We start from the raw sequence: 57,671 nt of genomic DNA on the forward strand, positions 1-57,671 counted from the left end.
ATATCATCCCGAAAGCCAGTGACTTGCATCAGTTGAGGTTCTTTAATGATCTTCATCGTTTGCGTATTTCTAAGAGGAGGGTTGGTATCCTCCTGCTGAGTTGAAGTCATACGCACCAGCTGTCCTACTTTAAGCTGTTTATACTGCTCGCTAGACACGGGATAAAAAGCTCCGCTCTTATTCTTTTGACCAATCTTCACAAGTTCGTCCCAGCTTGAATTCATCGCTACTTCTTCATTCAAACCTTGAATGATTAGCACACTACGACTTTGTCCTCCACTGCGTTTTGCCGCTACCATTCCTTCAAAATATAGAAAACCATCTTTATATGTACTCTTCACCTTCGGTTCGGGTCCGGATACTGGCGCTGAAGAGACTTGTGGCTTAGATCCCAATACCTCATGATCAGAAACCTTATCCCCAAGTTCTGTACAACCAGAAACCACTAACACCCCTGAAATTCCGAGTATTATTGCTAGTATTTTAAGTGAAGCTTTCAATGTGATTGGCCCCCCTATTCTAAAATCCCTAATTATGGATGTTATATATCTAACGATTGCAGACACTCAGATGTTGCAGACTTATCACAATCACGAATAAAAACCCCCTCCGAATCGGAGGGGGAAAGTAGTGCTCTGATCATGTTGTTTTCCACTCTAAAGCTCAATCGTATCTTGCTTATCCTCAGGTTGACCTGGTGCAAGCAACTTGGGCGTAGCAGTCCTTTTATTACGTACGTTCAGCTTCATTCCTACAATAGTAAATAGACTAAGCGGCTTCATCTTCACAGATAAATGATCATCTGGACCAGGAGCAACAATCGCACCTAATTGATGATGGTCACCTGCATATATTGCCCGCTGCATAAACTTGCTCTCGCCCTGATGATTCTGAACTTCCAACTTACAAAAAGCGGAGTTCTGACGGAGTGCAGCATGCAGTTCTTCCTTGTTATGGATTAGTGCTCCGTTCACCTTCAGAATGGTTTCACCGGCGAGAATGCCTAGCTCATCTGCTGGGCTTCCCGGCAGTACGGCAAGCACACGCAAACCCTTCGTGGGGTTTACAAATACCGGACTCTTCTGGGATTCCTCATAACGACTGTACCAGACCAGTCCTTCATGAAGACCAAGTGCTGCCAGTGCTGTAACAATCATAAGCGGTGACCACCATTCAGCAAGTAAGCTCAGTGCAAGCAGTACAGCGCTATAGATCACAAGTCTCTTGGAAGTCACTAAAGCCTTCTGCCTAGGCAGCATACTCTGTGTCATCTCTCCAAAGCCAATTAATACAGGCAGCACGAGTATCCCAAACCCACTGCTCCAGCCCTCGCCGCCAAAGAATGGTGTCCAAGGGAGAACCATACTTCCCCCTGTAGCGGGGACCAGCAGGAACAATGGTAATGGCCAGAAGCTCTGCATGTTATACCCGCCAACAAGCTTACCTCTCTTCCCTTCAAGGAACAGCGGCGTTGCAAACTTCGAGCCTTGTATTACAACAAGCACAGCTTCCGCAAAATGAAGCACTGCCGCAAGTGCAAGCAGCGATGGAATATCAAGCCCCATAATCGTCGACTTGATATCACCTATGAATCCATTAGGCTGCCATTGTGGAAACCAGCTTAATATAAACTGAGTGATGCCAAGTACCCCGATAGAATAAGCAAAGCATAAAAACCTAACACGGAAGAGCATGAGTACAATGGCGGTTACCCAAATACATAGCACAGCACCAAAGGTTAAGGATATTCCTAGAAAAGCCATCACAACAGATACTGCAAGCCCCGCGATAAGACCTCCTAAGAATGTCCTCCACGTCTGAAGTCCCCATCCGTTTAGCCGAACATGAAACAGTTTACGTTCTAACAACACTTGCCTGCGATACAGTAAAGCGATCAAAATAATTGAAATATAATAAAACGGCTGCATCAGCAGCTGTAATCCTGCATCCATCGCGAGCCACAGCAACTCTTTCGCTATCTCCAAAAGTGTGCCACTCTCCTTCCTCTTCAAACACATCCTTTGATTCCTTTGAGCAAAAAGAAAAAAAGAAGGCTAAGGTTCAGCCTTCTTACTTGTTCGACGCCTTAGCCGCAATTTCCTCCCGGACCTCGGCGATTCCGCGATTCATTTGATTATCATTCTTCGGATCTTGAATCTTCTTGATTAACTCAGCCTCAAGTGCTTCAGCTGTTGCGGCATTTACTACACCATCCGCCTTAAGCTTCTGACTGCTCTGGAAGCTCTTCACTGCTTTCTCCGTAGCACGGTCAAAGTAACCGTCCTTCCGTCCAGGTTTATATCCAATAGCCTCAAGCATGATTTGAGCATTCTTAACATCTGAGTTATTCATATCGAACTTCAAGGTCTTCTTCTTATCAATCGGTGCAACCGAGAAGTAATCTGGTTGATCCACTTTAAGGTTAGGCTTGATACCTTTTTCATGAATCCACGTTCCATTTGGTGTCAACCATTTGGCGATTGTTACTTTCAGTAAGCTACCGTCTCCAAACTGCTTATCAAAACTTGTCTGAACCGTACCTTTACCGAAAGAATTCTCACCGATCAAGACGGCTCCAGCAGACTCCTGCAATGCTCCGGCAAGAATCTCGGAAGCACTGGCACTACCCTTGTTCATAAGTACCGTAACAGGATATGGTTTAGAGTCTCCTTTAGAAGGATGCTTCTCTCGTTTCTTGTCCTTGTCTTCAACCTGAACAATCAGCTTGCCTTTCGGTACAAATTGTTCCGCAATGTCAATGACGACAGAGAGTACACCGCCTGGATTATTCCGAACGTCAATCACGAGCCCCTTCATGCCTTGGTCTTCAAGCTTCTTCAGTTCTTCCTTAAAGCGATCACCTGTATTAAGGGAGAATTGGGAAATCTCGATAATACCAACCTTATCATTCTCCATGCGGGACGTAACCGTTTCTAAGTTCACGTTATCTCGGATAATAACAAATTCGATAGGTTCTGTTGAACCAGCGCGTTTCACCTTGATAACCGCTTTTGAACCTTTTGGACCTTTGATTTTTGCTACTGCAGCATTTAAGTCCAGCCCTTGCAGTGATTCATCGTTAACCGATAAAATCACGTCCTTCGCCCGAATTCCAGCTTTATCAGCCGGAGACCCTTTAATAGGCGAAACGACAACTACATTTCCATCGACGGAGGATACTTCAGCACCAATACCACTGAAAGAGCCTTCGATACTCTCCTCAAATTGTGCTGCTGGAACCTTGCCCATGTAATTGGAATAAGGATCACCCAGTGACTCCATCATTCCGTTAATCGCTCCATCGACCAGCTTGTCCCTGTCAATGTCCTGATAGTAGTTACTTTCGATTAAATCGAGAGCCGTGCCTATCTTCTTCGCTTCCGCTTGCTCGAGCCCACTATTGGATATACTTGCAAGCAATCCTTCTCCGCTAGCACTCGAACCTGCCAGATTCGGCAATTGCGTGAATGCCATTGTCAGTAGTCCGCCGCATAGCATAGCAGCTACTACCAGGAATACGACCGTTCTCTTTCTTAACATGGATTTCACCGCCTTTTGTACGTATCAGCTCATTCATTTCGTAGCTCCCCGGTCGTCCTAGTATATGATTAACTTCCGGGGAATATTTATACAGCGGCTCTTTCTATTAACTACAGATAAGGAGTCGGATTTACTGCTGTTCCATTAATCCGAACTTCAAAGTGTAAGTGAGGGCCTGTGCTTCGTCCCGTGGAACCCACTTCTGCAATCTTCTGTCCACGAGTAACTTGCTGACCTTCATGCACTTTCGTACCACCATTACGGATATGGCCATAAAGCGTCCACACACCACCACCATGGTCAATAATTACGGCGTTACCATAACTGCTCCACCATTCCGCTAAGATAACCGTACCACTCTCAGCTGCACGGATTTCTGTACCCTCAGCTACTGCAAGGTCTTGTCCTGTATGCATAGACAATACTTGACCCGTAACCGGGTGTGTGCGCGTTCCGAATGGTGAAGACAAATAAGCTCCGGATACCGGCATTGCGAACGGACCGCCATTCCCTGCGAACGAACCGCCGCCACCGCCACCACTGGACGGTTTATGGGAAGCTGCAGCTTGCTGTTTCTTCGCTGCAGCCGCAGCTGCAGCCTTTGCTCTAGCTTCAGCTGCTGCTTTAGCTGCTGCTGCTCTTTTAGCTGCTTCAGCCGCCAATAACTTGTTCTTCTCTTGCTGAAGGTTAGAACGTTTCGTAGCTAATGCTACGAGCATCTGCTCCTGCTCAGCTGAGATATCATCCGATACTTCGATCTTCTGATCGTACTTAGCAATGAGAACTCGCTTCTCTTTCTCTTTGTCATTAAGCTCCGATTTACGTTCTTCCATCTGGGCGTACAGATCTTTAGCTTTCGCATACTGTCCCTCAAGTTCCTTCTTCTTATCAAGCACAAGAAGCTTGTCCTGTTTATGTTGAACTAGAAGGTCCTGATCCTGATCGACAATCGTCTTCAGTGAATCTGCACGTTCCAGGAAGTCTGTGAAACTTGTGGATGACAATAGCACATCCAGATAAGAAACATCACCTTCCATATAGATAAGACGAATACGTTTCTCCAAAAGTTTCTCTCTTGCAGCAATCCGTTCTTCCGCTGACTTCAACTCTTGTGTCGTTACACGAAGATCTTCTTCCGTCTCATCGATCTTAACGGAGATTTTAGAAAGCTCGCTACTTACAGTATTGATCTGATCCATTACATATTCCAATGATCTATTCGTTTTATTCTTGTAATGCTGCGCCTCTTGCTTCTGCTCAGCAGCTTTATTCTTTTGGTTGCGGGCCTGACGGACCTGCTCCTGTAGTGTTTCAAGTTCACGTTCAACATCGGCAGATGTTTTACTTTCAGCTAATCCGGCAGAGGGTTGGAATACGACTGCAGCCAACAGTAAGGCGGCTAATCCGGCGGCGATCTTTTTCAACTTGCGCTCCCCATCCTTTTTCAGTGATCTAGTTAAATAAAAAATATTTATCGAAATATTTGAAACAAAATGACGTTATCAACAGTTATAAAGTTATACCTTCAAAAACTTACGAATGGACATCGTGCTACCCCAAATGCCAATCAGCATACCAAGTAGAAGAATTAATCCTCCAAGCAGCATCCATATATCCCCTAGTGGGATCAAGCTTTGTGCTAGTGTGATATCACCTTTCACTGCATTTTGTAGGCGGCTATATCCAAGGAACAGCACACCTACCGTAACCAATGAACCTATGAATCCGATCAAGGCACCTTCAACGAAGAAAGGCCAGCGAATGAAGTTATTCGTTGCTCCCACCAGCTTCATAATGCCAATCTCACGGCGACGAGCTAGGATCGTAACCCGAATGGTATTAGAGATCAGGAACATCGACATGAGGCCGAGACCCCCTACGAAAATAAATCCGATATTCCGCACCGTACGGGTGATCTTAAACAAGGTTTCAACCGTGCCTTCCCCGTACTTCACTCTCAAAATAGGCTTTTCCGGATGCTTCTCGTTAAGAGCACTGATCTTCTCAGCTAAGTGAGGAACCGTAGTCGGCTCAACAACTTCAACGACGAACGAATCTGGCAGGGGGTTCTGATCCTTGTTATTAAAGCCCTCCAGCATATCCTTACCTTCCTCACCAAGGCTCTCGGTTAATTCCTTCATGCCTTCGTCCTTTGAGACAAAACGGATGGAGCTAACCTCAGGCATCGCCTTGATATCCTTCTCTATGGTTGCACGCATCTCCTCATCCACGTTCAGATTAAGATATGTACTCACCTGTACTTCACTATCGGCTTTATCTGCCAATGCATTTACATTCAACACCAACAATATGAATACACCTAGAATAAATAATGACACTACGATCGAGGTTATTGAAGCAACGGACATCCAGCCATTCCGGAATACGCTTTTGGCCCCTTCCCGTATGTGCCGTAGGAAGGTCTTAAAAGTCATATCCGTACTCCCCTCTTGCCTGATCTCGGACAATTTGTCCGTTTTCAATAGCAATAACGCGTTTACGCATTGTATTTACGATATCTTTGTTATGTGTTGCCATCACAATGGTCGTTCCCCGGAAGTTAATCTCGTCCAGGAGCTGCATAATTCCCCACGATGTCTCCGGATCCAAGTTACCGGTTGGCTCATCCGCAATAATAACGGAAGGATTATTCACAATCGCCCGGGCTATGGCAATCCGTTGTTGTTCCCCACCTGACAATTGTGCGGGTTGGCGGTTCGCTTTCGATTTCAGTCCTACGAGGTCCAGTACTTCCATGACCCGTTTCTTCATAAGACGTGTAGGAGCCTCAATAACTTCCATAGCGAACGCAACATTCTCATAAGCGGTCAGCTTCGGTAACAATCTGAAGTCTTGAAAAATAACTCCAATATTACGCCGAACATACGGTATCTTACGTTGCTTCAGCTTACCAATATTAAATCCATTGACTGATATTTGTCCTTTAGTTGGTACTTCTTCTCTATAGATGAGTTTCATAAATGTCGATTTACCTGCGCCAGACGGTCCGACGACGTAAACAAACTCATTGCGGTCAATCTTCACGGAGACCCCTTGAAGTGCATGGGTGCCATTCTGATAGGTCTTCCAAACATCCTGCATTTCTATCACTTCATCACTTCCCATTACTTGATTAGCCCTTATACATTCGACACTTTCCATCTAATTCCTTTAAAATCCATGAAAAATCCTCAAGACTCACCTATTGTAACAAATTTGTTACCTTTTGAGTACCCGAAAGTTTAACAGGCCTGTGACATATACATTAAAAGGTGCTTGAACTACGACTAACCAGAAGTATAAGAAGGTGGGTTCTCATGAAAAAAATTCACATTGGTCTTATCATTGTCACTAGTATTTTGCTATTTTCCTCTATTTGTTACGGGGCATTGACCCTCTATGTTAATCAAAACATTCTTCCAAAGAATGTAACCCTGTCCGGCTGGCATATCGGAGGTAAATCAACAAGCGAGGTTCTTCATGAGTTAGATAATCGCTTACGCGACATGGAGGCCATTCAGGTTCGATTTGGCGGAGAGCATATGAACGGAGATGACGAAGTTGTAAGCCTTCAAGATGCAGGTGTGCAATATGAAGCGGATGATTTTCGCAGTGCTGTATCACGTTTAATGGAAGGTGGACTGTGGGAACGGGCTGTGTACCGCTACAAATTCAAACAGACCTGGAGCATCCAGCTCACATGGGATCAGGACGTTCTGAAGAGACGATTCCACACCGAATGGGAAAGGGAACGGTTCGGCGAACCGGTTAATGCAGTACGTACCATTTCAGATGACATTGTGCGCTATTCACCGGAGCAGACGACATTCCGAATCGATTGGACAGCACTTGGCGATCGATTTAACGCAGCCATCCCAGGCGACTTCTCTCCACTTGAGATGAATCCACCTGCAGACATCTTCATGGAAATCCCGCTAACTTTACATGCGCCAGACATCACAGTGAAATCACTCCAAGCTGAAGGAATCGAAAGAAAAATAATTGAGTTCTCGACATATCTAGGAGCAAGCGGACCAGGCAGAGTTCACAACGTAACTTCAGCTGCCAAGGCTGTGGATGGGATGATTCTAAAGCCAGGTGATGAATTTAATTATGCAGAAGTTGTTGAAAGAGCACAGGATAAATACGGCTTTAAGGAGGCGCCCGTAATTGTTAGCGGTAAGCTCGTTCCAGGCATCGGCGGAGGCATATGCCAAGTGTCTAGCACGATCTATAATGCTGTTCTATTGACAGGACTTGAAGTAACGGAACGCCGCAATCACTCTCTGCCGGTCAACTATTTGCCCAAAGGACAAGATGCCACTTTTGCTGAAGGATATATCAATTTCCGATTTCGCAACAATACGGGCAAGCATTTACTCATCCGTTCTGAAGTGAACGGAAAGACGCTCACACTTAAATTTTTCGGTACATTTCCGAAGAATACGGTGTATTCGCTCGAATCCCAGACCGTTCAGAGTATTCCCGCTCCGCTCAAATACGTCCGTGATACGTCACTGCCTTCTGGTAATCACAAAGTCATCCAAAATGGAAAACCGGGATACGTTGTGGAAACCTACCGTGTCAAAAAGGTCGACGGAAAGATCACCGATCGGGAGAGAATATCCCGTGATATCTACCGTGGACAAAGCACGATCATAGGTATGAACCCTTCCAACGGCGAGCTTCCAAGCTCACGGGATTTACCTAAGGCTCCTGTTGTCGAGGATGGTGTAAGCAACCCCTAACCCTGATTTATGACATATAAAAAGAACCAGAGGATTCGCATCTTCTGGTTCTTACCGTTTAATAGCGTTCAATATTAATAATTTCCGCATCTTTATCAATCTTAAGCTGATCGCTATAGATAACCTGCCCAATCACGCATCCTCTTCCGATGATTACAGTGCGGCCGCGTATTGTATCCGCTTGGGTGTTCTCAAGAAAGATCTCATCACCTTCAATGTGTTCGGTACGCAGACTCGCTACACGTGGTGATCCGATCATTCTAGCCAGTCGTGAGGTCGATACAGAAATCACTTGCCCCGTGATACTAGATACTCTGGAAAAATCCCCAAACAGCTTTATGTTTATATCTCTACCATATAGTATACCGCCAGCATGAAGTCGGCCTCTGACCAACAAAACTTCCACACCGATCTCATCACCAACCTGTACGGTTCCATTGATCGTCATCTTCACCGCTGAGAGTGAGTGCCCTACAGATAAATCACCGTTGATGTGAGTTTGCCCCATCCGGCTACCTCCACCTACCTTCATCCCACCGTTCACCTTTAACTGTTCGGCTTCGAAGTGTTCATCCACGCTCAGTTGCCCATTAACCTTGGCATTCATGCTACGCATACTTCCTTCCACGACGGCGGTTCCATTACAACGGAAGGTCATACAATCGCTGCTACCATATATTCGTCCATCCCCATTAATGCGTACTCTACCTAGTGTGCCGCCAGCAGATGTTCCATTCCCCATTATCAATACATCCTGTCTGACCTCTGCTGCATATTCTGTCATCTAATGAGCCTCCTTACCTTCATTTAATTCATATCTGCCAAAATCAAGATTATCCGCATGATTCATCCATGCATTTATTAAATCAGGCGTACCTCTCCAACCTCTGCAGAAGGGTCCTGAATAAACTCCTCACTATATTCAACTACACGAACTTTACAGCCTGGTCCAAGAATAACACGATTGGCACGGATGATGTCAGCCTCCGTATACTCTACATCTATCACGTTCCCTTCGATCACACGCACGAATAATCGAACAGGCCTAAAGGAAAAAGATAATTGTTCCCAGATTCGCAGTCCTTTTTTTCGAACTTGAATGAAGTTCCCACCGATTTCATACGCCTCCGAACGATCAAACAAGCGAATATCTACCGTTTCAGAAAATATGGAACGATCGACATTAAAACTTCCTTTCACTTCAATCTTTTCACTTTGAATATGTTCGGCTTTTAAGGAACCACCAATTTCAATGTTTGGAGCGTTCACGTCACCTTGAACATGACACCGCCCGTTCACTTTCAAAATTCTAGTGCGCAGATGACCTTTCACTTTCGCGTGTCCATCAACACGTACTTCCACAGCGTCGACGGGTCCATCCACCGTTCCGTTACCATTGATCCGAATCTTTTCGGAAGTTAGAGAACCTTTTATACTGGCACTTCCATTACCTACAAAATCAGTACAATCCATATCCCCACTAATTGTCCCTGCTCCGTCTAGTTGCACTTTTCCATATATTCCTCCGGCGCTTTTACCTACTCCTGCTATGTGTAGATCATGACGCTTTTGTTCCATGGCATGCGTAGCCTCCAATTTCTATATGTGCTGCAGCTCCAATGCTGTGTGTATCACGAGATTATTTATAAATAATGTAACACACACAATAAAGACAACAAACGTCCTTGTGGCTGAAATTCGTCTCCGTCCAGAGACTGAGATGATGAACGCTCAAATTATACAAAAAACCGGTCCTCTAATAGCTTGAGGCCGGTTATCTAGACATATATTTGAAAATGGATCATTATTTCACGATTGCTGCTTCTCCCTGAATGTCTTCATAATAAGCAGTAAACACAATATTGGCGGTTATCTCCGTTTGGGTACCGGATGGTTGCTGAAAACGGAATGAGTCGACCTTCATCAGCCTTGGCAATCGCTCAAGCTCCTGCATCCACGCGTAGATCTGCTCGTAACTCCCTTCCACTTCTGCGTTCATCTTTACTTCTTTAATGAAAGGATATTCACCTTGACTGCTCCCCGTCATGAGGAAAATCTCATTTATACCGCTTAGATTAAAGTCGACATTCCTTAGCGTTGCTTGTGATCTAGCACCTACTAAACGTAAATCTAGGACCAATTGATCAGCGCTGTCACTCTGTGGGAGTGCAGTCAAAGATTCTGCTGCGGATAGCTCGCCTGAACTATCCGTACCCTTCATCTCATCCACCTTACTCTGTAGGATAGCCGTGTCCTTTTCAATGCGGGCCATCTCTAATTTCTGCTCATTCATTTCATCCATTGTAGGCTGCAGTCCAAGCATAAAAAAGGCAAACAACAGCAAGAACAGAACCAGCACACCAAGTACAATCGTGGACCGATATTTATTCAACTGTTCCATTGCTGTTGCCCTCCTTCTCTACATCCACTGATTCATTCACTGATTCATCCACTGAACCGCTGCCCGACTTCAGATTCACTCGGTAGACAGCTGTATAAAAATCCTGATCCAAACTTGATGCATCTCGACCCTGCGTTCCTTTGGTCAGCTTTAGAATCATTGCATCAGATGTAAATGCTAATCTGCGTAGATTCACTAAATACTCCGAGGACTGCTCCATATTTTGAACATAGATTGTTAGATCTACGCTAGATCGGTAGCTGTAGCCAATATCCCGCAATGTACTCCCCTGTGGCAGACTCTTCACAAGTTCTTTCAAAATCTGAACCGCACTCTCTCGGTGCTGCTTAATGTCCTCAATGGCTTCCGTTCGTTCCGTCTGCCCAAGTCCACTGCTGCTGAGCGAAGTTAGTTCCTGCTCTACACTACTCCGCTGATCACGCAGTGCATTCAACCGCTCATCCTGATTACTAATCTGCCCTTTGTTCAGCACGTAAAAAGTACCTGTAGCCGCTACACCGAGAACCCATATACCTACCAATGCTGCTGCAACATATGGGAACAACACCTTCTCTCGATCTTCGCGTGGTAGCAGATTCACCTTATGTCCACCGGAGTTTTTCAGTGCTGCTCCTGCAGCCAAACGATATTCATTGATGTCAGGATCAGGTGAGGCAATATCCTGAAGTTGAAGAAGATCAACCGCATGCAGCTGGATTTCAGACATGGATTGTCGCAGCTCTTGATACAACTGTTCTCGGTGTTCAGCTTGTCCTGTTACAAGGATATCCTGAATACGAGTGGTCCCATCATGTAAGCTGTATTGATAGAAGTTCAGCATTCTTGATATTTCTGCGGTAACCTCAACAATTTGTTCGGGAGCAAGCCGTCTCGTTCCAATCTGCGCATTCTCATTAGGTTCAGTCTCCGAATGATCGCTAATGCGTTCCCTCGAATTCAGATCGTACAAGTTAATCGTGCGCATAAATACCGGATCACCATTATGGAACATATACACGTCTAGCAGGGATTTTTCCATATGAATCAGCATGGTTTCTGCGAATACCTCTCCCTGACCAAGGGATATCGTTCGCGCTAATGCGGTACCCGATATTTCAACACTGCTCACTTTTAGGCCTGCGGCCTCAACAACATCTACATAAGCTTGAATGAGCTTACGCGGGGCTGCAAATACAAGAAGATGCACGTGCCCATCGATGGTCTCCGTCTCCACATAATCATATACCGGATTGTCAAAAGGTAAGTGTAGACCTGTCTCTACCTCCAGCTTAATGAGCTGTTCAACCTGCTTACTGTCGGAGCTAGGAATAACCATTTTCCGGACAATCATTTGAGAAGGCGGAACTGAAAGCGACACCTCAGTGCCTCTTAACTTAGCATCCTTTACAGCCTTCTTAAGGAGTTCAAGCATCGCAACGCCATCTGCAATCTGATTCTCTTCGATGATACCCGGCGGCAAAGGGAGAAACCACTTCTTGTCGAACTCCCAAGTTTTCTTTTTTAACCGAACGTAGCGGATCCCTGTTTGTTCTATGGAAAGACCCGCTGCTTTTTGACCTATACCGAGCATGCGTATATCCTCCTAACCGATGAGCGAGAGATACCCGCCAATAATCTGTGAACCGTAACCATAACTAATGAGGGTACCTACCGCTAACCAAGGTCCGAAGGGAACGGGCTGCCGTCGTTTGATGATACCTAGCAGCATGAGAGTTCCTCCAGCTATAGTTCCTAGTAAACAAGCTGTAAGAAATGCTAGAATCACACCCGGAAAGCCAACAACAAAGCCGCATAATGCAAACAGCTTCACATCCCCCATCCCCATGCCGCCGAACCATGCCAGCACCAGAACGATTCCTCCGCCAAGCACTGCGCCCTGTAGGTGTTGCCAGATTGAACCGCTAGGAAAGAGCAAGGTTAGGACACCTAGAATCGGCAGGAAAAAGAGCAGGACTGAATTAGGTATCCGCATGTACTTCAGATCTGACACGGTTACAATAACCAGCATGCTGACAAGCACAAAGCCAATGATGCTTTGCATGGTTAGCCCGAAACGTAAATAGAGCCATAGGAAGAGCAGACCTGTGACCGCTTCGCCCATGGGATAAAGTGCAGATACTTTGATTCCGCAATGTCTACACTTCCCTTTTGCGAACAAGTAGCTAAGTATTGGGATCAGGTCACGACCTGATAACCGCTTATGGCATGTACCACACTGTGATGGCGGGCGTATAATGGATTGCCGCAGCGGAACCCGTAGACCCACTACATTATAGAAGGAACCAAGTACTATACCTATGAAAGTGATATAGATTGCTATTATCGTCGTCATTGCTGTTCAGTCCGCTTTCTGCCTTGAATTTGAAACAGGAACCGGGGGTGATTGTTCCCGATTCCTGAGGGGAGGATAAGTGCCTAACTCCTGGTTTGTTGCGCTTGTGAGGCCGCTGCGCGGACGGATCGTGAGACCGCTGCGCGGACGGATCGTACTTCCGATCGCTGTTGTCTTCGGATTTCCTGAATGGATTTGTACAAGGGGGAAATCCGAAGACAAAGGCGACCACTGGCGTTTCTCCAGTACGATTCCGTCCTCTCCGCTCTTGGCAGAGGGAGGAGTTAGGCACTGATTTGTGGGTGAGTATTATAATTACTTACCGCTAGTGTCTGAACCAGAATTTGTTGCGGGGGCAACTCCAAGCACTTCCTTAGCTTTAAATTCCTTAGCCTTACTCTCTGTAGCAGGGGATAGCATCACAGACTCCAAATCTCCAGTAGCACTAAATACAACTTTTGTTTTTGTCTCATCCAACTCTTCTTTTATACTTGGCATTACAATGGTTTTCTCAATATATCCTTCGCTTTTAAGCTCTCCAAGTGTAACAGTAGCACTTTTAAACTCTCCTTTTAAACTACCGCCACCACCGATTACATACATTCTTGCAGCGTCATAAACTTGACGAGCAGTTGCAACATCTCCATCTTTTTTAGACTTGTCAAGGATGTTACCAATCATAGGAATAGCAATTACTGCGATAATACCGAGAATAACGATAACAGCTAAGAGTTCGATCAACGTAAAACCTTTTTCATCTTGCAATCTTGTTTGTCTAGCCTTCAAAGCTTTGGTCAACATGGGAAAATCCCCCTTTAGAATATTGTCGTACTGAACAATCTATAAATCTATGAATCTATGAATCTATGAATCTACAAAACAAACAAAGGACGACTACTTAAACTACGAAATAAATCTCACGTTAAGTTACAACTATTAACATCATTTACATTAGAGCTGCTATTCGTCGGGTCGAATGATGAGCATACCACTTAATTATTCACTCTCCCGGCGTCACCCCTCTCCAAAATTTAAATCTATGACAAGGCATTACATATTGCCGTACATACTGAACATCGGCAGCATAATAGCCGCCACTATGACACCTACCACGCCTGCAAGAAAAGCGATCAACAACGGTTCAAGCAGTGACTTGAGACGATCTACGGTATTCTCGACATCCATCTCATAAAAATCTGCGACCTTAGAGAGCATCTGATCCAGTGCCCCCGTCTCCTCACCAATCGCGATCATCTGAGTCACAAGAGGCGGAAATACCCATGCCTTTTTTAAAGGTTCGGATAAAGGTTTACCCTGCCTGAGGGAATCGCCTGCGCTACGGATGTATTGCCCGATGACTTTGTTACCGGCTACCTCTTCCACAATGCTTAAAGACTGAAGCACCGGTACAGAACTGGCATAGAGGGAGGCAAAAGTACGTGTGAACTGGGCAATGGACCCCTTCTGGTTAAGCTTGCCGAACACGGGTAGTTTGAGCTTCGCATAATCAAGCCAATACGCACCGCGCTCCGTCCGTTTGAATACTTGATAGGCGACGATTATTACTAGAACAGCAAGCAACCAGATGTACCATTGTCCCTGGATGCTTTCACTGAGCGCGAGTACAATCTTAGTAATAGCAGGCAGCTCCGCGTTCATGGACTCAAACATCGAGACGAACTGTGGCACAATGGCCCATAGCAGGTAGACGACAGCAGCAACAGCCATAACCCCAACCGTCACCGGATACGTTAATGCAGATTTAATCTTCTCTGTCGTGCTATGCTGTTTCTCGTAATAGAGAGCCAGGCGGTCCAGCGTACCTTCCAGATCCCCTGACTCTTCACCAGCGCGAATCATACTTACGAATAAGGGCGGGAAAATCTTCTTATGATCCTGCACCGATTGTGAGAATGATATCCCCCGAAGCAGGCTTGAGTTGACATCAATCAATGCTTTCCGTAATGGTTTACTGTCTGTCTGTTCTGCCAAAATCCTTGTAGCGTCCACAATCGACACTCCTGCACGGATTAATGTCGCGAACTGGCGGCAATAGATGATGAAATGAATAGGTTTGACCGGATTGCCGATATATATATCCATGGATAAAATCGTCTGTTTCGTCTCGACCAATGAGAATACGGTCAAGCCGCGCTTTCGAAGTTCCTCCATGGCAGAAGCTTTATCTACGGCACTGAGCTTACCTCTCAGCTGCTTGCCACCGCTTGTCTTAACCTGATACTCGAACTGTTGCATCAGCTGCTCACCTCCGCGATATACGACTTCGCCGCGGATGGTAGAATTAGTCCATTCTGAAGATGCTCCCGAACAGACATTTCCAAGGTGTGCATTCCTAGTGTACGTCCGGTCTGCATGACGTTCCTGATCTGATGCGTCTTGTCTGTCCGAATCAAGTTCGCAACTGCCGGGGTGTTAATGAGGATTTCTGATGCACATAAACGCCCCCTACCTTCTGCACGTGGAAAGAGCCGCTGAGAAATGACACCTACGAGCACGGATGCCAATTGGGAACGAATCTGTGAATGCTGGTGACCGGGAAATGCATCAATAATACGATCAATGGTCTGTGGAGCATCGGTTGTATGAAGCGTGGATAATACGAGATGTCCTGTCTCGGCTGCTGTTACTGCTGCTGATATGGTCTCCAAATCTCTCATTTCACCGACTAGAATAACGTCCGGGTCCTGCCGCAGCGCAGCTCTGAGTCCATTCGAGAAACTTCCCGTATCGCTGCCAACTTCCCGCTGATCCACAAGGCTAGTCCCATGGGTATGTAAAAATTCAATCGGATCTTCCAAAGTAACAATATGCTTGCGTTCACTATGATTTATATAGTCCAGCATTGCGGCTAGCGTAGAAGATTTGCCACTCCCTGTAGGGCCTGTAACCAGAATAAGTCCTTGGGGTTTCATCGCCAGACTAGACAAGACAGAAGGCATCCCTAGCTGTTCAAGAGACGGTATTTGTGCTGGAATAGAACGAGCTGCTATACTGACGAACCCCCGTTGTTTATAGACATTCACACGAAATCGTATTCCGTCTTCTAACGGATAAGAGAAATCAAGCTCTCCCACACTCTGAAAATGTTCCATTCTCTCGCTTCCAAGCAGCTTCTCCGCCATCGCAAGTGCATCCCCGGGGGATGTCATACTCTCATCGATCGGCTGCAGTTGTCCATCCACACGCATCATCGGCGGAGAGTTGACGGAAATATGTAAATCCGAAGCCTGGGAGTGATACGCCTTATGCAGCAAACAAATAATATCTCGTGACTCTATCAATCTCGGCGCCTCCCCTCGGATTAATGTGCAACAGACTCTCGCATGACTTCATGCACCGTTGTAATACCTTCGCTTACCTTCACAATCCCATCCTCCATCAACTGGATCATTCCACAATCCTGAGCGGTACGTCTCAACTCCTCAACAGATGCCGAACTCGTAATCATCGCTCTCAGTTGATCATCAATGACCATGACTTCATGAATCGCGATCCTACCGCGGAAGCCTGTACTGTTGCAGTGTCCACAGCCTTTCCCCCTGTACAACCTATCCGTATGAAGCCCATAATTACGCAGTAAAATCATTTCCTGCTCTGATGGTGTATACGCTTCTCGGCACTCTGTACAGATCTTGCGAACAAGTCGCTGAGCAACAACACCAAGGAGTGAAGAAGCGATCAAATACGGCTCAATTCCCATATCCCGTAACCGAGAGATGGTGCTAATCGCATCGTTCGTGTGGAGAGTAGATAACACTAGATGCCCTGTCAGCGAGGCTCGAACAGCGATCTCTGCCGTTTCGGTATCACGGATCTCACCAACCATGACAATATTGGGATCTTGACGTAAGATTGAGCGCAGTCCGGCAGCAAACGTAAGCCCTACTGCTGGGTTTACATGAACCTGGTTAATGCCCTCAAGTTGATACTCCACTGGATCTTCGACCGTAATGATGTTTACATTTTCCTTATTTAAATGATTCAGTGCCGAATAGAGGGTGGTTGTCTTACCACTTCCCGTTGGACCCGTAATGAGCAAAATCCCATAGGGACGCTCGATCATTTCTCGAAATGCTTCAATGTTTCTCTCATTAAAGCCAAGGTTATCTAGTGACTTTACGCCTGTAGTCATATCTAGAAGCCGAAGCACAATCTTCTCACCATGCATGGTTGGTAAGGTAGAGACACGAATATCGATCATTTTGTAATCAAACTGCATCTTGATCCGGCCATCCTGCGGGAGTCTGCGTTCTGCTATATTCAACCTAGCCATAATCTTGAGCCTTGCGGTTATAAAACCTTGCATCTGCTTCGGAATCAATCGTTCCGTCTTCAGAGAGCCGTCGATTCGGTAGCGAATCAAAAGATTGTTCTCCCCCGGATCTATATGAATGTCGGATGCCCGAAGCTGAACTGCCTGCTGGATCATCTGATTTACCAGACGAACGATCGGTGAAGCCTCATCCGTAATCTCCGTCTCCTCGAATTCCTCTTGTGAAGGAAGTTCCACCATCATCTGACTCATCGAATCTCGCATACCGTAATGTCTCGCTATGGCACGCTGAAGCTCTTCCCGAGTTGAAATAGCCGGTTCAATTCGGAATCCCGTCGTCATTCGCAAATCTTCAATCGCAAAATAGTCGAGGGGGTCCGCCATGGCAACCATCAGTTTGCCGCCCTCTTTCATAAAAGGAAGCACTTGATGACGTTTCGCCATACTCTCCGGTATGATTCCTGTTATTGCAGGGTCAATATTGTATTTAAATAAGCTTACATGCGGAATACCTAGTTGAAATTCCAGTACTTCAATCAGTTGCTGCTCCGTTATGTACCCTTGCGAGATTAACAGATCTCCAAGTCTTCTCTTTGTCTTACGCTGCTCTGCTAACGCCTCTTGCAACTGTTCCTGCGAGATAATCCCGTTCTCTACGAGCAAGTCTCCCAATCTTTTCTTCACGATGGCCATAATATTCACTCCATATCGTGTAGTCTCATAAATCAGATACGATTCCAATCACCAGAATAATAGGTTACATTTCGATGTATTGTAATTTTTGCTATCCATATAATAGAATAATGATTTTGTATAGTTACATAGTCTTATTAAGTAGGGATAATTTCATACTTTCGTATTGCTTAGATGAGAGGTTTGACCTAGAATGATATATAACACACCTTGGAAATTTTTACAACTACTCTCTCTATTGAGCTTGTCAAATAATCAGATAATATGTTTTTATTTTAGGGTTTTTAGTAGAAAGGAGCGAATAACAACGATGAAAAGACACTACAAGTGGAGTTTACTTCTTGTTTCCGGATTCATATTGATTTTACTGCTCTTATTACCAATCAGGGACTTTCTAACTAAGGCCGAAGCAGACAACACGAGTTATACCATTCGAATTCTGGAAGTAACAGATAACGGGTCAACAGACCTAGCTGGGTTAACTTCTGGAGGGAATCCAATTCAGATTGATACGATGAGTATGAAGAGATTCGTTTCTCTTCGCACAGACCTGGATGGAAAGTATGATGCTATATACATAGGATCGGGGATATACAACAAGAGCGGTGTAGCGGGGAAAGATCATAATACATCTACGGTAATGAACGACATTACGAGATTGAAAGCAAAAGCGATTATCGATCATTTTATTAACAAAGGGCTTTATGTGTTTTTGCATACAGATCCTTTTACGAATCGGGAGCCTAGCGAGCAAGGGAACCTATACAATGCTTTCAATGAATATCGTACCTCTACGAAATCAAATGTCATATTTGTTAATACGAATGATGTGAAGAAGCTTGTTCAAGATATCAACAAGGGAAGTTCCCCATACCTCCCTGGTATGAAGCAGCGCCCTCGCCTTGAAATTACGAATAGAGCCGAGATCATAGAGTACACGACGAGTCCAAACCATATCTATCAGATCGGTGATGAGCTCACCTATAAGATTCGTGTATCTAATGTGGCCGATTTTAAGAAGCGACCGGTTACAGCCAACCTATATATGAGTGTTGATAAATCAATCGCCATGACCAAGGATCAGATCGTTGCCTCTACCACACTGGATCAAGGACCTACCGGAGAAATTAAATATAAACTGCCGAAGACCTATTCGGGCGTCCTATATTGGAAGTTAGAAATCGTGGATCAACTAAACCCGAATCAATGGAAGGATTATGACAGTGGATCGATTCGATTCCGAGGCAAAAAGACTGTCGTCAGCATACTTCAAGTACTGCCTAACAATGAAGGTAATCGAAGCAGCAGTCTGCTCAATAGGGCTAATATGGACCCGAGTTTTTTGAAAAATGATGATTACGAGCTAAAGATTGAAACCAAATCCATTCAAGACTTTAACAGGTATATTGCTACTAACTACAGTTCAAATCAAACCTATGGATTAAATGGCATCTACGATATGATCATTTTTGGTTTTGCCGATATCTATAACACAAAAACACCGATCAGCGCTCAGGCAGCCGATGCGGTTGTCGAATTCATCGAGAAGACAAAACAAAGTGTCATGTTCACCCATGACACCATTTATGCGAGCACCGCCGAATGGATGAGCAAGTTCCAGAGTATTACGGGCCAGATCAGACCGGAGACCAATCTGGGTTTAAATGCACCCAACACATCCAAACTCGTGGCTCCTGTAAACGATGGGTTACTCACACAGTACCCTTTTAACTTATCGATAACGAACGATGCCACCAAACCGATCAATCAGGTCGCAACGACACACAACCAATATTTCACACTGAACTTGGAGGATGAAGAGGTTATTCCTTGGTATAACATTCGGGGCAATAATCGTGATATCAACGATAGCTGGAACCACTATTACACTTACTCCAAAGGAAATGTAACGTATTCGGGAACAGGGCATATTTTTACCGGAAACAATTCGGCTTCATTCCCTGACTGGGAACAAAGATTATTCGTTAATACGATGTACCGTGCCTTCACTGGAGCTAATCATGCTCCCGAAATTACGGTTTTGACCCCAGAGAACAACAGTGTAAAGCCTTCGTATCAGGAAGAACTCGTTGTCAGCTACACGGTGGATGATTGGGACTGGAAAGACCGGAATCTGCTTACAAGTGTCAAGTTCAAGAAAGATAATATCTACCTCAGTGATATGACCATCCATGAGAAAGCGATCCTCTCGGGCCAGACGGTAACGCAAGCCTTCAAGAACCCCCTTCCCGAAGGTGGCAACCTTGAAATCGAAATTTCGGCATGGGACAAGCAAGGTGCGATGTCAACCAAAACGATCCATGTCACCATCAAGAAGGTAACAGTGAATCTGGAAACGAGTCGTTCGCTTTCGGACAACGTCATTCAAAATGAAGTGAAGCGTGATGAGGAAGTCGCTATTAGCTATACAGTAACGCCCAAACCTGTCCCTTATCTGGATGTTGATGTTAGCGCACAAGGCAAGGACAAGCTGGTCATTTCGGATATTCAGTTTATGGAGACGTTTCCTGCGAATTTTGAAATCTTAGAAATGCCGGAAGGAACGATTAAGACTGGAACGCTTGATACAGGCTATGTGCTGCACAAGAGTTTGGGCGATATTACCTATAAGTTGACGGAAGTAAACGGCATTAAGTCATACGTTCCTGAGGAACGCCAGCTTATCACTTTTCAGGTGAAGGGCACACCTAAAGCCAAAGGAGTCTATCTACTTGATAACTCCAAGATTGATTATGAGGATATACATGTGCTGCCTGAGGTTGGAGATGAGCAAGGCGCTGGGGATGGGCAAGTCCCTGAGGCCCCTGAGGGAACCGCATCGAATACATCACTTGGACTTCCTAAAGATTTTTCCATGTTTGTGCTGAACAATATCAATATTAGCAACTTCACGAATGAAGGGGTCATGGCCGGCGGAGGTAATGTAACTATATCTGGTTTTGGTGTCGGTACGGGACTTGATCGCAGCTACGCTAACAAATATACCGTCATTGCAGGTAACGATATTAACGTCGGTAATGGATCATTCGGTACGGATAAAAATGAATGGGGAAAAGCTGCCTATGGCGGAACGGCCACCACTCTTGATTATCTCAAGCACTTAGTGATAAAAGACAGTCCAATTGATTTTACCGCCATTCGAAGAAATATGCTGCATACATCAGAGGCTATTGCACAGCTCCCTGCTACCGGAGAGACAAAGATTACTGAAAATGGAGGAATCCTCACACTTATCGGTGATGATCCTAAACTTAATGTATTTCATGTAACGGGAGAAAAGTTAAAGCTAGTGAATACATTTACTATTGAGGCTCCTGCAGCTTCTACGGTTATCGTAAACATCGATGGAGCTCATGTAGAGATGGGTAGGGGATTATCACTCAAAGGCGTCGATGCAGCCCATGTGCTCTATAATTTCCATCAGGCTTCTACGGTATCTAATGTAGGTATTGAGGTGCTTGGGACGGTTCTTGCTCCGAAAGCTGCATATAGACTACAAGGTAACATCATTGGTTCGGTTATCGTTGATTCGATGTCAGGCGGAGGCTACAAAATCTTTCTCAAGCCATTCGAAGGAGATATCGGAATCAATCCACCAGAACCCGAATCTCCACAACCGCGGCCTCGCATACCAGCGATGTTCCCGGATCTAGTCTTTAAAGCTGTTGTGAAAGTCACGGAAATTCAACTTAGTGGAAGAACCATTTTGGTAGATACAGAGCAGCAGTTATCCCCGGTCGTACTCCCTGAGGATGCAGATAATAAGATGCTGGGTTGGGAGTCTTTGGATTCAAGCATTGTATCCGTTACTAATGAAGGCACGATTCATGGTCTAAAGGAAGGTACTACAGAGATCAGAGTATTCGCGACGGATGGCAGTAATGTATCCACCATCGTTCAGATCAAGGTGATCAATCGAAACTTAACCATCACAGGTCCGAACACTGCAAAAGTACGCGATGAACTCGACCTCTCGGCCTCATACGTAACTGTTGATGAGCAAGTCACTGGCTATCGCTGGAGTGTTAAGCCCATGGATGGACATGATGTATCCGACATGGTAAGAATCGTTCAGGTTGAAGCCGATCCAAGTAAGGTGAAAGTGACCGCTTTGCAAAAAGGTCGTGTCACCCTCATTGCCACTGTCTTAACGAATAAATTCCCGAAAGGGGCTATGTCGCGGGAACATACCATCACGATCTCTCAGCGATTGGATGAGATTTTTATCGACGGTCCTCAAAAGGTTCTCGTTGGAGAAAACATCACACTCAAGGTGCTCACCAATCCTGCTGGTGTTGAGAATACAGGTTATCAGTGGTCTCTTGTAGGAGATAGCGCCACCTACGCGAAGATCATGCCAGCAATAGATGGCTTAACTGCAACCGTTACTGGATTGAAACAGCATGATGCGATCAGAGTACAGGTAACTACCAACTGGCCTTCCGATAACTTAACAGCGACCAAGGATATTAAGGTTGTGCCTGTTCTTACTGGCCTTAGATTAGAGGGGGTAACCGTTAAAATTCATGACACAGCCAATTTATTCGATGATAAGCTGACTGCCCTTCCGAGTGATTTCATGAAATCCGAACTGAGGGGTAAATTGGACTGGACGAGCTCCGATGAATCGATTGTCACGATCGACCAGAATGGAATCATTACAGGAAAGAAAAAAGGCATCGCTCAAATTACTGTAACCTACATTAATGCTAAGAATGTGAAGATCACAGCGAAAGGCACCGTGAAAGTCCTAGGAACGAGTAGTACAGATAAGTATTAACAACAAGCAGCCCAACCGATGAAGTCTAACGGTTGGGCTGTACTTTTTATGTAAACCTTCTAGACGCTATAAAATATACGCTCACCTGAAAGGAAAGGGAGACCGTATTTCTCACATAATACAGGCATTCGTTCACGCATCCACGGATGTACCGCCTCATTCTCCATCTGAAAAGCATAATAACCAATAATAGCAATTAACATGAAGCCTTCTATAAGGACCATATCATGCTGAGGTATATGCGATTGTCCGTAGTAACCCCCCAGAAATGTTCCTCTATGTTCGGTAGGAACCATCATGGCTCCCATAGCAACATCCAGCAAATAATACCCAGGTCCAAAAAAACCAAAGTCGATAAAACTCATCTTCCCATCAGGCGTTACGAGGATATTCCCTAAACTCAAATCCCCATGAATAAGTCCCCAATAATCTGTAGTATCCCCTTGCTCTTCGAGGCGTGCGTTAATTAACCGAATACTATCCTCTATAACTTGAACGTCCGATGCCGTGAATAGTCCCAACTCATAACCACGCTTAATGGTTATCACTAGCTTATTGTTATATTCGATACCCTGGCTAGGCCTCTTGTCCAACCCAGTAGCTCGATATCCTCGAAAGAATGAATGCAACTCTGCGATGTCAGCTCCTACCTTAGTAACAAACTCAGCATCCACGAGATCTTCTTTCTTAAGATCCCTTCCTTCTAACCACGTAAGCAATGAGCAGTTTAGGCTCTGGCCTTCATATTCTATAACCGTCACCAAGTCACCATCTTGATTCCGAATAGGCATTTGAACACGAAGCCCGATCTGACCTTCCAACGCCAATGCTTCTAGCATTTCTAGTTCACTCAATAAGCCATCATACGTATGCTGTTGCCCTGCCATACTTGGTTTAAACGGTTGATGAATTCGCATTAAAAAGGCGTTGCCATTAGCTTCGTCATCAACCTTGTAGGTTCTATTCTCATTATGTCTAATAAACGTAATCACAGGTTGCTCCATGCCATAACTTTTTAAGATTAGAAAAAGATACTCCTCAGTCATTCATCGTACCTTCTTTCATCGTTAGAATTGTTCATCTCAACCCAATCTGTTACGCGTAACGGCATCAACTATTTCAGTCTAACGTTCCCAACCCGGACACTAATGTTATTCACACGAGGAAGGCCTGCTCCTTGCTCTATGTAGACCTGATTATTATAGTTGGCACGAAATCGAATTAACCCTGTGTTATTGACCTGAATAACATCTCCTCCGTCCTTAGCTTCTCCTCTTACCGCATTCACCGTTAAGTCTCCTTTAGCGAAAAATCCGCCATTCAGTGAAAAGATAGACCCAACACCGTACAGTTCTGCCGTCGCATCGGTATAGAAGAAGGCGTTTAAGGTCTGAGTCGTCTCTTTAAAAGCATCAAACCGGTTTACGAGAATAGGACCTTTTGATATCACAACCGCTCCACTGCCCCCAATTGAGGCATCCTCTACTAAGGTAGAGCCTAGCACAAACACGGTGGAATCCAGTTGCACATTCCCTCGGATCTCAAGATTACCACTCACGAGCAGATTCGCATGAATAAACATCGCATGATCACTGTAGTTATCTATCTTCATATTCCCATCAACAACATACCATTTTCCGCTCTTACTAACTCCATCCTTATACTGAATACCCGCTAGCTCTACCCCATCGAATACCAGATCTCCCTTGATCACTTGGGAATCCGCTGGTCTTGTGAAGCGTTCAATGGCATTTCGATAATCCGTCCATAGCATAATGTCCTCAGGCTCTAATGAATCCTCAGGTACAAGTGGCCGAACAGGCAATGTGCCCGGTATGGACACATCGTATTTTAGAAGGTAGTCCCCTAGAAACTCAGCAAGACCCACTTCGCTTATCTTACTTCGAACATACCCCCGGTCTACTCCTGCCCTGTTCCCGATGGCCTCCATCACTTTATCTAAGAAGGATTCTTCCACATTCATTTGAACGAATTTTCGATGATTCTTAATCTTCAGCTTGTCCATTGGAAGAATTCCAGGCCAAATGATCCCCTCTTCCAGCATATCCGCTGCACTCATCGACCCACTCTTATCATTCTGTGTGTACATGACATCTTTTAAAGATTGGATATGTGCCTCTCCGCTATCCTTCAGTCCTTCACTAGGCTTTAATTCAAATGGTGTAGACTTCATCGTAAGAGAGTTTGAATGAAAATCATACTGTGCTTCGTCGCTAACGTACAATTTTACACCCGCATATATATTCCCTGTCACTTCAGGTGAACCGTTAATGGTTAAGTTCGCTTCTGACCCCAGTGTGTATTTCAAAAAATCCGGGAACGTATCAAACACAACTTCCTGAATCAGCTCCCGCTGAACCCCGTTCACGTCTGCTTGGGCTAACAGAGTCAGTTTATAACTCACAGGCTGTCCGTACTCCTCGATGCGCTCGTAATCGATGTCCATAATCTGACCCTCTGCATCCGTCAGCTCTGTACTTGTTGGCAGTATCACATTATTATTCTTCAAATTACTCAAGTAATTATTAATTAGATAGTCTAGATCATCCTTATTCGAATTGTTGCTCAGCTTTACTTTTGATTCCAATTCCGCTGTGATGTAAGCAACCGTTTCTTCCAAAGTCTTCTCCGCAAGATGTAAGCTCTGCACATCATTCTTCCGGGTCTCTGTCCGCTGCGCTCCCCCTACGGCTGCACTAAGTACGGTAACACCTAATATCGTAAATAAGAGAGCAATGAACATGACCAGTACCAGCGCTGAACCTCGTTCTTCGGATATTCGTGCTGAATCCTTCTTATCAGGCATGACCCCTAGCCTCCTAAAATCCAAATTTGCTCTCAAGCTTTAGTTCATGATCACGTTCATCTTCCGGCTGCTGCAGCTGCAACGAGATATGGATCAATCCACTATCACAAAAATTTGCGCCCTTGCACGATCTTCCATCCACCGTCTTAGACTGTATCTTACTTCCGCTGAGATCAAAATCGACTGCGGTGCGTGGATCATTCGAGAGGGGCGGCGCCCCTAATTCACCGATAACGAGGCTACCATTCACAATTTCGATAGAGCGTCTTGTTGTACCCCCACCTTCCTCTTTGATCAGTACGATCCCGCCCCCACTGTTATCCGTACTTTCTATATTCTCTATGTAATCTGGTCCAAATGTATAAAGCTCTGTCATAATCGAGGACATAACAATGTCAGCTTCATCTCGAAGAGCGTTCTCTATCTTGATTTTATGGTAATTCCTAAATCCGAACATGGTTACAGCTGAGATCAAACCTACAACCAAAGAAAATATCGTCAGGGCAGCGATGAGCTCAATCAGCGTAAATCCGGAATCTGACCTGAGGCTGAAACGGCTAGCGTATTTTTTCATCTGTAATATATCCCTCCACAACCGTCTCATAGGCTTGCCCTCTAGGCCCACCCGGCCCTTTCACCACAACTTTCACGGGTAGTAGATACTGTGCCATCTGGATTTTTTGATGCTCGGGGACCGAGCTACTATCTGCTGGATCGCCTTCTAGCATTTCCGTATGCAGTTCAGCCTGATAAGAGATTTCGAGCTCGTACTGAACATTATTGACTAAGGGATTCAGAATATCTGGGAGGATTCCTGGACTAAGGAACTTATCTTTATACTGACATTCGGAAGTGTTCGTGCAGAGATTGCCTACTAAACCAGGTTGCTGGATATCTGATCTGAATAGTTGCTTCATGGTTTCAAAATCCTGCTTCTCCATATAAAACAAAGCATTCCGTGCGAGATTCACCATCACAGTCTTATTCTGGTTCGATTTAGAGTAGGACAAAGCATTCGTAAAATAAGACGTTAGTACCAGGGAGATAATCGACAAAATGACGATAGCAGCCAGCACTTCTAACAAGGTGAACCCATTTTCTTTTCGAAAATCTGTCTTCATGCCCGTTTCGCCTCATATTCTCTCTATTTTCGCATTTGCGAACAAATGATAGATTATTCCTATTTCCATTATATTCCGTGAAGCTCTGGTCATCAACCAATATGTGGGGATTTATAATGTATATCCATTATCTTTTATGCTATCATCTGAAATGAAATGGCTTTCATAGACGAAAGGAGATTATTCATATGGCACTTATGCAATGCCGTTTTTACTCGGAGGCGTTAGGACTCAGCACAAGCATGAACGTCATTCTTCCGCAAAATACAACCTCTCAAATTGGCATGGAAAGCCGCTCCGGCAGTCATCGCCATCCAACACTTTATCTACTGCATGGATTATCTGATGATGATTCCATCTGGCTGCGCCGAACTTCAATTGAACGCTATGTGGCTTCCTTGGGCATAGCCGTTGTTATGCCACAAGTCCATCGCAGCTTTTACACAGACATGGAATACGGTGGGAAGTACTGGACCTTTGTTAGCGAAGAGTTGCCTACTCTTGCCCGCTCTTTCTTTCCGTTATCGGACAAGCGTGAAGACAATTTCGTGGCTGGTCTTTCAATGGGCGGATATGGGGCCTTCAAGTTAGCTCTGCGGAAACCTGAGATGTTCGCAGCAGCTGCAAGTCTTTCCGGCGCACTAGATGTAGTAGAAAGATTCAGTAATGAAGGATTTAACCATGAAGCGCAGCTTATCTTTGGTGATCAACCCATCCAAGGAACAGATAATGACCTCTTAACCCTTTTAAAGAAGCTAGATCAGTCTGAAGGACCCAAACCGAAGTTATTCCAATGCTGCGGTACAGAGGATTTCCTGTATGAGGATAACCTCACATTCCTAAAGGCTTGTAAGGAAACATCACTGGATCTCACCTATGTGGAAGGGCCAGGAGCACATACTTGGGAGTACTGGGATGAGCGAATTCAAGACGTGCTGAAGTGGCTTCCGATTCGCGACATATAAGGTTTTTCAACTTACTACCATAAAAAAAGACTGCCATCAGGAAGCTTAATCATTAGCTTCCATGGCAGTCTTTTTCATCTTGTTCTTTTATTCAGCTACTCCTGCGGAGTGCGCCCCAATCCATTCAGCGGATACGGCCAGCGCCTGCTCCGCACGGTCGATCGCCGCTTTCACCTGTGGTGAAGCTGTGCCGCCATATACGTTACGAGCGTTAACTACCGTCTCTGGCTGAAGCACTTGATAGATGCTGTCATCAAACAACGGTGAGAACTGCTGGAACTCTTCGAGCGTTAGATCCAGTAAGAATTTATTGTTTTGGATACAGTAAAGTACCGTCTTACCAATGACTTCATGTGCCTGACGGAAAGGAAGTCCCTTCCCAACGAGGAAATCAGCAATGTCTGTTGCATTGGAGAAGTCTGTATTCACTGCTTCACGCATCCGGCCTTTATTCACTTTCATCGTTGCGATCATTGGGGCGAATAGTTGCAGGGCACCCTCAAGTGTCGCAACCGTATCAAACATGCCTTCCTTGTCTTCCTGCATATCCTTGTTATAAGCGAGCGGCAAGGATTTCAGTACAGTTAGTAAGCCCATCAGATTGCCGTACACACGTCCTGTTTTACCACGGACAAGCTCAGGTACATCCGGGTTCTTCTTCTGCGGCATGATACTGCTGCCTGTGCAGAATGCATCGTCAAGTTCGATGAAATTGAACTCGGTGCTACTCCAGAGTACCAGCTCTTCGCTTAGACGCGAGAGGTGCATCATAATCATGGACGCATCCGACAAGAACTCCAAGATGAAGTCGCGATCGCTTACCGCATCCAAACTGTTCTCATACACACCATCAAATCCGAGCTGCTCAGCTACAAAATGACGATCAATCGGGAACGTTGTTCCTGCAAGTGCGCCTGCACCGAGTGGCAAGATGTTAATCCGCTTATAGCTATCGATCAGTCGTCCAATATCACGCTGGAACATGGACACGTATGCCATCAGATGATGCGCGAACAGAATAGGTTGTGCACGCTGCAAATGCGTATAACCTGGAATGATTGTATCCAAATTGTCTTTAGCTTGTCCGATCAGTGCCGATTGTAACTCATACAGCATACCGGTTAATTCAACAACACGATTACGCAGATATAAATGCATATCGGTTGCTACTTGGTCATTCCGGCTACGTCCTGTATGCAGCTTGCCACCCACAGGTCCTACTTCTTCGATCAGATTCTTCTCGATATTCATATGAATATCCTCATCAGAAACAGAGAACTCAATCTCACCTTTGCGAATCCGCTCAAGGACTTTGTTGAGACCCGTTTTGATCATCTCTACATCCTCTTGTGGCACAATACCGCACTTGCCCAGCATGGTCACATGCGCGAGACTCCCTTGAATATCCTCCTCAGCTAATTGTTTATCAAAGCCGATGGATGCGGTGTATTGTTCTACTAAGGCGTTTGTCTGCTTCGTAAAGCGGCCTCCCCATAACTTGCTCACAACTCTTGCCCCTCTCGTGTAAGGCAGAGGGCCGTCTCTCATCAGGGCCACCTGAAAGCCCTGTCCATTTAAGGATCAGCTTCTAAGGTAACACTCGACATGAAACGGCCTTCGCCTGTTTAAGTATAGTTAAATTGCCGGTGATTACTGATTTTGATTAACGCCAGTAGCCACTTTCAAACGCAGTGCGTTCAAACGGATAAATCCAGTTGCATCGCCTTGATCATACGCCTGTGTAGGATCAGCTTCCATAGTAGCGATATCCGGATTGTACAGGCTGACAGGACTCTTCACCCCAGCACCAATCACGTTACCTTTGTACAGCTTCACGCGAACTGTTCCTGTCACGTTCTTCTGACTTTCTGTTACCAGTGCTTGAAGTGCCAAGCGCTCAGGCGCGAACCAGAAGCCGTTATACACAAGTGTGCTATAACGAGTAATCAGGCTGTCACGCAGGTTCATCACTTCGCGGTCCATCGTGATGGATTCCATTTTGCGATGAGCAGCGAACAGGATTGTTCCACCTGGAGTCTCATATACGCCACGGCTCTTCATGCCAACAAAACGGTTCTCAACCATGTCCACACGGCCAATACCATGCTTGCCGCCAAGTTCATTCAGCTTCTCCATTGCTTGAAGAGGGCTTAGCTTTTCACCGTTCAGTGCCACACAGTTCCCTTGTTCAAACTCTAGCTCCAGGTACTCAGCTTCATTCGGAGCATCCTCAGGAGATACGCTAAGCAGGTACATGTCCTTGCTCTCAGGAGCACTTGCATCGAACCAAGGATCTTCGAGCACGCCACTCTCATAGCTGATATGTAACAGGTTACGGTCCATGGAGTAAGACTTCGCAGCAGATGCAGTCACCGGAATGCCATGTGCTTCTGCATAAGCAATCATCTCTGCACGACCTGGGAATGCATTACGGAACTCTTCCATACGCCAAGGAGCAATCACTTCAATATCAGGAGCAAGTCCTGCTACGCCAAGCTCAAAACGAACCTGGTCATTCCCTTTACCTGTTGCGCCATGAGCAATTGCAGTTGCGCCTTCAGCACGAGCAATATCAACCATACGCTTCGCGATCAGCGGACGAGCAATACTCGTACCAAGCAGGTATTGTCCTTCGTACATTGCACCAGCTTGGAACATTGGGTAAATGAAATCCTCAGCAAATTCTGCACGTAGGTCATCAATGTATACTTTGGAAGCGCCCGTCGCTAGAGCTTTTTCCTCCAAGCCATCGAGTTCTTCCTTCTGTCCGATATCAGCGGTGAACGCAATAATCTCCGCGTCGTAAGTTTCTTTGAGCCATTTTAGAATAATCGACGTGTCGAGTCCGCCGGAATATGCCAGTACAATTTTTTGTTTAGCCATGGTTTCATTCTTCCTCTCTTTATCGCTTGCTTGAGAATTCTCGCAATCTATTAACCCATCAGAGCAACCATCAATGCCTTTTGAGCATGCAGACGGTTCTCAGCCTGATCAAAAATAACCGAGTTCGCGCCATCAATGACGCCTTCACTTACTTCTTCACCACGGTGGGCTGGTAAGCAATGCAGGAACAGGTAATCCGGTTTCGCTGCATGTTCCAGCTTCTCATCGACTTGATAGTTCGCAAAAGCGATTTCCCGCTGCTTCTGCTCTTCTTCAAAGCCCATGCTCGCCCATACATCGGTATAGATGACATCCGCGTCTTTAACGGCTTCTTCCGGGTCCTGCGTAACGGTAATCTCCGCTCCGGTCTCACGCGCAATCTCCCGGCTCAATTGAACGATTCGCTCATCCGGTTCATAGCCATCTGGGCTCGCTATTGCAACATGCATTCCCATCTTGGCCCCACCAATGAGCAGGGAGTTCGCCATGTTATTGCCATCACCGACAAAAGCCATCTTGAGGCCTTTTAGCTTACCCTTATGCTCAAGAATCGTCTGAAGGTCAGCAAGCACCTGACACGGATGTGCCATGTCACTAAGTCCATTAATGACAGGAATCGATGCATAACGAGCAAGGTTAATCACATTATCGTGACCGAAGGTACGGATCATAATGCCATCCAGATAGCGAGACATGACCTGCGCCATATCACTGATCGGCTCTCCGCGTCCAAGCTGAATATCATTCTTACTCAAGAAGAGCGCGTGCCCACCTAACTGGAACATGCCCGCTTCAAAAGATAATCTCGTCCGTGTGGATGATTTCTCAAAAATGAGTCCGATCGTCTTGCCTTTCAGCGGTTGATAGACCTCACCGTTCTTCTGCTTCCGCTTGATCTCAATAGCTGAATCGAGCAGATACTGAATCTCTTCTGTCGTATAATCGTCTAATTCGATCATATCGCGCCCTTTAAACGTCATCTCCTGCACTTGTCCGCTCGGGGTCATATGCTGCATCCTCCTTACCAATTTCTTGATATTTTTATTGTATCATGATTGGATCAATTTCATATACCTTTAGCGGCTTTCATCAAGGGTATATATAGATCAAAACGGTTTTGTTTGTCTATATATAGTTTCAATTACACTGTTTTAATAAGTTATGAAATTGATTCGATTGTCCTGGATTTACATTTGGTTCACTGCGGTATGCTCATGAATAAGCTTGGCTAGTATGCTCACTGCTTGATCAATCTCTTCCTTCGTCACAAGAAGATTCGGAAGAAGTCGAATGACATTCGGCCCTGCAGTTACGAACAGAAGTCCATTCTTCTGCCCTGCCAGAACAATATCACCAACCGGTTCAGCACACTCGATGCCGATCAATAGCCCAAGCCCACGAATGGCCTTTACAAAAGGATGGTCCCCAAGCTCCGCGTTCAGACGCTCCGTTAAATACTGCCCCATATCTGCAGCACGCTGCGGTGCTTGCTCCTCCAAAATACTTTCAATTGTCGCCGTCACGACTGCCATCGAAATTGGTGTTCCGCCAAAGGTTGAGCCGTGGCTTCCAGCAGTGAATGCTTCACGCAAATACCCTTTGCCAAGCATTGCGCCAACCGGGAAACCAGATCCAAGCCCTTTTGCCACGGTGAAAATATCCGGCTCAATACCGTAATGCTCATGCGCGAACAGCTTACCTGTACGGCCCATTCCAGTCTGCACTTCATCAATGATGAGCAGTATGCCATGCTTACGGCAAAGCTCGTCTACAGCCTTCATGAATTCCGGTTCAACGAGGTATACCCCGCCTTCTGCCTGCACCATTTCAATCATAATCGCAGCAGTATTGTCGCTGATCGCCGCTTCAAGTGCTGGAAGATCATGCAGTGGTAGGGTTGTGAATCCGGCAGGAAGCGGAAGGAAGCCTTCCTTTACTTTATCCTGGCCCGTTGCCGTCAGTGTTGCCAAGGTCCGTCCGTGGAAAGATTGATTGAACGTAATGATTTCATAGCGGCCCGTACCTATTACCTTTTGGTGATAACGACGTGCAAGCTTGATTGCAGCTTCATTCGCCTCAGCGCCACTATTGCAGAAAAAGACCGCGTCCGCGCAGGTGTTCGCCGTTAACAGGGATGCTGCTTTTTCCTGACCGGGAATGTGAAACAGGTTAGATACATGCCACAGCTCATCAAGCTGTGCTTTCAGCTTTTCTTTTACTTTTACAGGTGCATGCCCGAGATTCGTCACCGCAAGCCCACACATAAAGTCTAGGTATTTGTTGCCATTGTCGTCCCAGAGCCAGCTGCCTTCCCCTTTAACCAAGCTGATTGGGTATCTAGCATAAGTCGGAAACAACGAGCTTTCTGCTACTTCCTTCGAGTTCGTTCCTCCAGAGAGCTGTACCTCATTACTTTTGCCCATTCCTGCCACACTCCTGTCCCTTAACGTATTATGGCCGGATGGCTCCGGCCGGGTACTACCCTAATCGCTGTATATGAAAGCCATAAAGCTAACTACATGCGTACGATACGCGTTCCGATCTTCTCTCCCGATAGCACACGGCTCAACACACCAGTCTCGCTACCGTCAACAATCACAACTTCACGGACTTTTCCGTGAATGCAGCTGATCGCTGCTCTAACCTTTGGAATCATGCCGCCGTAGATTTCACCTGTCGCAATCATGTCTTCGATTTCCTGCACGGTGATGGTCGGAAGAACTTTTTTATCAGTGCCAGCACCCTTCATGATCCCGGGAACATCTGTCACCACGATCATCTGGCTCACCCCGAGATGGGAAGCAACCGCGCCTGCGGCGGTATCGGCATTGATGTTATATCGCTGTCCTGAAGCATCTACACCGATCGGTGCGATAATGGGCATATACCCCATTTCTAACACACCTGTAATAATGGATGACTCCACCGATGTCACGTCACCAACGTAGCCAACCTCAGCACTGTTCGCCACGGGTTTAGCCTGAATGAGTCCACCATCTGATCCAGACAATCCAAGTGCTTTCCCGCCAACGCTCTGAATGCGGCGCACGATCTGCTTATTGATGCTGCCTGCCAGCACCATCTCTACCACGTCAAGCACCTCTTCTGTCGTCTTGCGCAGTCCGTTCACGAACTCTGTCTCAATCCCAAGCTTCTCCAGATTACCGGAAATTGCAGGGCCTCCGCCGTGCACGATGATGGGAGTGACACCCTGCTCCTGAAGATTCATCAAATCCTCAAAAAAAGCTTCAGGCAATGCAGCAAGCGTACTTCCTCCGCATTTCATCACAAAGTTATTCACAGCTACCTCGCCTTGCGGCTGTTTCGTAAGATTATCAGCGATACTATTCAAGTCCGTTCCCCTCCTATATCAAAACACTCACCCGCACATTTTATGTCCGGTAAGCAGCGTTAATTCGAACGTAATCATACGTCAGATCACAGCCCCATGCCGTCGCATTGCCACTACCGATATGAAGATTCACGTCGATCTGCACGGTATCTCCTTGTAGATAAGCAAGCGCCGCTTCCTCGTCAAAAACGACCGGGCTAGACTGCTCCAACACCTGAATTGGACCAATCGCGATATCCACAGTCTCTGGATTAACGGGACGTCCCGCACGACCCACAGCGGCAATGATCCGGCCCCAGTTCGCGTCAGCACCGAATACCGCAGATTTTACTAGACTTGAACCAATAATTGTCTTCGCAATGGCCTGTGCATCGTCATTGCACTCTGCACCTTGTACGCGTACCTCTATTAAATGTGCAGCTCCCTCGCCATCTCTAGCAATTGCAATGGCAAGCATGCGGCATACATATTCAAAACCTGCAGCAAACGCCTTCCAGTCTGGATGCGATGGCGTCAACACGTCATTACCAGCAAGGCCACTCGACATCGCGATCAGCATATCATTCGTACTTGTATCTCCATCAACAGTAATCATATTGAAAGTCAGATCGGTTGTTCCGCGCAGCAGCACCTGCAGAGCTTCCTGACCGATGACCGCATCTGTTGTCATAAACCCAAGCATGGTCGCCATATTCGGATGAATCATCCCCGAGCCTTTAGCGGTACCTGCAATCGTAATATCTCGGCCATCCACTTTCACCGTGACGCAGGCTTCTTTTTTAACAAGGTCTGTCGTCAAAATAGCCTGGCTAAACGCCTCCGCCCCTGCACTCTCGCCACTAATCCGTGATGGTAGGACGGCGATACCGGATTGTACACGGTCCATCTTAAGTAATTCACCAATAACACCCGTGGAAGCTACAGCTACATCTTCATCCGCAATATCAAACTGTGCCGCTGTCTCTGCACGCATGGTGTATGCATCTGCTTCTCCTTGCTTGCCCGTACATGCATTGGCATTTCCACTATTTACGACAACCGCTCGAAGCGTACCGTTATGAAGGCTCTCACGAGTCACTTTCAAAGGTGCAGCTTGGAATACATTCGTTGTGTATACAGCTGCGGCAACCGCAGGCACATCACATACAATGACACCGAGATCATGGCGATCCGTCTTCTTCAGTCCGCAGTGCAGACCTCCTGCCTTAAATCCTTGCGGCGAAACAATCGTCCCCCCGCTTACGATGGTATATAAATTTTCCATATGGCTTCCCCATTCTTACGGATACACAGGTGTAAACGTAAGTCCGAGACTTTCCTCCCATCCCATCATCAAGTTCAGGTTTTGGATCGCCTGTCCTGCAGCGCCCTTCACCACGTTATCAATTACCGATACAAAGGTGACTCTTCCCGTCCGAGAATCGACCGCAAAACCAATATCGCAATAGTTCGAGCCGCTTACTTCTTTCGTTGCTGGCCAAATCCCTTGATCACGAACACGCACAAAACGACGGTCTTTATAATACTGACGATACAGCTCTACAAAATCCTCCTCAGTATATGCGCCCAGAAGGGATGCGTACATCGTACTCATAATTCCTCTTGTCATCGGAGCGAGGTGGGTCGTAAACGTGACCGTCACTTTCTCACCAGTAACTTCGCTTAATACTTGCTCAATTTCAGGAATGTGCTGATGCTTATTCACCTTATAGGCTTTGAAGTTCTCGTTAATCTCCGGGTAATGGAATCCGAGACTCGCACCACGTCCCGCTCCGGACACACCAGATTTAGCATCGATAATTATACTGGCCGGATCAATCCAACCTGCGCTAATTGCAGGGATTAGACCAAGCAGTGTAGCCGTCGGATAACAGCCTGGGTTAGAAATGAAATTCACGTCCGCCACTTCTTCCCCAAATACTTCGCATAAACCGTATACCGCCTGAGCAAGTACATCGGCATCCGGTGCTTCGTGCTTATACCACTCCTCATACACGCTTCCATCTTTTATTCGGAAATCACCAGATAGATCAATAACCTTTAATCCAACTGCGAGAAGTTGTGGCACTAGCTTACTACTTATGCCTGATGGTGTTGCCGTGAATACGACATCCGCTCGTTCTGCAATTTCAGCTGGTACAACGCCGTCCAAGTTCAGCTGCACAATGTTCGTCAAATGTGGAAATCCGTTCGAGATCGGTACACCTGAGCTAGAAGAGGAGATAACCGACGTAATCTCCACTTGAGGATGATGCTCCAGCAAACGGATTAGCTCTACCCCTCCATAGCCGGTTGAACCCACAATCGCAATTCTTAACTTCTTCTGTTCTGTCATCATGCCATCCCTCTCTCTCCCACTTGCATCCTGGTATCTTTTTACTTTCCCGTCTCATAAATATGTATTATTATACGTCTGTATTCATATTAATACAACAGATATCTTTCATTTCATATAAAAATAGACTCGTCATATGCTAGACTTGTCCCTTTACCTGCTCCTCGTATTCCTCTTTCAAAATAGAATAGCCTCTAAGGTCCTTGTGCACGCCCTTAAATTTCACCACTTTACGCTGCGTGCCCTCATACGTCATACCGAGCTTCTCCATCACGCTGGAGGAACCCATATTCTCAGTTACACATCTTGCTTGAATGCGTACAAGATCCATCTCTGAAAATCCAAATCGTACTAGCTCGCCTGCAGCTTCGGTCATGATCCCTCTACCCCAGTAGTCCTTGCCCAAAACATATCCAAGCTCAGCCACCTGATGCTCCGGCTTCCATATTACAAAATCCACTGTTCCAATCATCCGGCCACTCTCCTTGTACTCGATTCCCCAAGGCGCTACCGTCTTATCCTCGTATTTCTGCTGAACAAAGTTAATAAAGTCTATACTGTCCTCAATCGTACGATGCGTCTCCCAAGGTACGAACCTTGATACTTCATCGTTTGATGCATAAGCAAACATATCCTCTGCATCATTCATCGTTATCTTCCTCAGAACAAGCCGCTCTATTTCTAACCGAGGAAGGTCACCATATATTTCTTCAATTTCCATATTTGCACCCCCATAGATTAGTTACCATTATATCGATTACTGGCAAAAATAAAAGAGCCATATTCTCAGAAGAATATGGCTCTTGATAGGTTTTACTAGATTGGACACTTCGCCCTAAGGGGCTTATGCCATTCCATGCATATTTAGTTAATGAATCTTGCGACTATTACAGGCGTTTAAATCTTTTGGAAGCCCTCGCCGAGCACCTCGTGCGCATTGCTGATAATAACAAAAGCATTCGGATCGACAGACTGCACTACGGTCTTAAGCCGTTGAATCTCACTCTGGCCTACAACGACCATAAGTACCGTACGATCCTCCCCGGTATAACCGCCTTTACCATCCAGCTTCGTCAGGCCACGATCTAAATCCTGCAAAATCGCCTTCGTAATTGGCTCTGTATGATCGGAGATAATATAAGCTACCTTCGTGAAATTAAAGCCAAGCTCAATGGTATCGATCACCTTACCCGTTACGTATAAACCGATCAGGGCATACAGCGCCTGTTCCAATGTCAGCACCAGCGCAGCTGATGTAATGACGAGTGCATCCAGCAGCACAACACTGAAGGAGAAGCTCAATCCACTATATTTTTGAACAATCTGGGCAAGTATCGTAAGTCCACCTGTTGAACCACGCCCTCGATATACGATTCCCATCCCGATGCCGACTCCAATCCCTCCATAAATAGAGGCTAAGAGCATATTCGTTGTAGGAACCATCCAATCGCTCGTTAAATACACGAACAGTGGCAGTATGATGCTGCCAAGCAGCGATCTTATGCCATAATCCCTTCCTAGAAGCCAGAAGCCAAGAACGAACAAGGGAATATTCAGCATCCACTGTGTATAGGCGGGCTCAATACCAAGCCATGCTTCGACTATAACAGATAAGCCGGATACACCTCCGGGCGCAATCTGGTTGGGAACAAAAAACATGTTAAACGATATTGCCATAATAAACGAGCCCACAATGATAAACAGGGTATCGACCAGTTTACGTACGGGTCCGTTCATCGGGATGAGGGGTTCTCTTCGTCTGTTGCGCGCTGTTTGGCTCATGCTAGTTACATTCTCCTCTTACTTAAGCATCTTGCTTGGTCTGGATCTGACTACGCAGGTACCCATCAATAAAACCGTCTAACTCCCCGTCCATGACAGCACCGACATTACCAGTCTCCACCTGAGTCCGGTGATCTTTAACCATGCTGTACGGGTGGAATACATAAGAGCGGATCTGACTGCCCCAAGCAATATCCGATTGCTCACCACGAATTTCATCTAACTGCTTCTGTTGTTCTTCAATCTTGCGCTCATAGAGCTTGGAACGAAGCATCGTCATCGCTTGCTCACGGTTCTTGATCTGGGAGCGCTCATTCTGACAAGTCACAACAACGCCCGTTGGTAAGTGTGTAATCCGTACCGCAGAATCCGTTGTATTAATATGTTGCCCACCCGCGCCGCTGGCACGATAGGTATCAATCTTCAAATCCTCTGTACGGATTTCAACGTCTATATCATCAGTAATTTCCGGTACAACATCACAGGATACGAAGGACGTATGACGACGGCCAGAAGAATCAAAAGGCGAAATACGAACGAGACGGTGTACGCCTTTCTCTGCTTTTAGATATCCGTAGGCATTGTATCCTTTAATCAGTAGTGTCACACTCTTAATACCCGCTTCATCCCCAGGGAGATAGTCAAGCGTCTCAACTTTGAAGCCGCGCTTTTCGGCCCATCGGGTGTACATCCGAAGAAGCATCTGTCCCCAGTCTTGTGATTCCGTTCCACCCGCACCTGGGTGGAGCTCCAGAATGGCATTCAGCTTATCGTAAGGTTGATTCAACAGCTGCTGCAGCTCAAAGGCTTCAACACGACTGCCGATTTCCTTGATGGACTCTCCAATCTCACCTGTCAGGGATTCATCTCCCTCTTCATCAGCGAGCTCGATCATAACAACGGCATCGTCAAAATCCTGTTGCAGCTTCTCATATTGGTCAACGCCTGATTTCACAGCATTCATCTCTGCGATCAAACTCTGAGCCTTCTCATTGTCATCCCAAAAATCAGGAGCAGACATTTTCTCTTCAAAATTCGCAATCAGTTCCTGCTTAAGATCTAAGTCAAAGAGACCCCCTAAGATTGGTTAGTTTCTTGCTAATTTCGCGCAGGTCCTGCTTCACACTTGGATCGATCATGATACCTCTTCCTTTCTTTTCCCTACATATATGTTCATTATACCCTTCAAGTTATGAAAAACGCTCCCAAGGGATATGTTAGTTGATGCTTTGAATCTTAAACCGATTGAAACGTTCTTAGCCTGAGCACTGAAGAGGATGGATGCGAGGTTCCACCCGCTGTTAAAGTCATATTCCTCTGATTGATCACTTGAATGGGGAATACGACTTTAAAGGCGGCCGCTTCGCTTCTCCACCCCGCATCCATCCTAGACAACTTTCCTTTTAGAGCATAGGCACAGACGTTACCTTTTTGTGCGTTCATCAATGAAGAAACATTGAAAAGGTCTACTCATGTAACATCTAGCAACCGTATTTACCTGTTTCTTCAGAACAACTCCCTTAAGGGTGCACAGAGGAACACCCTGATGCGCACTTAAGCCATCTCGGTGTTCCCCTGTTTACTCTCAAGGGAGTCTGTGAATGTACCGCGGTTAGAGCGATACGATATTACTATGCAATCTGTCGCTTACGCGTTCTGTCCATGGCAATGCTTGTACTTCTTGCCGCTGCCACATGGACATAAATCGTTACGTCCAATCTGATCTTCAACCGAAACAGGGCGCTTCTCTGCTGGCTCACCGTTCGTGGATACCTTGCTCTCTTCCACAACAGCTTGACGCTCCTGATTCGTCTCGATATGTGCCTTCATAATATAAGTCGACACTTCTTCTTGAATCGCAGCGATCATCGCATGGAACATTTCGAAGCCTTCGAATTGATATTCACGAAGTGGATCAGTACCACCGTATGCACGAAGATGGATACCTTGACGAAGTTGATCCATCGCGTCGATATGATCCATCCACTTGCTGTCTACAGAACGAAGAACGATAACTTTCTCGAACTCACGCACCAGCTCTTCACCGATGGATTGCTCACGTTCTTTGTACTTCTGTAATACACGCTCAAAGAGGTGCTCCGTGATCTCTTCCTTCTCCTTGCCCCACAGCTCATCACGTGTAACAGCACCTTCATCTAGAAGCTTGCTGTTGATGTAATCTGCGACTTCTTGCAGTTCCCAGTTCTCTGGAATATCGTCGCCGCAATGAGCATCAACGACACGCTCAATCACGGGCTTGATCATATCAAGAACAATCTGCTTGATATCTTCAGATTCCAAAATTTCACGACGCTGCTTATAAATAATCTCCCGTTGCTGATTCATCACGTCATCATATTGAAGAACGACTTTACGTACATCAAAGTTATTACCTTCAACACGTTTCTGAGCGGATTCTACCGCACGGGTAATCATTTTACTCTCAATAGGTTGGTCTTCTTCAAAACCAAGGCGTTCCATCATGTTCAGTACATTGTCCGTACCGAAACGCTTCATCAATTCGTCTCCAAGAGAGAGGTAGAACTGAGTTGAACCTGGGTCACCCTGGCGACCAGCACGACCACGAAGCTGATTATCGATCCGTCGAGATTCATGACGTTCCGTACCAATAATATGCAGTCCACCTACGTTTGTTACACCTTCACCAAGCAAGATATCCGTACCACGGCCTGCCATGTTGGTAGCGATGGTCACGGAACCTGGCTCACCAGCACGGGAGATGATCTCCGCTTCTTCAGCATGGTACTTGGCATTCAGTACTTTATGCTGTACACCTTTGCGTTTCAGCATATCCGACAAGCGTTCAGAGTTCTCAATAGATACGGTACCTACGAGAATCGGTTGATTCTTCTTGTGACGCTCCACAATCTCTTCAACAACCGCTTTAAACTTACCTTCTTCGCTCTTATATACCACATCTGGCATATCAACACGCTGGTTCGGCCGGTTCGTAGGAACTTGAAGCACTTCAAGACCGTAGATCTTCTTGAATTCTTCTTCCTCCGTCTTCGCCGTACCTGTCATACCAGCCAGCTTACGATACATACGGAAGTAGTTCTGGAACGTAATGGTCGCAAGGGTCATGCTCTCATTCTGTACCTCGATGCCTTCCTTCGCTTCGATCGCTTGGTGCAGTCCATCACTGTAACGACGTCCAGCCATCAGACGACCTGTAAATTCGTCAACGATAACAACTTCGTCTTCTGTTACAACGTAGTCCACATCACGACGCATAATAACGTTCGCTTTGAGCGCTTGAACCACGTGGTGGTTAAGTGTAACGTGATTGTGGTCATACAGGTTCTCAATTCCGAAGGCGCGTTCTGCTTTAGCTACACCCTTCTCTGTCAGAGCTACTGCCTTGACTTTAATGTCAACAGTGTAGTCCTCTTCTGCTTCAAGACGCTTCACAAAACGGTCTGCTGCATAATAAAGCTCTGTTGATTTCTGAGCTTGTCCCGAAATAATCAGTGGTGTACGAGCTTCATCGACCAAGATGGAATCCACTTCATCAATGATACAAAAATGAAGAGGACGCTGTACCATCTGCTCTTTATACAGCACCATATTGTCACGCAAGTAGTCAAAACCAAATTCATTGTTCGTTCCGTACGTAATATCACACGCATAAGCTGCCTGCTTATACGAATGATCCATACCGCTCAGGTTAACCCCGACGGTCATACCTAAGAAATTATATATCTGCGCCATTTCTTCGCTGTCACGTGTTGCCAAGTAATCATTGACGGTAACCACATGAACACCCTTGCCAAGAAGTGCGTTTAAATATACTGGAAGGGTACCTACAAGAGTCTTACCTTCACCCGTCTTCATCTCTGCAATTCTGCCTTCATGGAGGGCCATCCCCCCGACCAGCTGCACGTCATAGTGACGCTTGCCGAGTGTCCGTTTGGAGGTTTCACGAACTGTCGCAAACGCTTCTGGAAGTAACTCATCCAGCGTTTCACCCTTTTCGATCCGCGCACGGAACTCTTCGGTTTTCGCTTTCAGTTGTTCATCCGAGAGCGCCTCGAATTCCGGTTCCAATTTGTTAATTACATCGACCGTCTTCATAAGACGTTTGACATCGCGCTCGTTGGTGTCGCCGAAGATCTTTTTGACAAGTCCTAGCATGGTTAACCCCTTTCGTGCAAAACAGATGATAGAATCAACTTCATTAAATGCCAAAGGGTTGAATGATGAAATCGATTCATTGAAACTAAATGAAAAATTTTCATTCCTGCCGGGCAAGAAATTAATCCCTCAAGATAAGTTTGTTTGCATAAATTGTAACAGTTTGTAAGAGATGCCGCAACACATTAGGACATCTCTTCTTATATACATATAAAGAGCCTTCCCCCGCTGTTCACGGGTGAAGGCTCGTCTTCATACATTTCATGGTAAGCCGTAAATCCGGATCGTGCGTGTACAGCATTCATTTTGCAAAAAACTCTGCGAGCCTAATCGCGCTCAATCAAGCCGTACTTCCCATCATCACGCTTGTAAACTACATTCACTTCTTGAGATTCAATGTTAGTGAATACGAAGAAATCATGACCAACCATATTCATCTGCAAAATGGCCTCTTCTACGTCCATCGGTTTCATTGTGAAACGCTTCGTACGGACAACTTCCAATTCATCATCATCGTATTCCTCTTGTTCTACAGCTACAGAACTTGTTGCAGTTCCATCCTCTACGAACAAGGTCTTGAGACTGCCTTCCTGGCGGAACTTACGGTTGAGCTTCGTCTTATGCTTGCGGATTTGTCGTTCTAACTTGTCCACAACAGCGTCAATTGAAGCGTACATATCTTCGCTTCGGTCTTCTGCCCGCAGCACCACGCCTGGCAATGGGATCGTCACTTCCACTGTGTGCAAACCTCGGATAACGCTTAAAGTAACGTATCCTTCAGAAGTGGGGGGTGCATCAAAATACTTTTCAAGTCTACCGAGCTTCTTATCAACGTATTCCTTCAAAGCTTCGGTCACTTCAATCTGTTGTCCTCGAATTGTGAATTGCATATGGCACTCCTCCTTTGCTTCTTCATTATAACACTTTGTTAAGCCCATGTAAAAAGACGAATTTGTGTAAGTTAGCTAACATGTAAGCGCTTGTGTGATAAAGTTAACAGCCGTTATGTGAAGGTTACGGAATAAGAGCCTCAGTGAAGCTATTTCCAGCTCTAAACCATATAAAAAAGACCCCGGCTTTCACCGGAGTCTGTAGCTATCCGAATCTTCAATTGTTAACCATCTAACCGTATATGTAGGTCGGCTGAGCCGGGATGATTATAATTTGATTACGTTAGCAGCTTGCGGTCCGCGGGCACCTTCGACGATTTCGAATTCTACGGATTGCCCTTCTTCTAGAGTCTTGAACCCTTCGGACTGAATTGCGGAAAAATGTACGAATACGTCGCCGCCGTCCTCAGTCTCGAGGAAGCCATAACCCTTCTCTGCGTTGAACCATTTCACTTTACCTTGCATGCACTAACATTCCCTTCATCATCAAATAAAATAAGTATGTGAACCGACATAAGTTGTCCACATTTCCGACTATAACACCCAAAGATATCCATGTCAATCGAGACAAAAGTATGAGTTTAGTGGAAATATGAAAACGGTGTCATTTTTATATACCCGGGAGGGGTGGGGGTGAAACAGGGGATGAAAAAGAGCCTCCCTAAAACGGAAGCCCTAGTAATAAGTTACTACAATCACATTGCATTTTCCAATAAAGGAAACTAGTACTTCTTAAAGTAACATCCTCCTAAAAAGTGCTTGGCTAAATATTAACTATGCAAATAGACTATGAAAAGCATTCGCTAAATCGTGTAAGATTTGCTCGTGCCATGTCTCATATAAATCACCAGGTGTAACAGTTACGTGATTTATAATATACTACTCGTTTATGTAAGTCGGTTGTGTTGTGATAAGAAAGACTAGATGATGTTGAATGCTTGTACTCCGCCGGCAGCTTCCCACAATTTCAAGCTCTAAAGCTAGCCCATATTACAGAGCGTTTAAGCTTCCTAACCCAATTGTGGAAGTAAACGAATATGTAAGCACCGTTATCAGTCTCAATAAATCCTTCCCTCTTCTGGTTAACTTAACCGGGATTAAACATAAGATATACTTATAGTTAATTATTCAAAAACAATATAAGAAGGAACCGTGGCAAACTTAGATCGACGAAGTCTGTAATTTTTCAACCCCATAACTTCCATAAGTGCAAGTGTCTCTCCTGGGAATGCTGGATAATTTAATTCATCAAATGCAATAATGCTTCCTTTTGTCACTCGGTCCAGGATTAATTCTAAGCATACTTTTGTTGGCTCATAGATATCAAAATCGAAATAGGCCAATGAGATAATTGTTTCTGGATGCTGCTTGAGGTACTCTTCAAGTGTTTTTGTAGCATCGCCTTTAACAAGCTCATATTTATTGATATGGTTTAACGGGCTTAACTTCTGACGTGTAAAAAGCAAATCCGATAAGTATTCATGGTAGTCCTCGGTTACCGCATAAGCCCCTTCCTTAATAATTTCATCTGCTCCATCTTTAGGAGATACCGAAGGAAAGCCTTCAAAAGTGTCAAAACCAATTATTTTTCTCGTATAATTATATGGCTCATAGATTCCCCGGAGAGACTCATATATACAAAGATTTGTTCCCCAGCGAACACCGAATTCCATAATAACTCCATTTACATCTAGTATTTGTTGATACAGATCATTTAAGAATAGTATTCTAGACATCATTTGGCGATGAACATAAAGTGCCATGTGATCTATTAATTCTTTTTTAGGTAATGGACTGTTTTCAAACAGCTCAAGTAGTTCGCTACGGGTTTCTTTTTCAAGCTCAGCATACTGTTGAATAAATTCTATCTTTTTCATTTTTAGGCCACTCCTAGTTGAGTTGATTTATTAGAGATATGATTTCAAAACAGATTGAACATCTAAATTCACCAGTTTATTACAGTCCAGACGAGAGATCCAGAAATTATATGTATCATCGATAACTCCGGGAGTGGTCAAAAAACCACCTGTAAATCCTGCTTCCATCAAAATAGGTGTTAACTCTTTCTGCATTTCTTTATGTAAGTTGCCACCCCCGAAAGGAGGGGTATACCATCTTGGGGTTATACCTAACCTTTCGAGGTATTCCTTACACGGTAAGATTTCATTTTCGAAGTAATGTAAAGCATTACCATAGTATGGAGTGTGTTTATGACAATGAACACCTATCGTCATTCCGGCATTATGCATCTCAATAATCTCTGAATCTGATAAATAGTATTCATCAATAAAAGCAGGGTTGTCAGGAAATATATCCTTAAAAATTGGCTCTAGTATCCTTCTTGCTTCCTGCTCATTGAGCAGAAAGTTTAATACGTATTTGTTGTATCTACGAAAAAGGTTGGCTTCATAATGATAAATAGCACTTTTATTTGTCAGGTCATCTATGCTGTAAGCGTCTGATATGATTCCCCACAATTGTTCATCAGATATAAATGAAAGAACTGTATGGATAAGATGAACTAATGGTATTTCTCCTGTAATCCTAGGACCTGACATCACCGCAAAATATGCCTGTACGCCTTTTCTTTGCAAAATTTCAAATGCAAATCTGTACTGATCCTTAGTCCCATCGTCAAACGTAATCACAGCCTTAGGCTCTAGTGATCGATTCCTAAGTTTTTCTACGCTAACAATTTGGTGACTATCTAAAATGGCATCGATTTGTCTTTCAAAAGCATCAGGAGTTAAGGGGGATATTCCGCTCCAACCATTTTGTTCTCGAACATAATGGTACATGACTGCAAAATTCATAAGGTTTTATCCCACACTTTCTTATGTGTGCTCTATGTGTTCCATCCCTCAGGAAGGGGCCAAACATTTGGTCTATCCATATCACAATCCGATTTTACAAAGTACGTTTCGTTTGGAAGCATTTCTGTTCTAATTTCTTTATCGGTTATTTTCCACGTAAAATTAATGCGATTAACTTTTGGACGAAATGGCTGAAATAATCCTGCTAAACCACATGAGTATGGAGTATAGTCTATATTCTGTTTTCGGAATCCTACTCTCATAAGCAAATGCTCCAAACGATTATTACTAATCTGAAAATCTGCTGCTACACACCCATTCATCTTCGCCCATTGAAGCACTCCTTGAAGCAATTCCAATATGTTGTTATTTATCGCACCATCCCAGACATCAGAATTAGCAGGTAATATTTCTATAATTCGTAACACGGCCAGACCGTGTAGCAATTTATCTTCTGGTGCATAAGTTCTATCTATCCGAACAACGATGACTCCATTTACTTTGGGATCACCAAAATAATGATATTTATAACCCGAGCTATTGGTGTAGCGCCAATCCCAAAAACTGCAATCTCTATACTGGGAAAAAACAAATTTTTGCTGGATTGTCCTCGTATACAGGCATTCTAGTTCACCTGCAGAGATATAAGTAGGCATCTCAACGCCAATATGCTCTTTATGGGTTTGTTTAACCCACTCGGCTATCTCTATCCCTATATCACCCCTATTTTCTTGCAGAAGCATAGAGTAACCCATACGGTCTAACGGCATAACATAACGATTTAAAGCTTCGATGTACGTATAGCCCATACGCTTATACAACGGTACAACTTGAGGTCCACATCCTAACGTATAGGTTACAGATGATTCACGCTCAGTCTGCATAAGCAACCTTACCCCAAGTCCCGAGTCTCGATAGGCCTTATCAATAATCCACATCGTTAGGCCAACGCCTTTTAACCTTTCGCCGGCAATTGAAAAATCCCCAGGAATGTTACCCAAGAATCCTATGATCTTTCCATCCTTCACAAGCAACTGACAATTCGAATCGTGATCATGGTCTATTCGATATTGCCAATCAAATAGCATTTTGTCATAAATCGGGTGGTTTTCTGCCCAATTGTTCTTTAGAAAACGTACTAACTCCTCGAAGTAACTATCGTTATAATGAATGATCTCCATCCGTATGGTCCCTCTCCAATAATTCAAATAGTCCCCAAAAGCGATGATATACCCAAGCAATCCTTCTATGATTAAAAGCTACTGCATGGACCGGTTCTTGCAGGACTTTAAATTGATTATCGATTGCGCTTTTAATACTCTGTTCGAGACTATCTACCTCATAACAGAGATGCACCAATTTATTGCCCTTATTCAAGCTATTAGTTATTGGGGAGTGTTCACTATCAGGTTCAATAAGCTCAATATTAATATCTCCCAGCTTAATAAAGCTCACATTCACCTGCTGAATTGGATCCGAAAAAACTTCTAACTCCGTTAAATTTGATTTTTCTATACTTGGAATAGCAAGACCGACATGATGGAGTTTCGCTGTTGGTCCAAAATAATCAACCTCTTTCATAATCAAACGTGCTCCTTAACCTTTTTGAGTGTGTTTCTCAATCAAATTTAATATATCTCTAACAGAGTTCATAAGGCTCATTTCCTCTAAATCCAACGAAATATTAAAAGAGGCCTCGATCTCCATCACTAGGTTTAACTGACTTAACGAATCCCATTTCTCAAAATCATTTTTATGAGAGTTTATATTTACTGAATTAATGGGTACTTCCATAATATCCGCTATTATCATTTGCACTTTTTCAAAAGAACTCATTCTAGTCCCACCCTTGAATTATAGTGATGTGATTGGGCTTATTCAGCTCGCTCATTTCTACAGTGTATCTGGTTTTATCATTATATTTTGAGCTGATGTAATCATAGAAAGGTTGATTTTGGGCTGTTGGCTTATAAATAGCTTTGATGGTTTGTATATCACTATTCTTGGAAACGTGTGACACAACACTAGAAAGCATGGCGTCCTCAATGCCTTTACCCATAACCCGACAACTCATTACAAAGTCCACAATTTCCAGTTGTCCCTTATCCATACGGATACTTATCAAACCTGTTAAACCGGAATCGCCAAACTTGTCACTAACATGAAAAACATAAACCTTATTTAAGGGTGATTTACTAAACTCCCAGAATTCATCTTCTAGATAACGATTAGTAGCCATATTAAATTGGTTAGTCTTATTCAACAATTGTACAGCGCGTTGTAAGTTGTTTTTATTAATAAAATCAGTGCTCACTAAGATCCCCAGAGATTTCAACCATTTCTCCTTGGACCCTGCTTCTTGAAGTAGGTGTTTTCTCTGGGATTCTATCTGATAAAATCCTGTTCGTTCTCTATCTTCCCGAGTTATCTTTAACGTATCAAAACACTTTAACGAACTGAGAAATGAGGGATAATGCGTAATATCTTTCGGCAAATCAGGAGTAAAAATCTCCGGGAACGCATGCCTAACCTGATCCCGTTCAATCGGATTATCATCTAGAAAAACAACAGAGTGCAGCCCAATATTAAGATCCTTAACAATTCTCGCAATATTATCTACTTTATCATTCCAATTGATCTGATAATGCGCGAAATCATTCTTTCGTAATATCATTTCCGGATGGTTTTCAATCATTTCCATCCCTATGCTCTCATTATTTTTACTAGAAATAGCAAGCAATACGCCTCTATTTTTCAATCTTTTTAATTCCTTTTGAAACAATACGAAACTTTCACCAATCGGATCTATACCACCAAGTAGAATATTATTCATGCCGTCATCACCAATAACGCCCCCCCATAAGGTGTTATCAAGATCACAGATGATTAATTTTTTAGTTTGTCCATAAATACTTGTAACTGCTGCTCTTATCTCCTCAGCAGCAAACTCAAAAAAATCTCTTGTATAATTTATCTTCCCAACAGCATAAAGCTTCGGATCGAAACTCCTATTCTGTATAGCTGAATACCAGTACTGAGAATCCAACATAATAATATTTTGATGCATGCTTAAGCGGCGCGATAGCAGCAAATTCATTTGCATTAAAACATTTGTTAAACCAATGTCATTCTTATAAGCCATGCTTTGATTCCATCGTAAATGTGGAGGGAGTGACCAGGAAATCACAAAAATAGACTTCACTCTTTTGCTTGCCTTAGTGATAAGATCTGAAAACTGTTCTACTTCTTGCAAAATATCTTCTACAAAGACTTCTTCGTTGTTATACAGCTTATCAAAGAGAGGAACCACTCTTTGAGGAGTGGACCAAATAACCAGTATATCCATCTCATCTTGCCAAACAGGATGAGAATCATTCAGCAGTAATTGATAGATTTGATTATATGGGGCTATAAATGCTTCAATACCAGACTCTGTTGTGGTATCAGATAAAAATCTTTTAATAGGATCTATGATTGTATCGGCCATAAAAAGCAATTTATAGTTGGACATTTAAAAAAACACTCCAATAACTAACAAGATGAGAAATCACTAAACTTCTTATCTAACTTTAGTAGCCTAACGATGGATAAGATCAAAAATCCCCTCAACAACTAACAACTCGCTTCGTTGACTCATTTTTGTGTCCGAGGGCAAGCATATACCTCGTTCAAACAGTTGTCGGCTTACATCTGTTTCTCCATTCGGATAGTACACTGCATCCTTAAATAACGGCTGCAAGTGTAACGGTTTCCATACAGGACGAGATTCAATGTTATATCGCTCCAAATGATCTACAACTTCACTTGATGTCACCTTGACCTTGTCCGGATCGATTAACATGGCAGTCAGCCATCTTGTCGATATTCCGTGTATCGAGTCAGGCATAAACGATAACCCTTCAACTACGGACAAAGACTCACAATAAAAGTTGAATATCTCTCTTTTACGAGCAACCCTTTCGTCAAGCACTTGAAGTTGACCTCTCCCAATACCAGCTAACACATTACTCATACGATAGTTAAATCCGATATGACTGTGCTGATAATGCCTTGCAGGATCCTTAGCTTGAGTAGCATAGAATCTAGCCTTGGATAAAAGGTTAGCATCATCTGAAACTAACATTCCTCCACCTGAGGTAGTTATTATTTTATTGCCATTAAAAGAAAAAACACCAAACTTACCGATGGTTCCACTTTTTTTATCTCTATAACTAGCTCCCAGTGACTCCGCCGCATCTTCTACAATAGGTACTTCATATTCATCACATATCGATTTAATCCGGTCATAATCCGCGCTTTGTCCATATAGATTGACCACAATGACTGCCTTTGGCTTCTGTCCTTTAGCAGCATAATCTTTAAGTGCTCTCTTCAAAGCTTCAGGCGACATATTCCAGGTCTCAGGCTCAGAGTCGATAAAGACAGGCGTCGCGCCTTGATACAGAATTGGGTTCGCACTTGCAACAAACGTAAGCGATGAACAGAACACAATATCTCCCTTACCCACATTCAGCAGGATTAGTGCCAGATGAATTGCAGCCGTGCCGGAGCTTAGTGCTACAGCTCCTTCACTACCTACATATGTAGCAAGCTCCTTCTCAAAGCAATCCACATTTTTACCCAAAGGAGCTATCCAGTTCGTTTCAAATGCCTCCGAGATATACTGCTGCTCCAGACCACTCATATGCGGAGAGGATAAATAAATTCTGTCACCACGTTCTAACATATCGTCTCATCCCTTACGTAATTAATCACTTTTGCTGGACATCCAACGGCCACAGCATCTGCTGGCAGGTAGTTGATTACACATGCACCTGCTCCGACAACCGTATTGCGCCCTATCTTAACCCCTTGAATGACTGCTGCTCCAATGCCGATATGTACGGAAGCTTCAATTATTACCGATCCAGCAATATTTACACCAGGTGAAATATGAGCAAAATCCGCAATGCTACAGTCATGATCTACGGTTGCTGACGTGTTGATAATCACATGTTCTCCAATTACTGCATCCGAGTTAATAACAGCCATCGGCATTACGACAGTACCCAGTCCTAAATTAACACTCGGTGCTATGACTGCACTTGGGTGAATAGCATTCCCGAAATGTCCTCCTGCATTAACCAACATGTCAGAAATTCTCCTCCTGGCTTCATTGTCACCAATAGCTACGATAAACAACGATTCAGGAAATTGGCTTATGATGTGTTGCAAACGATCCGTACCACCTAAAACGGGAAGCCCATTCCATTCGTCCACCAGAATATTATCATCCATTACCCCAACGATCTCCTCAGAACGGGAACGCAAAATATCAATGACAACCTTGGCATGTCCACCGGCTCCATAAACGATATAACTCAAGGCATCCCCTCCTCAATAAGTAATCGTTTTTTGAATAAGTTCCTGTGAATACGAGATACTTTTTATGGTATTCACAATTACAGTACTCGTCTCAGGTTGACTGTACACATTTTGTACAGTCTTTAATTTTTGCTGAAAGGGATCACTGAACACCTTCTTTAATGCTTTCGCCAAGGCCGCTGCACATACCGGTATATCAATCACATTGTCAGAACGTTCTCTTCCATGCTGACGCGTTCCAATATTAATTACCGGTACACGAAAAGATGCAGCCTCAATGATTCCGGAGGAAGAGTTTCCAACCAGCACAGAACAATACTTCAGGGCAGTCAAGTAGTGGATTTGTTCAAAGTTCGTGACTCTATGAAATCTTTCAACATTAGAGTAAGTGTCGTAAACCTCTAAGATTGCATCCGCACCCGCATCCGAATTCGGCATGATGCATATAACTTCTTGTCCACTTGCAAGCAGAGAATTGAGCATCTCGCGTAGAGAAAGAAGATCATGTTCCTCTGTTGTCACTGGGTGATATACGAATAAAATATATTTATTTAATAAAGGCAAGCCATATTGTACAGCTACATCCTCCCATTGAGGCAATACCGTTTTTTCGATCGTCTCCAGCCTTGGAGCGCCAACTACATGGATTCTCCACTCATTTTCTCCAAGTTTGATCAACCTCTCCTTGCTACCTTCCGTAGCCGCCAGATGAACATGCGCCAGTTTGCTAATCGCGTGACGAACAGATTCGTCAATGGTTCCGGATACCTCACCACCATGTAAATGGAATAACGGTATATTCATATAAGATGCAACAATGGCAGCCGCCAGCATTTCTCCGCGATCTCCAAGAACGAGTACGTCGTCTGGTTGTATTTCTTCCATAGCCTGTGTCATTCCCATAACGGCCAAGCCTATTCCTCGTGACATATTGGCGTGAGTCGTACCATTTAGGAGACAAGGAACTTGAGCGGAGATTTTAAAACCATCCTTCTGAATTTGCTCGATCGATAACCCATGCTGAGGCGATAAATGCATGCCCGTTACCAAGAGATGCAAGTCAAGCGAAGGCTCTGCTTCTATAGCCTGCATAACAGGATAATAGATACCGTAATCAGCTCTTGTGCCTGTAACAACTAAGATTTTTTTCATTTTAGATCACTCCATTGAAGCAACTGATCTTCTTCAACCCCATTAAGTAGCTGTTTTCCTATCAATTCGGAATAATATTTCGGTGCAATTCCCGTGCCTGGGCGTTTTATGGCAAAATCATTTTCCGTCAGTACCTCTCCCGCGCTTTTGCTGCGGCTCATAACAATACTTTTACGAGCCACGACCTTCGTGTTCTCTTCCGACGGCATGCACCGTTTTACACCATCTCCCAAAGCTCGCTCTACATTGCGAATAGCTTGTACCATACGTTTAAAATCATCAGGCTCAAGCGATGCCATATGATCCGGTCCGGGCAGTGATCGATCTAGCGTAAAGTGCTTTTCAATAATTCTAGCTCCCATAGCAACGGCGGCTACGGCAATCTCAATCCCATCCGTATGGTCGGAATAGCCTGTTACTGTCTTAAACGTGTCAGCCATCGTTTTCATGGCCAATAGATTCACATCTTCTAAAGGTGCAGGATAATCCGATGTGCAATGCAAAAGAGCAACACTACTCTTAGTAAAGACACTTAGAGACTCTTCCACTTCTTCAAGACCTGCCATCCCTGTAGATAGGATAACCGGTCTTTCGAATTGATCAATGTAAGCAAGAAAGGGAAGGTTATTCATATCTCCGGATCCGATTTTAAAAGCATCCACTTCAATGCTATTTAAAAATCCAGCGCTTTCCTCATCAAAAGGCGTGGATAGAAAATCAATATTCTTCTGTTTACAGTACTGCTTTAAGATCAAAAATTGATCAAAGCTGAGCTCTAGCTGGCGAAGCATATCGAGCTGACTCTCAGAAGCATCGGTGTTCTCCGCTTGATACTCCGCTTTCACTGCTTGCTTTGTTACCAGCTTTTCGCTCTTAAAGGTCTGGAATTTGACGGCATCTGCGCCGCAAGCAGCCGCCTGATCAATGCATTCCTTAGCCCTTTGAAGTGAGCCATTGTGATTTACACCAATCTCGGCAATAATATATACTTCATGCCCCTCCTTGCCAAAGTGTGGTTCACTCATGGCTGTTCACTCCTTCTTATGTCATATCAACACCATTAGTTTTTCTCAGATAAACCTCGGCCACTTCCAAATCCAACTCATCATCGATATCAATTGATCGACTTTTAGGCATTACATAACCACAGTTCCTAGGTCCAACTAATGAACTTTCTTCCATCAGGAGCTCTTTCCTAACAATATAAATAGCTCCATTTAAGACAAATATCTCTTCCAAATCCTGTCGCCGTAATCGTTCATCTTCCACAGAATGATATGGCTCTAGGATTGTATCCTCAAACTTCCTAAACAAATAAGGATGCTGCAATACCGGCGACACACTTTGCAAGGAATCTGCCTCATTTCGCAAAAATAAGCTGTAAGCCTCTTCGATATCGAAAGAATTACGCAATGGCGACGTAGGCTGAAGCAGAATAATGTGTTCGTAAAATACACCCTGTTTCTCATAAAATTCAACAGCATGCTGTAGAACATCCATCGTTCTGGATTGATCTTCAGCTAAGGTAGAAGGTCGAATAAAAGGGACCATTGCTCCAGCTTCGACAGACACCTGAGCAATCTCCGGACAATCCGTCGATACGATTGTTTGATCGATACATTGACTCCCCAATGCAGCCTCAATTGTATATTGAATTAGCGGTTTTCCATTAATTAATCGTAGGTTCTTTCGAAGTACCCCTTTAGATCCACCCCGAGCGGGGATAATCGCTAGACATTTATCGAGCTTCTTCATACGAAGCCTCTCTTGTAAATCCCAAACCATAATTTTGGAGTAACTGCCGAATTTCTGCCTCATATATACGTGGTGCCGTCATGGATGAGTACTCTTGATGCGGAGCCTTTTTAAATCCATCATAATGAGGTTCTTTCGAAATGAAGGAAGAAGGAATAAGGTACATTCTTTCGTTCTCTAAAGCTCTCTCCGATTCTTCAAGAGTCATTAGCTCTTCATACATTTTCTCTCCTGGACGTACACCGGTTTCAGTTATTTTCCCAGCATATTTATGACCCGATGCTTCTTGGAACAATTCGATCATACACTCTGCAAGATCCGTTATTTTAAGAATTGGCATTTTAAGAACGAACACTTCTCCACCCTGAGAATAATGCGCTGCATCGATAACAAGCTGAGCAGCCTGAGGGATAGACATCATAAACCGCGTCATATCTTTATGCGTGACGGTTACCGGCTGTCCCTTTAAGATCTGCTCACGGAATAGCGGGATGACAGAACCTCTCGACCCCATCACATTACCGAATCTTACACAGGAGAATACAGTTCGTTTACTGCCTTTATATAGACTGGCTGCTGAAATCAGCCTTTCCGATAACAGCTTCGTCGCTCCCATGGTGTTTGTTGGGTTAACTACTTTATCCGTGCTAATAGCGATCACTTTTTCCACGTTGTTTTCAAGTGCTGCTTCGATGAGGTTCTGCACACCAATTACATTCGTTTTAACAGCCTCCATCGGATTATATTCACAAGAAGGAACATGCTTAAGTGCCGCGGCATGGAATATATAGTCCACACCTTCCATTGCATAGCTCAGTCTCTGCTTGTCCCGAATATCGCCGATCAAGTATCGAACATTATCAAATTCTTTGAGCTCCTGTTGGAGATTGAACTGCTTGCTTTCATCTCGACTGAATATCCTTAAAGCCTTCGGATTGTAAGTCAGTATATTCCGAACGATCTCGCTGCCGATCGATCCTGTTCCGCCGGTTACTAATACCACTTTATTCGTAAACATAATTACCTCCGGATATAAGACATAGTGTATTGATAAAATCCATAGGTTTAGCGTCCAAATCCGATTACTGGAGCACCTCAAGCTGATTCATACGATGAATAGCTTCCACGAACATTTTCTGGAGCGATGGAATAGTATCATCAATATTCATAAGCAATTGTCCCAAATGATCATATATCAAATCCGTTTTACTAATCAGATTCTGCTCCGTAATAATAATAGGTAGCAATTGATCAAATTTAGCAATTTGAAGTGGTATTATTGATTCCATAATTGTAGCAAACCAATCTCTATCGGCAATAGCACCCCATTTTTCTTCAATTAATTCCAATTCTTTTTGTGCTTTTGCTGGTTTGATCCGACTAAGTTCTCGCAACCTACTCATGTGCTTTTGCAGGACTTTTATTTCGGAATGCATAGACAAAATATCAGACAACGTTGATTCCATCTTCTCTTTAATATGGAGAATACGATCCGGGTCTCTAACAGAAGGATTATTTAGCACCCAATCGCTTACTGCATTAGGCGCAATATTACCGGATAGAAGCTCATCATAGATTTCCTCAATCGACCTAAAAGGTGCTCCTTCAATGACCGCGCCGTAACGGCTGGTATTAATAAACTTAATTTCGGGAAACCAACTTATCAGAGTTTCAATATTACTTTTCATTATAAGCATGCTTTGACTCGTTAAATTATAGTCTCCACTGACATTTATAACTTTATCGTCATAAGCATTAATTTCAGAGTTTATAATTTCATTCGAGAAATGATTCACGCCATTACTATAAAATCTTCTTTTTGGAAAAGAGAGATCTTGTCCTGCTAAGATTATTTTTTTCGCTCCCATACAAGCAGCTGCCTGAATTGCAATCCCTGAAACTGTAGCTGAAGGAACAAGATATATACTATCTCTATTAATATCTAGAAAATATTGAGATACAAAGTCACTACTCAGGACACCATGAATTTTTTCAGATGTATTCGTATCAGCAACTCCATAGTATGATGTCGTTGAAAATAACAACGGGCATTTCACGGCTTCTGCATCGGAAAAAATTTTCATATTAATTGGGTCTCCGTCCGCAATAACCGCTAGATGTGGACGAATATTGTGATTAATAAGAGCCTGTATACTTGAACCTGCTGCGATAATTAGAATATGTGGCTGTAATTTTTTTAAAAATTCAATATCCTCATCAAGAGACGGACCTGAGGAAACAATCACTGCGGTCGCATCTTCAAATGTGTTATATAATTGTTCAATAGAAGGAGTTTTAAGTGCGTTCGAGATATTGAACAAATAATTTCGGGTCCAATCTTCACGAAATCGATTTTCAGTAATTTTATTCTCAAGAAATGTTTTTCTGTACTTTAAGAATTTTTGTTTAATCTCATTTAATTGATCAATACGAGACTCCAAATGTTCCCTTAAAGCAACAAAGGCAACATCACTTTCCATATAATTACAAAGTATATAGAACAGAGTATTCAACTGTTCTTCTCCAATTGACAGCCAATGAAAGCTGGGATGATCAAAAAGGAAACTAATATCATATTTTGAAACAGCTTCATAGAATACCTCTTCATCTGGCTCATATATGAAAAACCACCGATCAGGATACTGTTCCAAAAGATCTGCGATACTCGCCCCTCTTCCAAAACCATATACAAAGACGAGTTTATAATTTCCAATAGAGCTATTAACAGCTTGAAGCCAAGCAGCATCTTTTTCGACCAGTTCTTCATACTTCCGGGACTTAGTTAACTCTAAATTGGATTGCATAGACAACAGCTTAGCTCTGACATGGGGGAATTTCTTTGTCAAGACATCAATGTTGTTTTGTATATTAATCATGAAGATACCACCAATCCGAAAATTTTCTTGACTACCTATATAATATTATCGGACTTAATTGATAGAGAGTGAACAGTTCTTTTAAAAAACCCCCCTATAATTAAAAAGAAAAGCACCTAGGAAACATTTGGATTAGTTTGTTCCAAATATTCATTGCAGGTGCTCTTCTTTTTTCAATTTTAATTTTGAAAACTATTTTTTATGATCTATAAAGTAACTGTCATGTGTGTATGAGTGAAGATAGGCGTTTTGCTGAATACGAATTGATTCTCTTCTTTCTATCCAGTTTGCCGCCTCATCTTTTAGAGCTTGCATTCTTTCAAGGATTATCGGATCGAGTTTGAGTATTTCTTCTATATGCTTCTTGTTGCCATCATTCAATACATCAATATATCTCTTCATACTTTCAACAATGTGTAGTCTTGTAATCGTAAATTGCTCAAAATCTTCTTCATCCATATTTTCTAAATCATTGATCGCTTGTCTTGTCAACGTCTCTAATTCCTCAATTAATTCCGTTATTCCATCTCTTGTCACATGGCACCTCCGACTCCTGGTGCTTTACTTGCTT

At 44.2% G+C, this 57,671-nt stretch carries 52 protein-coding genes (2 of these 52 only partly in view); 4 read left to right on the forward strand and 48 right to left on the reverse strand.

Features of this window, described 5'->3' with window-relative positions; all coding sequences use genetic code 11:
• The 6 genes from ACK8P5_RS23150 to ftsE form a co-directional block, all read right to left on the reverse strand.
• Positions 1 to 500, reverse strand: the 5' portion of a protein-coding gene (locus ACK8P5_RS23150) for a DUF3221 domain-containing protein (protein ID WP_422658530.1). It extends 613 nt beyond the left edge of the window; only the first 500 of its 1,113 coding nucleotides appear in the window; its start codon is at positions 498 to 500; its stop codon lies beyond the left edge, outside the window.
• A gap of 156 nt (positions 501 to 656) precedes the next feature.
• A complete protein-coding gene (locus ACK8P5_RS23155; RefSeq protein ID WP_422658531.1) occupies positions 657 to 1,985 on the reverse strand; it encodes a PDZ domain-containing protein in 1,329 nt (442 codons plus the stop codon).
• An 85-nt stretch (positions 1,986 to 2,070) separates the two neighbouring features.
• On the reverse strand, positions 2,071 to 3,540 hold the full coding sequence (locus tag ACK8P5_RS23160; protein WP_422658532.1) for a S41 family peptidase: 1,470 nt from the start codon (positions 3,538 to 3,540) through the stop codon (positions 2,071 to 2,073).
• Positions 3,541 to 3,650: 110 nt separating this feature from the next.
• Positions 3,651 to 4,964 carry a murein hydrolase activator EnvC family protein gene (locus ACK8P5_RS23165; RefSeq protein ID WP_422658533.1) on the reverse strand — a complete coding sequence of 438 codons (1,314 nt, stop codon included), beginning with the start codon at positions 4,962 to 4,964 and terminating at the stop codon, positions 3,651 to 3,653.
• Between the two features lie 93 nt (positions 4,965 to 5,057).
• Entirely contained in the window at positions 5,058 to 5,975 is a 918-nt protein-coding gene (ftsX, locus tag ACK8P5_RS23170) for a permease-like cell division protein FtsX (protein WP_422658534.1), read from the reverse strand.
• Positions 5,965 to 6,651: a cell division ATP-binding protein FtsE gene (gene ftsE, locus ACK8P5_RS23175; RefSeq protein ID WP_422661557.1), complete on the reverse strand. Its 687-nt coding sequence runs from the start codon at positions 6,649 to 6,651 to the stop codon at positions 5,965 to 5,967. Before ftsE ends, ftsX begins: the two co-directional genes overlap by 11 nt.
• 206 nt (positions 6,652 to 6,857) lie before the next feature.
• Between ftsE and ACK8P5_RS23180 the strand changes: the two genes are divergently transcribed.
• Complete coding sequence (locus ACK8P5_RS23180) at positions 6,858 to 8,288, forward strand: VanW family protein (RefSeq protein ID WP_422658535.1); 1,431 nt, start codon at positions 6,858 to 6,860, stop codon at positions 8,286 to 8,288.
• Between the two features lie 58 nt (positions 8,289 to 8,346).
• Here the strand turns inward: ACK8P5_RS23180 and ACK8P5_RS23185 are convergent, their stop codons facing one another.
• From ACK8P5_RS23185 to ACK8P5_RS23205, 5 genes are all read right to left on the reverse strand, one after another.
• Positions 8,347 to 9,072: a hypothetical protein gene (locus tag ACK8P5_RS23185; protein WP_422658536.1), complete on the reverse strand. Its 726-nt coding sequence runs from the start codon at positions 9,070 to 9,072 to the stop codon at positions 8,347 to 8,349.
• A gap of 77 nt (positions 9,073 to 9,149) precedes the next feature.
• Positions 9,150 to 9,866 carry a polymer-forming cytoskeletal protein gene (locus ACK8P5_RS23190; protein ID WP_422658537.1) on the reverse strand — a complete coding sequence of 239 codons (717 nt, stop codon included), beginning with the start codon at positions 9,864 to 9,866 and terminating at the stop codon, positions 9,150 to 9,152.
• 226 nt (positions 9,867 to 10,092) lie between these two features.
• Complete coding sequence (pilO, locus tag ACK8P5_RS23195) at positions 10,093 to 10,689, reverse strand: type 4a pilus biogenesis protein PilO (RefSeq protein ID WP_422658538.1); 597 nt, start codon at positions 10,687 to 10,689, stop codon at positions 10,093 to 10,095.
• On the reverse strand, positions 10,673 to 12,280 hold the full coding sequence (pilM, locus tag ACK8P5_RS23200) for a pilus assembly protein PilM (protein ID WP_422658539.1): 1,608 nt from the start codon (positions 12,278 to 12,280) through the stop codon (positions 10,673 to 10,675). Before pilM ends, pilO begins: the two co-directional genes overlap by 17 nt.
• 12 nt (positions 12,281 to 12,292) lie before the next feature.
• Complete coding sequence (locus ACK8P5_RS23205; protein WP_422658540.1) at positions 12,293 to 13,042, reverse strand: prepilin peptidase; 750 nt, start codon at positions 13,040 to 13,042, stop codon at positions 12,293 to 12,295.
• A 79-nt stretch (positions 13,043 to 13,121) separates the two neighbouring features.
• On the opposite strand from ACK8P5_RS23205, the gene ACK8P5_RS23210 reads away from it, so the two are divergent.
• Positions 13,122 to 13,337: a hypothetical protein gene (locus ACK8P5_RS23210; RefSeq protein WP_422658541.1), complete on the forward strand. Its 216-nt coding sequence runs from the start codon at positions 13,122 to 13,124 to the stop codon at positions 13,335 to 13,337.
• 20 nt (positions 13,338 to 13,357) lie between these two features.
• Here the strand turns inward: ACK8P5_RS23210 and ACK8P5_RS23215 are convergent, their stop codons facing one another.
• The 4 genes from ACK8P5_RS23215 to gspE form a co-directional block, all read right to left on the reverse strand.
• Complete coding sequence (locus tag ACK8P5_RS23215) at positions 13,358 to 13,843, reverse strand: type II secretion system protein (protein ID WP_422658542.1); 486 nt, start codon at positions 13,841 to 13,843, stop codon at positions 13,358 to 13,360.
• Between the two features lie 249 nt (positions 13,844 to 14,092).
• Positions 14,093 to 15,298, reverse strand: coding sequence for a type II secretion system F family protein (locus tag ACK8P5_RS23220; RefSeq protein ID WP_422658543.1), 1,206 nt, complete (start codon positions 15,296 to 15,298; stop codon positions 14,093 to 14,095).
• The gene (locus tag ACK8P5_RS23225; protein ID WP_422661558.1) at positions 15,298 to 16,341 is read right to left on the reverse strand and encodes a type IV pilus twitching motility protein PilT; all 1,044 of its coding nucleotides are present in this window, start codon (positions 16,339 to 16,341) and stop codon (positions 15,298 to 15,300) included. The genes ACK8P5_RS23220 and ACK8P5_RS23225 overlap by 1 nt, the downstream gene beginning before the upstream one ends.
• Before the next feature lie 23 nt (positions 16,342 to 16,364).
• The gene (gene gspE, locus ACK8P5_RS23230) at positions 16,365 to 18,029 is read right to left on the reverse strand and encodes a type II secretion system ATPase GspE (protein ID WP_422658544.1); all 1,665 of its coding nucleotides are present in this window, start codon (positions 18,027 to 18,029) and stop codon (positions 16,365 to 16,367) included.
• Between the two features lie 310 nt (positions 18,030 to 18,339).
• Between gspE and ACK8P5_RS23235 the strand changes: the two genes are divergently transcribed.
• The gene (locus tag ACK8P5_RS23235) at positions 18,340 to 22,830 is read left to right on the forward strand and encodes a DUF5057 domain-containing protein (RefSeq protein ID WP_422658545.1); all 4,491 of its coding nucleotides are present in this window, start codon (positions 18,340 to 18,342) and stop codon (positions 22,828 to 22,830) included.
• A gap of 59 nt (positions 22,831 to 22,889) precedes the next feature.
• On the opposite strand, the gene ACK8P5_RS23240 is transcribed toward ACK8P5_RS23235, so the two are convergent.
• The 4 genes from ACK8P5_RS23240 to ACK8P5_RS23255 form a co-directional block, all read right to left on the reverse strand.
• Positions 22,890 to 23,834, reverse strand: coding sequence for a phosphotransferase enzyme family protein (locus ACK8P5_RS23240; protein WP_422658546.1), 945 nt, complete (start codon positions 23,832 to 23,834; stop codon positions 22,890 to 22,892).
• Positions 23,835 to 23,944: 110 nt separating this feature from the next.
• Positions 23,945 to 25,657, reverse strand: coding sequence for a hypothetical protein (locus ACK8P5_RS23245; RefSeq protein WP_422658547.1), 1,713 nt, complete (start codon positions 25,655 to 25,657; stop codon positions 23,945 to 23,947).
• A gap of 13 nt (positions 25,658 to 25,670) precedes the next feature.
• Positions 25,671 to 26,231, reverse strand: a complete 561-nt coding sequence (locus tag ACK8P5_RS23250; RefSeq protein WP_422658548.1) for a PulJ/GspJ family protein — start codon at positions 26,229 to 26,231, stop codon at positions 25,671 to 25,673.
• Positions 26,215 to 26,778, reverse strand: coding sequence for a type IV pilus modification PilV family protein (locus ACK8P5_RS23255; protein ID WP_422658549.1), 564 nt, complete (start codon positions 26,776 to 26,778; stop codon positions 26,215 to 26,217). The genes ACK8P5_RS23250 and ACK8P5_RS23255 overlap by 17 nt, the downstream gene beginning before the upstream one ends.
• Positions 26,779 to 26,966: 188 nt before the next feature.
• On the opposite strand from ACK8P5_RS23255, the gene ACK8P5_RS23260 reads away from it, so the two are divergent.
• A complete protein-coding gene (locus ACK8P5_RS23260; RefSeq protein ID WP_422658550.1) occupies positions 26,967 to 27,743 on the forward strand; it encodes an alpha/beta hydrolase in 777 nt (258 codons plus the stop codon).
• Positions 27,744 to 27,830: 87 nt separating this feature from the next.
• Here ACK8P5_RS23260 and argH read toward each other — a convergent pair whose 3' ends face one another.
• The 29 genes from argH to fliS form a co-directional block, all read right to left on the reverse strand.
• Positions 27,831 to 29,249, reverse strand: a complete 1,419-nt coding sequence (gene argH / locus ACK8P5_RS23265) for an argininosuccinate lyase (protein WP_422658551.1) — start codon at positions 29,247 to 29,249, stop codon at positions 27,831 to 27,833.
• A gap of 144 nt (positions 29,250 to 29,393) precedes the next feature.
• The gene (locus ACK8P5_RS23270) at positions 29,394 to 30,626 is read right to left on the reverse strand and encodes an argininosuccinate synthase (protein WP_422658552.1); all 1,233 of its coding nucleotides are present in this window, start codon (positions 30,624 to 30,626) and stop codon (positions 29,394 to 29,396) included.
• A gap of 50 nt (positions 30,627 to 30,676) precedes the next feature.
• Positions 30,677 to 31,633 carry an ornithine carbamoyltransferase gene (gene argF / locus ACK8P5_RS23275; RefSeq protein ID WP_422658553.1) on the reverse strand — a complete coding sequence of 319 codons (957 nt, stop codon included), beginning with the start codon at positions 31,631 to 31,633 and terminating at the stop codon, positions 30,677 to 30,679.
• Positions 31,634 to 31,813: 180 nt separating this feature from the next.
• Entirely contained in the window at positions 31,814 to 33,049 is a 1,236-nt protein-coding gene (locus ACK8P5_RS23280) for an acetylornithine transaminase (RefSeq protein WP_422658554.1), read from the reverse strand.
• Between the two features lie 92 nt (positions 33,050 to 33,141).
• Positions 33,142 to 33,912: an acetylglutamate kinase gene (gene argB / locus ACK8P5_RS23285; protein ID WP_422661559.1), complete on the reverse strand. Its 771-nt coding sequence runs from the start codon at positions 33,910 to 33,912 to the stop codon at positions 33,142 to 33,144.
• A gap of 106 nt (positions 33,913 to 34,018) precedes the next feature.
• The gene (gene argJ / locus ACK8P5_RS23290) at positions 34,019 to 35,242 is read right to left on the reverse strand and encodes a bifunctional glutamate N-acetyltransferase/amino-acid acetyltransferase ArgJ (RefSeq protein WP_422658555.1); all 1,224 of its coding nucleotides are present in this window, start codon (positions 35,240 to 35,242) and stop codon (positions 34,019 to 34,021) included.
• A 15-nt stretch (positions 35,243 to 35,257) separates the two neighbouring features.
• Complete coding sequence (gene argC, locus ACK8P5_RS23295; protein WP_422661560.1) at positions 35,258 to 36,313, reverse strand: N-acetyl-gamma-glutamyl-phosphate reductase; 1,056 nt, start codon at positions 36,311 to 36,313, stop codon at positions 35,258 to 35,260.
• A 139-nt stretch (positions 36,314 to 36,452) separates the two neighbouring features.
• Positions 36,453 to 37,034: a GNAT family N-acetyltransferase gene (locus tag ACK8P5_RS23300; protein WP_422658556.1), complete on the reverse strand. Its 582-nt coding sequence runs from the start codon at positions 37,032 to 37,034 to the stop codon at positions 36,453 to 36,455.
• A 176-nt stretch (positions 37,035 to 37,210) separates the two neighbouring features.
• Positions 37,211 to 38,095, reverse strand: coding sequence for a YitT family protein (locus tag ACK8P5_RS23305; protein WP_422658557.1), 885 nt, complete (start codon positions 38,093 to 38,095; stop codon positions 37,211 to 37,213).
• Positions 38,096 to 38,117: 22 nt separating this feature from the next.
• Positions 38,118 to 39,234 (reverse strand): peptide chain release factor 2 gene (gene prfB, locus ACK8P5_RS23310; protein ID WP_422658558.1). Its coding sequence is split into 2 segments (ribosomal slippage): positions 38,118 to 39,161 and positions 39,163 to 39,234, totalling 1,116 coding nucleotides; the frame shifts between segments, so codons are not numbered across the junction.
• A 97-nt stretch (positions 39,235 to 39,331) separates the two neighbouring features.
• The gene (locus ACK8P5_RS23315) at positions 39,332 to 39,541 is read right to left on the reverse strand and encodes a hypothetical protein (RefSeq protein WP_422658559.1); all 210 of its coding nucleotides are present in this window, start codon (positions 39,539 to 39,541) and stop codon (positions 39,332 to 39,334) included.
• A gap of 201 nt (positions 39,542 to 39,742) precedes the next feature.
• Positions 39,743 to 42,250: a preprotein translocase subunit SecA gene (gene secA, locus ACK8P5_RS23320; protein ID WP_422661561.1), complete on the reverse strand. Its 2,508-nt coding sequence runs from the start codon at positions 42,248 to 42,250 to the stop codon at positions 39,743 to 39,745.
• A 326-nt stretch (positions 42,251 to 42,576) separates the two neighbouring features.
• Positions 42,577 to 43,140, reverse strand: coding sequence for a ribosome hibernation-promoting factor, HPF/YfiA family (gene hpf / locus ACK8P5_RS23325; protein ID WP_422658560.1), 564 nt, complete (start codon positions 43,138 to 43,140; stop codon positions 42,577 to 42,579).
• A 267-nt stretch (positions 43,141 to 43,407) separates the two neighbouring features.
• A complete protein-coding gene (locus ACK8P5_RS23330; protein WP_422658561.1) occupies positions 43,408 to 43,605 on the reverse strand; it encodes a cold-shock protein in 198 nt (65 codons plus the stop codon).
• Positions 43,606 to 44,264: 659 nt separating this feature from the next.
• Positions 44,265 to 45,017 (reverse strand): TylF/MycF/NovP-related O-methyltransferase, encoded by a 753-nt coding sequence (locus ACK8P5_RS23335; protein ID WP_422658562.1) that lies wholly within the window; start codon positions 45,015 to 45,017, stop codon positions 44,265 to 44,267.
• A 30-nt stretch (positions 45,018 to 45,047) separates the two neighbouring features.
• Positions 45,048 to 45,953 (reverse strand): polysaccharide deacetylase family protein, encoded by a 906-nt coding sequence (locus tag ACK8P5_RS23340; protein ID WP_422658563.1) that lies wholly within the window; start codon positions 45,951 to 45,953, stop codon positions 45,048 to 45,050.
• Positions 45,954 to 45,985: 32 nt separating this feature from the next.
• Positions 45,986 to 47,161, reverse strand: coding sequence for a GNAT family N-acetyltransferase (locus tag ACK8P5_RS23345; protein ID WP_422658564.1), 1,176 nt, complete (start codon positions 47,159 to 47,161; stop codon positions 45,986 to 45,988).
• Positions 47,115 to 47,534: a VOC family protein gene (locus ACK8P5_RS23350; protein ID WP_422658565.1), complete on the reverse strand. Its 420-nt coding sequence runs from the start codon at positions 47,532 to 47,534 to the stop codon at positions 47,115 to 47,117. The genes ACK8P5_RS23345 and ACK8P5_RS23350 overlap by 47 nt, the downstream gene beginning before the upstream one ends.
• Before the next feature lie 15 nt (positions 47,535 to 47,549).
• On the reverse strand, positions 47,550 to 47,789 hold the full coding sequence (locus ACK8P5_RS23355) for an acyl carrier protein (protein ID WP_422658566.1): 240 nt from the start codon (positions 47,787 to 47,789) through the stop codon (positions 47,550 to 47,552).
• 1 nt (position 47,790) lies between these two features.
• A complete protein-coding gene (locus ACK8P5_RS23360) occupies positions 47,791 to 49,464 on the reverse strand; it encodes an HAD-IIIC family phosphatase (RefSeq protein WP_422658567.1) in 1,674 nt (557 codons plus the stop codon).
• 66 nt (positions 49,465 to 49,530) lie between these two features.
• A complete protein-coding gene (locus ACK8P5_RS23365; protein ID WP_422658568.1) occupies positions 49,531 to 50,679 on the reverse strand; it encodes an aminotransferase class I/II-fold pyridoxal phosphate-dependent enzyme in 1,149 nt (382 codons plus the stop codon).
• On the reverse strand, positions 50,673 to 51,317 hold the full coding sequence (locus ACK8P5_RS23370) for an acetyltransferase (RefSeq protein ID WP_422658569.1): 645 nt from the start codon (positions 51,315 to 51,317) through the stop codon (positions 50,673 to 50,675). The genes ACK8P5_RS23365 and ACK8P5_RS23370 overlap by 7 nt, the downstream gene beginning before the upstream one ends.
• A 12-nt stretch (positions 51,318 to 51,329) precedes the next feature.
• A complete protein-coding gene (gene neuC, locus ACK8P5_RS23375) occupies positions 51,330 to 52,469 on the reverse strand; it encodes a UDP-N-acetylglucosamine 2-epimerase (protein ID WP_422658570.1) in 1,140 nt (379 codons plus the stop codon).
• Positions 52,466 to 53,494 (reverse strand): N-acetylneuraminate synthase, encoded by a 1,029-nt coding sequence (neuB, locus tag ACK8P5_RS23380; RefSeq protein WP_422658571.1) that lies wholly within the window; start codon positions 53,492 to 53,494, stop codon positions 52,466 to 52,468. Before neuB ends, neuC begins: the two co-directional genes overlap by 4 nt.
• A 16-nt stretch (positions 53,495 to 53,510) precedes the next feature.
• A complete protein-coding gene (locus ACK8P5_RS23385; RefSeq protein WP_422658572.1) occupies positions 53,511 to 54,224 on the reverse strand; it encodes an acylneuraminate cytidylyltransferase family protein in 714 nt (237 codons plus the stop codon).
• The gene (locus tag ACK8P5_RS23390) at positions 54,208 to 55,242 is read right to left on the reverse strand and encodes a UDP-N-acetylglucosamine 4,6-dehydratase family protein (protein ID WP_422658573.1); all 1,035 of its coding nucleotides are present in this window, start codon (positions 55,240 to 55,242) and stop codon (positions 54,208 to 54,210) included. The genes ACK8P5_RS23385 and ACK8P5_RS23390 overlap by 17 nt, the downstream gene beginning before the upstream one ends.
• A 64-nt stretch (positions 55,243 to 55,306) precedes the next feature.
• Positions 55,307 to 57,100, reverse strand: coding sequence for a motility associated factor glycosyltransferase family protein (locus ACK8P5_RS23395; protein WP_422658574.1), 1,794 nt, complete (start codon positions 57,098 to 57,100; stop codon positions 55,307 to 55,309).
• A gap of 192 nt (positions 57,101 to 57,292) precedes the next feature.
• On the reverse strand, positions 57,293 to 57,637 hold the full coding sequence (locus tag ACK8P5_RS23400) for a hypothetical protein (RefSeq protein ID WP_422658575.1): 345 nt from the start codon (positions 57,635 to 57,637) through the stop codon (positions 57,293 to 57,295).
• Positions 57,634 to 57,671, reverse strand: partial view of a flagellar export chaperone FliS gene (gene fliS, locus ACK8P5_RS23405; RefSeq protein WP_422658576.1) — the 3' portion only. It continues 346 nt past the right edge of the window; 38 of the gene's 384 nt are visible here — the last part of the coding sequence; its start codon lies off the right edge, out of view — the gene reads right to left on this strand; its stop codon occupies positions 57,634 to 57,636. The genes ACK8P5_RS23400 and fliS overlap by 4 nt, the downstream gene beginning before the upstream one ends.

The organism is Paenibacillus sp. EC2-1 (assembly GCF_049311625.1).
Taxonomy (GTDB): domain Bacteria; phylum Bacillota; class Bacilli; order Paenibacillales; family Paenibacillaceae; genus Paenibacillus_AQ.

Excerpts from the sequence above, each read along its gene's own strand:
- ACK8P5_RS23305 (WP_422658557.1), bottom strand. The coding sequence starts at position 38,095 with ATGAGCCAAACAGCGCGCAACAGACGAAGAGAACCCCTCATCCCGATG.
- argJ (WP_422658555.1), bottom strand. The coding sequence starts at position 35,242 with ATGGAAAATTTATATACCATCGTAAGCGGGGGGACGATTGTTTCGCCG.
- ACK8P5_RS23255 (WP_422658549.1), bottom strand. The coding sequence starts at position 26,778 with ATGAAGACAGATTTTCGAAAAGAAAATGGGTTCACCTTGTTAGAAGTG.
- ACK8P5_RS23205 (WP_422658540.1), bottom strand. The coding sequence starts at position 13,042 with ATGACGACGATAATAGCAATCTATATCACTTTCATAGGTATAGTACTT.
- neuB (WP_422658571.1), bottom strand. The coding sequence starts at position 53,494 with ATGAGTGAACCACACTTTGGCAAGGAGGGGCATGAAGTATATATTATT.
- hpf (WP_422658560.1), bottom strand. The coding sequence starts at position 43,140 with ATGCAATTCACAATTCGAGGACAACAGATTGAAGTGACCGAAGCTTTG.
- ACK8P5_RS23360 (WP_422658567.1), bottom strand. The coding sequence starts at position 49,464 with ATGTCCAACTATAAATTGCTTTTTATGGCCGATACAATCATAGATCCT.
- ACK8P5_RS23250 (WP_422658548.1), bottom strand. The coding sequence starts at position 26,231 with ATGAAAAAATACGCTAGCCGTTTCAGCCTCAGGTCAGATTCCGGATTT.
- argF (WP_422658553.1), bottom strand. The coding sequence starts at position 31,633 with ATGACCCCGAGCGGACAAGTGCAGGAGATGACGTTTAAAGGGCGCGAT.
- ACK8P5_RS23260 (WP_422658550.1), top strand. The coding sequence starts at position 26,967 with ATGGCACTTATGCAATGCCGTTTTTACTCGGAGGCGTTAGGACTCAGC.
- ACK8P5_RS23330 (WP_422658561.1), bottom strand. The coding sequence starts at position 43,605 with ATGCAAGGTAAAGTGAAATGGTTCAACGCAGAGAAGGGTTATGGCTTC.
- ACK8P5_RS23385 (WP_422658572.1), bottom strand. The coding sequence starts at position 54,224 with ATGAAGAAGCTCGATAAATGTCTAGCGATTATCCCCGCTCGGGGTGGA.
- pilO (WP_422658538.1), bottom strand. The coding sequence starts at position 10,689 with ATGGAACAGTTGAATAAATATCGGTCCACGATTGTACTTGGTGTGCTG.
- ftsX (WP_422658534.1), bottom strand. The coding sequence starts at position 5,975 with ATGACTTTTAAGACCTTCCTACGGCACATACGGGAAGGGGCCAAAAGC.
- ACK8P5_RS23340 (WP_422658563.1), bottom strand. The coding sequence starts at position 45,953 with ATGAATTTTGCAGTCATGTACCATTATGTTCGAGAACAAAATGGTTGG.
- ACK8P5_RS23280 (WP_422658554.1), bottom strand. The coding sequence starts at position 33,049 with ATGGGCAAAAGTAATGAGGTACAGCTCTCTGGAGGAACGAACTCGAAG.
- ACK8P5_RS23235 (WP_422658545.1), top strand. The coding sequence starts at position 18,340 with ATGAAAAGACACTACAAGTGGAGTTTACTTCTTGTTTCCGGATTCATA.
- ACK8P5_RS23270 (WP_422658552.1), bottom strand. The coding sequence starts at position 30,626 with ATGGCTAAACAAAAAATTGTACTGGCATATTCCGGCGGACTCGACACG.
- ACK8P5_RS23215 (WP_422658542.1), bottom strand. The coding sequence starts at position 13,843 with ATGTTGACCAAAGCTTTGAAGGCTAGACAAACAAGATTGCAAGATGAA.
- ACK8P5_RS23180 (WP_422658535.1), top strand. The coding sequence starts at position 6,858 with ATGAAAAAAATTCACATTGGTCTTATCATTGTCACTAGTATTTTGCTA.
- ACK8P5_RS23245 (WP_422658547.1), bottom strand. The coding sequence starts at position 25,657 with ATGCCTGATAAGAAGGATTCAGCACGAATATCCGAAGAACGAGGTTCA.
- argC (WP_422661560.1), bottom strand. The coding sequence starts at position 36,313 with ATGACAGAACAGAAGAAGTTAAGAATTGCGATTGTGGGTTCAACCGGC.
- ACK8P5_RS23185 (WP_422658536.1), bottom strand. The coding sequence starts at position 9,072 with ATGACAGAATATGCAGCAGAGGTCAGACAGGATGTATTGATAATGGGG.
- ACK8P5_RS23355 (WP_422658566.1), bottom strand. The coding sequence starts at position 47,789 with ATGAGTTCTTTTGAAAAAGTGCAAATGATAATAGCGGATATTATGGAA.
- ACK8P5_RS23350 (WP_422658565.1), bottom strand. The coding sequence starts at position 47,534 with ATGAAAGAGGTTGATTATTTTGGACCAACAGCGAAACTCCATCATGTC.
- secA (WP_422661561.1), bottom strand. The coding sequence starts at position 42,250 with ATGCTAGGACTTGTCAAAAAGATCTTCGGCGACACCAACGAGCGCGAT.
- ACK8P5_RS23160 (WP_422658532.1), bottom strand. The coding sequence starts at position 3,540 with ATGTTAAGAAAGAGAACGGTCGTATTCCTGGTAGTAGCTGCTATGCTA.
- neuC (WP_422658570.1), bottom strand. The coding sequence starts at position 52,469 with ATGAAAAAAATCTTAGTTGTTACAGGCACAAGAGCTGATTACGGTATC.
- ACK8P5_RS23240 (WP_422658546.1), bottom strand. The coding sequence starts at position 23,834 with ATGGAGCAACCTGTGATTACGTTTATTAGACATAATGAGAATAGAACC.
- argB (WP_422661559.1), bottom strand. The coding sequence starts at position 33,912 with ATGAAATGCGGAGGAAGTACGCTTGCTGCATTGCCTGAAGCTTTTTTT.
- pilM (WP_422658539.1), bottom strand. The coding sequence starts at position 12,280 with ATGCTCGGTATAGGTCAAAAAGCAGCGGGTCTTTCCATAGAACAAACA.
- ACK8P5_RS23190 (WP_422658537.1), bottom strand. The coding sequence starts at position 9,866 with ATGGAACAAAAGCGTCATGATCTACACATAGCAGGAGTAGGTAAAAGC.
- gspE (WP_422658544.1), bottom strand. The coding sequence starts at position 18,029 with ATGGCCATCGTGAAGAAAAGATTGGGAGACTTGCTCGTAGAGAACGGG.
- ACK8P5_RS23335 (WP_422658562.1), bottom strand. The coding sequence starts at position 45,017 with ATGAAAAAGATAGAATTTATTCAACAGTATGCTGAGCTTGAAAAAGAA.
- ACK8P5_RS23220 (WP_422658543.1), bottom strand. The coding sequence starts at position 15,298 with ATGCAACAGTTCGAGTATCAGGTTAAGACAAGCGGTGGCAAGCAGCTG.
- ACK8P5_RS23365 (WP_422658568.1), bottom strand. The coding sequence starts at position 50,679 with ATGTTAGAACGTGGTGACAGAATTTATTTATCCTCTCCGCATATGAGT.
- ACK8P5_RS23395 (WP_422658574.1), bottom strand. The coding sequence starts at position 57,100 with ATGATTAATATACAAAACAACATTGATGTCTTGACAAAGAAATTCCCC.
- ACK8P5_RS23300 (WP_422658556.1), bottom strand. The coding sequence starts at position 37,034 with ATGGAAATTGAAGAAATATATGGTGACCTTCCTCGGTTAGAAATAGAG.
- ACK8P5_RS23390 (WP_422658573.1), bottom strand. The coding sequence starts at position 55,242 with ATGTTTACGAATAAAGTGGTATTAGTAACCGGCGGAACAGGATCGATC.